Source organism: Knoellia sinensis KCTC 19936, from assembly GCF_000768705.1.
Lineage (GTDB): Bacteria > Actinomycetota > Actinomycetes > Actinomycetales > Dermatophilaceae > Knoellia > Knoellia sinensis.
The window spans coordinates 56,597-106,466 of the sequence record NZ_AVPJ01000012.1 but is presented as its reverse complement, the minus strand read 5'-3'; the positions used below and the strand labels follow the sequence as shown (position 1 = coordinate 106,466).

The following is a 49,870-nucleotide window of genomic DNA, read 5'->3' as shown; positions in this document are numbered from 1 at the left end:
ACGCAACCGTCCAATTGGGTGAGTTCGGTACACGGGAGCCGGGGCGCACTCTCCCGAGCGAGGTGACTCAGCGCTCGAACAGTCCTCTGAGGTCGTCGGCCGTGAGGGCACTCGACAACAGGTTGCCGTCGTCGACGACCCGGGCGAAGAGGTCTCGCTTCTTGTCCTGGAGCGCGACCACCTTCTCCTCGATGGTGTCGGTGGACACCAGCCGATAGACGTTGACCGACTTCGTCTGGCCAATGCGGTGGGCCCGGTCGATCGCCTGGTTCTCGGCCGCAGGGTTCCACCACGGGTCGAGCACGAAGACGTAGTCCGCCTCGGTGAGGGTGAGTCCGAAGCCACCTGCCTTGAGGGAGATGAGGAACACCGGCGCATCCCCCTCGCGGAAGGCCTTGACGACCGCAGCGCGATCGCGGGTGGACCCGTCGAGGTAGGCGTACGCAATGCCCTCCTCCTCGAGCCGCGCCCGCGCCACCGCGAGGAATCCGGTGAACTGGCTGAAGACGAGCGCGCGGTGACCCTCCGCGGCGAGCTCGGTGATCTGCTCGACGAGTGCCTCGACCTTGGCGCTCGGGGCAACCCCGCCGTAGGTCTCGGCGTCGACGAGCGCCGGGTCGAGGGCCATCTGGCGCAGCACCGTCAGCGCCCGAAGGATGGCGATCCGATTGCCGTCGAGGTCGTCGATCAGCCCCAGCAGGCGCTGGCGTTCGCGGGCCAGGTGTCGGTCATAGATCGCACGGTGCTTGGGGTGCAGGGCAACGTGAAGGACCTGCTCCTGCTTGGGCGGCAGGTCCGAGGCCACCATGTCCTTGGTGCGACGCAGCATGAGCGGCCGGATGCGTCGACGCAGGGTCGCGAGCAGCTCCGGCGACGACCCGGTCTCGATCGGCTTGGCCCATTGCTCCTTGAACATCGCGGGCCTCGGGTGCAGACCCGGCGCGACGATCGACAGCAAGGACCACAGGTCCATGAGCGAGTTCTCGAGCGGAGTGCCTGTGAGCGCGAAGGTGACGCGGGCGGGCAGCCGGCGCATCGCGGCATACGTCTTCGCCTGGTGGTTCTTGACGAACTGCGCCTCGTCGAGGACGGCGGCGGACCAGCGCACCGTCCGGAACTCCTCGGCATCGATGCGCGCGACGGCATAGGTCGTGACGACGAGGTCGGCACCCTCGATGGCCTCGTCGATGGCGAGCTTGGCCTTCCCGCGAGTCCGGTCGAGGACGACGACGGACAGGTCGGGGGCAAACCGCTCCACCTCACCGGCCCACGTCGCCAGCACCGAGGTGGGCGCGACGATGAGCATCGGGTCGGTGAGCTCTCCGCGCTCCTTGGCCCGCAGCGCGGTGGCGATGACCTGGAGCGTCTTGCCGAGTCCCATGTCGTCGGCGAGCACCCCACCGAGGCCGAGATCCCAGAGGAGCGAGAGCCACTGAAACCCCTCCTCCTGATAGGGGCGCAGCGTCGCCTTGAGCGAACTGGGCACCTCGGCGGGCGGCGGAGTGTGCGCCGTATCGATGCCGAGCAGCGCATTGACCGCCTGCTGCCAACGCCCGGACTGCTCCTCGACGACACCGATCTCGACGAGTTCGTCCCAGAGCCCGGCGTGGAGCACCGACAGGCGCAGCGGGTCAGAAGGCTTGTCCTGCAGCGCTCGTGCCTCCTCGACGAGCGCTCGAAGTCGCTGCAACTCGGGGTGGTCGAGGGTGAACCACGCACCGTCCGGGAGCAGCAGCCGCTCCTCGTCCCGAGCCAACGCCGTCACCAGGTCGGCGAGCGGAACTTGGTGCGAGCCGACGGTCACCGTGATCTGCAGGTCGAACCAGTCGTTGCCCTCCGTGGACTCGGACGTCCCGACCGCGATCCGCGGTGCGTCCGTGACTTCGGTGTATGCCGTCCGCGCACCCACGATGTCGACCTCGACGTCGTCATGGGCCTCGAGGGCGGGGAGAAGCTCGGCGAAGGCAACGGTGTCAAAGCCGGTGAGTGACACCGTGTCTCGCAGGTGCCAGCCCGTGCGGGTGTAGTCCCACAGCGCCGGCAGCTCGCCCCGGTCGGGCACGGACGCGAGGAGTTGGGCCTCGCGCGCCGAGTCGCGGAAAGCCCCGGGGTCACGGAAGGCCACCTGCTCACGGGTGATGGGGACAGTGACCGGGGTGTCGCGTGGTCCGTAGCGGAAGGACCACGTCAGGTGGACAGCGTGCTTCTTGGCGAAGCGCACGGCCAGATGCAGACGTGGGGGTGCCACCTCGGGCAACTCGAGGCCGTCATGCGTGCGCACCGTGGCCCGGCGCTGCAGGACCGGGAGCTTCTCGAGCGCGAACGTCGCCCAGTCCTCGCCGGGGATGGTGAAGGGGCCACGCTCGACGACTCGGGCGGCCGCGAGGTCGACATCGGGTCCGAACCCGCCGAGCCTCAGGTCGCGCCCCTCCTGACGGAACCAGCCAGTGGGTGGGTCGCCCACCACGACGACGTCACCCTCGCCCTCGGGCAGATCGAGGCTGGGCACAGCGCGGACGTCGCCGCCCTTGCGCGGGTGCAGGTCGAGGACGAAGTGGCCGGGCTCCTCGACGAGGTGGACGTCACCCCCACCCGAGGACTGCGACAGCAGCACGACACCCGCGTCACGGGCCCGCACGAGCAGTTCGACCCAGCCGCGCCCCACGAGGCCCAGTGGGATCGAGGCGGGCATCCGGCCGTAGCTCGCCATCCGGCTGCCGCGTCGGTGGGCGTCGGCGATGGCGGTGAGCGCGTCGAGCGCCTTGCCGTCGACGGAGTACGCGTAGGGAGAGGAGTAGTAGCCACCTGCGACGGCCTCCCACGAGATCCCCGTCTTGATCCAGCGCCCCGGCACCGCGCCCGGAACCATGGGGCGCAGCTGGACGGTCGGGCCGGTCGGCTCCATCCAGCGCTGCGCCCGACGAGGCTCATCGACGTCGAGGAGGAGGCCGACGAGTCCCGTCTCGACCTCGGGCTCGGGCACGTCGAGGAGCTCCCCGAGCGCGTCACGCCACGACGCGGCAGTCCCGGATGAGGTGCCCTGCGACTGGTCGGTCCGCCACGGCTTCTGGGTCCGCAGGGCGAGCACAAGGGCCGCAGCGTGCTTGCAGTCGACGCCGACCGGGCAGGTGCAGTCGGTGTCGAGCCACCGCGCCCCTGCCTCCTGCTCGACCGACACTTCGGTGCGATAGATGGCGGCGCCGCTGCCGATGACCCGGGCGGCCGCCCGGGTGCCCTCGTCGGCGGTGATGATGCTCGTGACCCGCCCGGCGCGGGAGTAGTCGACACCCCGCGCCAAGGTCAGCGGGTCGAAGGCTCGCGAGAGCTCTCCGTCGGTGAATTCGTCGAGTGAGTGAGAGGCACGATCCATCCCCGGGCTCACCTCCTTCGTCCGCGCGAGCCGACGACTACGGTATGCCGTCCCGCTGACACGCCGTACCCGTTATCCACAGCCCCCGCTCATCTCTCCCCCTCATCCGACTTTGTGCCCCACTGGGACACGCGGAGGTGGCCTTCGGCCGCCGAGCGTGTCCCAGTGGGGCACAAAGTCGCGTCAGTCGTCGCTGGGAAGCTTCCCGCCGGGGAAGGTCGACCGCAGCTCGTCCTTCGTGGGTGTCCGATGCTCCTTGGCCTCGGGCGGGAGCAGGTCGGAGATGGCCGACATGATCCGCTTCGTGTCCGCAGCAGGCGAGCGGTACTTCAACTCGACCGGTTCGCCGATACGGATCTGCACCTCGGGTGGATCGGAGAGGTTGAGGAGGTTCGGCAGGGTCGACGACCGCGGCCAGACCTTCTCGGTCCCCCACAGTCCGACTGGAATGACCGGCGCCCTGCTGGCGGCGGCGAGCCGCGCTGCACCCGTCTTGCCCCTGAGTTCTGGGTCGAAGAAGGCCTCGCCACGAGGGATCGTCCCCTCGGGCAGGATGCCGACCATCTCGCCGCCTTCGAGTGCGAGGGCAGCCATGTCGTAGGACTCGGCGCCTCCCTCGACCCGGTCGACCCGGATACCTCCGGCCGCAGAGAAGAACGACCCCACGAGGGGGATGTCGAACAGTTCCTTCTTGCCGAGGAAACGCACGGCACGCCCGGACCGGCGCACCACCTGGGCCATGGCGACGAGGTCGAAGTAGCTGCGGTGGTTGGCCACGAGGATGACCGGCCCGTGGCGCGGGATGTTCTCGACACCTTCGAGGGTGAAACGCGCCGCCGGGAAGAAGGTCGATCGCAGCGCCTCGAGCGCGATCCGCTGCAACTCGACACCCACCACGGGGATCTTGAGCACACCCGGCGACACGTCGAAGTGCACGATCGGCCAACGGCGCGCCACGGCATACATGGTCAGTCGTGGATCGGGGTTGACGGCGGCAGGTGACCCGACGGCCTCGAGGAGCGGCAGGTCGAAGATCGAGTCCGAGTAGGCGAAAGACTCCGCGAGGTTGATGTCGTGCTGTGCAGCGAAGTGCTTGACGGCCGTGAGCTTGCCGGTCGACCAGACGAACGGGCCACGGATCGACCCGTCGAAGCGGCCGTCCTCCTTGGTGCCGTAGCGCGTCGCGACGACGTGGTCGATACCGATCCTGTCGGCGAGCGGCTTGATGAGGTGCTCCGGCGTCGTGGTCGCCATGACGACGGGGCGCCCCTCGGCCTTGTGCTGCTCGATGAGGGCGAGGGCAAAGGGGTGGACCAGTTCCGCGATGACCTCGGCCGCCTTGGCCGCGGCCTGATCGAAGCTGTTCTTGTCCTTGCCACGCGCCACGAGCGTCGCCTGGCGGGCGAGGAAGATCGACGGGATGTTCTCGCCGAGCAGGTCGAACGCCTTGAACAGCAGACCCTGGCCGGGCACCGACCGCGGCACCAGCCCGAACTCGGCCATCGCCTCGGACAGGTGCGGCCCGGAGCCACCTTGGAGAAGGGTGCGGTCGAGGTCGAAGAAGGCGGCACCGGACATGGCCTCCACCCTATTGGCGGAGGGACGGCTGCATAGGCTGATGGCCATGACGACGGCGTTCGTGCTCGGCGGTGGCGGCGTGCTCGGCACGACCCAGGTGGGGATGCTGCGCGCGCTCGCCGAGAAGGGTGTCCGCCCGGACCTCGTGGTCGGCACCAGCATCGGCGCGCTCAACGGCGTCTTCGTCGCGGCCGACCCGTCCGTCGACGGCATTCGTGCCCTCGGCGAGGTATGGGAGGCGGTCGGCGCGAGCGGGGTTTTCCTCGAGAACCCCATGCGCTCGGCCGCGCGACTGGCACGCTTCCGAACCCACCTGCTCTCTAGCGCGCCCCTGCGCGACATCGTCGACACACACCTGCCGGTCGACACCTTCGAGCAGCTGGCCGTCGAGTTCCAGTGCGTCGCCGCCTGCATCGAGACCGCCGGTTCGGGGTGGTTCTCTTCGGGCGACCTCGTCGACCCGGTCGTGGCGTCGTGCACGGTCCCGGGGCTCTTCCCACCCGTGGAGATCGACGGGTGGCACTACCTCGACGGCGGACTCGTCCACTCGATCCCCGTGGGTCGCGCGGTCGACTTGGGAGCGGACCGGATCTTCGTCCTCCAAGTGGGCCGGGTCGAGCAGCCGCTGGCCCCGCCTCGTCGGCCGTGGGAGGTCGGGGTCGTGGCGTTCGAGATCGCCCGGCGACACCGCTACGTCCACGAGATGGAGTCGATCCCCGAGGGCGTCGAGGTGCACGTCCTACCCAGCGGTGCGCCCGAGACGCCGTCGGTCGCGTTGGGCTACGGGCGCACCTCGCGGTTGCGGGCCAGGACAACGCAGGCGTATGCCGCGTCCACCGCCTACCTCGACGACCTCACCTGACGTTGACACGCCCCGAGTTTCCCGCCGGGAGTGGGTTGCTCGGAGTGGGCAGGGCTTCCTTGGTGCTGCGAACTCCGATGTTCCCGCCCGAAGTGGGTGTGTCGAGGCTGGCCCGACGGGTGCTCGTGGCGAGGAGCGCGGTGCCGATGATGGTGACGGTTTCCACGTAGGCCGGGTGGGCCCAGTCCGTCGCGAACACCGCGAGCGCCACGGTCACCCCGATGGCCGGCAGGATCGCGAGCAGGATCCGTGACCCCACACCTGTCTCGGGACGCTTGACGAGGCTGAGCCCCAGCCCGAGCGCGGCCAGGAACTGGAGCCCGAACGCGACGCCGATGACGGGACCGCCGAGCGTCATCAGGGAGTCGCGCAGGGGCACGATCCCGGCAAGGAGGAAGCCCAACGCCAGCGGCACGAAGGCCGCGAACAACAGCCAGCCGAAGATCGAGGCGGCTCGGTTGGCATGGATCCGCTGACGTTCGGCGCGCAGCACGGCCAGCCCGCCGGCATACGCAAGTCCGTGGATCACGTCGCCGAGGGCGACGATCCACGTCGGCCCATCGTCCGCGAAGACCGAGTACTCGCCGGTCAGGCCATGTGTCACGGCGTCGTTGAGAGCGATGGCACTGAGTCCGAGTGCCGCCAGAAGCGCGAAGGTGTGGTGCTTGGCGAACTGCATGATTCCTCCTGTGGTCAAAGGGTTTCGACCAACGCGCGCCGGGCGCTGTCGGTATCGGGCCGATGGGTCGGGGTGCGCGTGGCGAGGAGGGCGATCCCCATGAGGGTGACGGCCTCGACGTATGCCGGGTGCGCCCAGTTCGACGTCCACGCCGCGAGCGCGGCGGTGAGGCCGATGGTCGGGACGATCCCGAGCAGGATTCGCGAGCCGATGCGGGTCTCTGGGTGCTTGACGAGGCTGAGCCCGAGTCCGATCGCCGCGAGGAACTGCAGTCCGAACGCGAGGCCGAAGACGACCTCCCCACGCGACTGGACGACCTCCGTCACCGCCGGGATGGCGATGAGGAGATAGCCGACGGCGAGCGGGATGAACGCGACGAACAGGAGCCAGCCGAAAACAGCAGCGGCTCGGTTGGTGTGGATCCGCCGTCGCTCCGCGTGGAGCACCGCCAGGGCGCCGGTATAGGCGACGACGTGGACCACGCCGGCCAGGATCTGGGCCCATCGGGGACCGGTGTCGACGAAGACCGACGAGTGTCCGGTCAGCCCCCAAGTGGCCGCGTCGTAGAGCGCGAGTGCACTGAGCACGACTGCGCCGGCCAGTGCGTATCGGTGATGCGTTCCGAGTTGCATGACTCCCCCTTCGGTGGTCACGGTGGTGATGCCGTCGACGCTAGGAGCGGGGGGTTGTCAGGCGCGTCGCCCGTGGAGCACCGACCCGTCGCCGCGGGGACGACTCCGCCGTACTCCGCAAGGAGGATCCGCGCGGCTCGTGCGCGTGGGACATTCGATGTATGCCGCGACGTCCGGATCTCGTTGATCTCGCGATCGCGTGCGTCGCCTTTGCATTCGCGCTCGTGACGAGTCCGCATGACGGCACCTATGTCGGCACCGTGCTCTTCGGGACGATCGTGGGAACCGTCCTGGGCCTGCTCCTGCGCCTCGGCGTCCAGACGGCCCGTGGTGCCTTGGCCCAGGACAGGAAGGCACGGGAGCTCGGGGACATCGACCCCGGCGAGGCTGCGCGGGTCGCGGTCGTGCAGGAGCGGGCACGACTCTCGTCCGACGTCGAGGCGTGCATCCGGGGATCGCTCCACCGGGTGGCCGGCGAAGTCGCGGCGTGGAGAGACGGGGATGACCCACGGCCTCGGGCCCGCCGAATCCAGGCGCATGCGCGCGAGGCGAGTTCAGAACTGCGTCGCCAACTGGGGTTGTTGCGAGCCGACGAAGCCACGGACACCGGTGAACCCGCCCGCGCAGCCGGGTCAGCCGATGAGGGAGCGAATGTGGCTCGACCGCAGCGCGCGCTCGAGCGGCGCGACCTGCTCCTGGGCGGAGCGGTCGGGGCACTGGCGGCTGTCGAGACCGTGACGATCGCCCGGAGTGAGATGCCGGAGGCCGTGGGACCCCTGCCCCTCGCCCTGACCGTCCTCGCCGCCGCGACACTGGCGGGCTGGCGCGCTGCGGCGTCGTGGGCGGCACTCCTGTGCGCGTGTGTGTTCGCGGTCGCGTGGGCTCTTCCAGACGTTCAGGTCCTGTCCGGGGGCTGGATGATGGTCACGCTGGGAGGGCTCATGTGGACCCTCGGTGCCGCGCGATGGACCCCACGCACAGTCGCCCCCGCGCTCGTCCTGGCCATCGTCGCGAGTGGGTCGCGGCTGGCGGAGGATCGGGACAACGCCGGCATCCTCATCGTGACCCTCGTCCTTGCGTGGTCCATCGGTGCCGTCGTCGGGTGGAACCGGAGGCGACACCTCCAGGCGTCCACGAGAGCCGCGACGCTGCAGTCGGCGATCGACGTGGCCCGCGAGAAGGCATTGCGGTCCGAACGCCTCGCGACCGCACGCGAGCTCCACGACGTGGTCTCCCACGCGGTGGGGGTCATCGCGACCCAGGCCGCTGCGGCCGAGGTGTCCTGGCCAGCCGATCCGACGGCGTCGAAGCAGGCTCTGTCCACCGTCTCCGACGCGGTCGAACGCGCGCTGGCCGAGCTCGATCGAGCACCTGGCCCGGACTCCGTGCGGTCAGGACGGCCCGCGGCTCTCCCGGACTCGCCGCCGGTCGAGGGGCTGCCCGTGGTGTCCCACGATCTCGGAGCCCTCGTCGGCCGACTGCGCGCAGCCGGAATGTCCGTCGGACTCGATGCAGAGCCTGTCCCACAGCGTCTGGAGCCGATCGTCTATCGGATCGTGCAGGAATGCCTGACCAACGCCGCCCGTCATGCCCCGGGCGCTGCCGTTGATGTCCGCGTTCGCACGCAGGCGAACAACGTCGACGTGCGCGTCACTGACGACGGACCAGGACCGTCGCGCGGCTCGGCAGGGAGCGGGTTCGGCCTGACCGGGCTCCGGGAGCGGGCCGCGCTCCTCGGGGGCACTGTGCGGACGCTGGGGTCGCCCGGCGGGGGCTTCGTCGTCGAGGCGCGCCTGCCCGTGCGCGAGGAGGTCGACGCATGACCCGTGTCCTCGTCGTCGACGACAACGAACTCATCCGCACCGGCCTCGTCACCGTCATCAACAGCGACCCGGATCTCGAGGTGGTCGGGCAGGCCTCGTCGGGGCCGGAGGGAGTGTCGCTTGCCCGACGCGATCACCCCGACGTCGTCCTCATGGACATCGAGATGCCCGGCGGGGACGGCATCTCCGCGACGGCGACCCTGGCGGCAGCGGCCGACGGGCCACGGGTCCTCATCCTGACGATGTTCGACCTGGACGAGTACGTCGTCGAGGGCCTCCGAGCCGGCGCCTCCGGCTTCCTCATCAAGACCACTCCCCCTGCCGAACTCATCGCCGCTGTGAAGGCCTGTGCCGCAGGCCAATTGACGGTCGGTCCGACGGTCATGGAGCGACTCGTCGGCTCGTACACCCACCGCGGCACGCCCGAGTCCCACCCGGGTCTCGCCCGCCTCACCGAACGTGAGACCGACGTCCTCCTCGCGATGTCGAAGGGCCTGTCCAACGCCGAGATCGGTGGGGAGCTCTGGATGGCCGAGACAACCGTGAAGACCCACGTCGCCCGGATCCTCGCCAAACTCCAGGTGCGCGACCGCGTCCAGGCCGTCGTGCTCGCCCACCGCCACGGCCTCGCCGACTCCGAGTAGTCGCGTCCGACATTCCCCGCCGGAAGTGGGTTTCTCGAGGTGGCGAGAGCTTCCTTGGTGCTGCGAAGACCGAGGTTCCGAAGCGGAGTCGGGGAGCGGACGGCATACAGTCGCGTCATGGGACTGGCCGGAATCCCCCCGCCGCCGAAGTACGCACGACGAGCCCTCGCCGTCGTGTGGCCCGTCGGGGCCGCCGCGATCACGGGACTCGCGACTCCGGTCATCGTCGCGGGCGCATTCCACTCGTTCGTCGACAAGCGCGCGCGGCTGTTCCGTGTCAGTGTCCTCGGCGTGGGGCTCGTGTGGGTCGACGTGCGGATGCTCCTGGAGACCTGGCGGCTCTCGCTCAAGAACCCGCACCGCGAGGGGCCGGAGTGGGAGGACGACCACGAGGCGGTGTTTCTCGCCGGGCTGAACCGGGCGATGATCCTGGCGAAGCAGTGGGTTGGCTTCGAGGTGAAGCTCGACGGTCGGATGCACTTCGGTTCGGAGACGGCCCCGCTCGTGGCCTTCGCTCGGCACGCCGGTCCGGGAGACTCGCTGGCCCTGGCCTGGCTGCTCGGCCACACGGCCGGTCGCATGCCCAAGATCGTTCTCGCAGAAGCACTTCGGTGGGATCCGACGGTGGACGCGCTGCTGACGCGGATGCGCTCCTACTTCGTGCCGTCGCGCACGGGGGCGGGCGATGACCGGGTCGCCGGTGTGCGCGAACTGGCACGGGGACTCAAGGACGACGACGTGCTGCTGCTCTTCCCCGAGGGTCAGAACTTCTCACAGGGGCGTCGCCGTCGGCTGATCGACCGGCTGCGCGAGGCCGGACACGAGTTGCGCGCCCGACGGGCGATCTCACTGTGGAATGTCCTGCCGCCCAAAACCCGCGGTGTCATCGCGGTCCTCGATGAACGACCCGACGCCGACGTGATGATCGTGGCGCACGCGGGCTTCGGGCAGTTGACGACACCGAAGGAGATCTGGGGCGCCATCCCGTTCACGGACCGTCCGTTCCTCGTCCAAACGCGCACGTATGCCGCCGGGTCCATTCCCGATGACGCCGCAGGGATCGAGACCTGGCTGGACGACCACTGGACCGAGATCGACGAATGGGTCACCACCGTCGAGTCGTGACGTCAGGCGCCGTTCACGCCGGGGTCGGGGCGCTCGAGTCTTGCGATCCAGTAGCCGAGGTTGCTCGCGGCAAAGACGGCTGTCAGTGCGACAACCCAACTGAACCCGTCTCGCTCCAGTTTCAGCAGGGACACTGCAGCCGACGCGAACCACATCGCGATCCACATGAGTGCCCAGGCGCGAGGGTGCCGCTCGACGAAGGTCGGCGGGTCCACTCGGGGCGGATGAACAGCGCCCTCAAGCGGCGGCATCGGCTGCATGTGAGCAGAGTAGGTGTGGTTCGCGTGCGCAACCGTCCAATTGGGTGAGTTCGGTACGCGAGGTGAGCGGACGGCATACCGGATCGTTTGGGTGTCGCGTGCGCAACCGTCCAATTGGGTGAGTTCGGTACGGGGCGGGCGACGCTCAGGGGCGGCGGAGGGAGCGGAGCCACTCGCGAGCCGAGCCGAAGTCCGCGTCCGACGTGTGCTGCGCGACCTCGACGGGCGCCCCGTCCTCCCGGGGATAGGACCCGAGGAAGCGCACTTCCGCGCACACCCTCTTGAGCCCCATGAGCGCCTCGCCGACCCGCTCGTCGAGCACGTGCCCCTCGAAGTCGATGGAGAAGCAGTAGGACCCCAGCGAGTCCTTGGTCGGGCGTGACTCGAGCCTGGTCATGTTGATGCCGCGGACGGCGAACTGCTCGAGCAGTTCGAGCAGTCCACCGGCGCGGTCGTCGCGCTGGAAGAGCATGACGGTCGTCTTGTCCGCACCAGTGCGCTCCGGCAGGGTCCCCGGACGGGCGACGAGCACGAAACGCGTGACCGCCTCCGAGCGGTCGCCGATGTTCTCGGCGAGCACTTCAAGGCCGTGGTTGGCCGCCGCGATCGGGGCACACACCGCGGCGTCGTAGCCCTGCTCGACCCCGCCGTCGGCGAGTCCCGCCGCAGCAGCGGCCGTCGAGAGCGTGGGGATGTAGGCGGCGCGCGGCAGGTTCGCGTCCATCCATCCGCGGACCTGGGCCCACGCGTGCGAATGCGTACCGACCGACCGGACGTCAGCCAGCGCCACCCCCGCGGGAGCGGCCAGCACGAAGGTGATCGGCACGTTGACCTCGCCGATCACCACCAGCGGGTCACCGGAGGCAAGCGCGTCGAGCGTGGCGGACACCCCACCTTCGACGGAGTTCTCGATCGGCACCATCGCCGCGTCGATCTCGCCCAGCCGCAACGCTTCCAGCGCCGAATCCACCGATCCGTATGCCGTCTGCTCACCACCGTGGGACTCCGCCCAGGCGAGCAGGGCCATCTGGGTGAACGTGCCCTCGGGGCCGAGATAGCCGTAGCGGGTCGCGCGCGCACTCGCGGTGCTCGTCGTGGTCATTGCTGCCTTCCGGTTCGTGCCGCGCTGAGGGCCTGCTGCTCCTCGGGGGTGAGGGTCGCGTCGGAGCCGCCCCCGGCGATGCCCTTGGCATAGGTCCGGGACTCGCCGCGCGCGTGGATCGAGCTGAGCACCACGCCGTCACCGCGGTCGTCGACGATTGCGGCGCTGAAGCTCAGCCGCCCACCCATGTCGCCGAACGCGTCGTAGCGCACCACCGCCACGTGTCGCAGCGCCTGACCAATGTCCGCACGCAGGGCTTCGAGGTCACCGGCGCCGACCGGTCGCTGCCGCTCGAGGTGCTGGACGCGGGCGCGCAGGCGCAGCACGGCGACGAGGAGCGCCACGAGGATGACGATCGGGAGCGGCACGAGGACGAGGAGCACGAGCACCTCGGCTCCGCTGATCCCGAACATGACGGTCAGCGTATGCCGTCCGCCCACCTCTCGAGCGGGCTCACCGGTCCGTGGACTCGGCTTTGGGCGGCGCCGCGGGCTACTTGTAGCATCAACTGCATCATGGGCATCGACTTCGTCACCATCGCCATCGTCTTCGGCACGATCTTCGTCGTCGAACTCCCCGACAAGACCTTCATCGCGACGCTCGTGATGTCCACGCGGTTCCGGCCGCTGCTCGTCTGGCTTGGTGTCGTGGCGGCGTTCTTCGTGCAGACGCTGGTGGCTGTCGCCATCGGTGGAGTCCTCGCCCAACTGCCGAAGCGTCCGATCGAGATCGTCGCGGCCGTGCTCTTCCTCATCGGCGGCATCATCCTGCTCCGCGGGGCGAGCAAGGCCGACGCGGAGGAGGCGGAGACCGAGGAGGAGTTCGGTGAGAAGTCCGAGTCCGCGTCCGCCAAGCACCTCGCGGGCTGGAAGATCATCACCTTCTCGTTCACAGTGCTCTTCCTCGCCGAGTGGGGCGACCTCTCGCAGATCCTCACGGCGTCGATGGTGCTGCGCTTCGACGACCCGGTGTCGGTGTTCATCGGGGCGTTCCTCGCACTGGCCGCCGTGTCGGGTGTGGCGGCCCTGCTCGGCCGGACGCTGCTGCAGCGCATCCACCTGTCGACAATCCGGCGCATCGGCGGTGTCGTGTGCCTCATCCTCGCGACGGTGAGCGCCCTGCAGATCTTCGGCGTCATCTGAGCCCGGTCGCTGAGTTCTGCCCCGCCGAGTCCCGGCTCGACCCGGGCCGGGTGAGGAGTCGGACCCCTCAGGCCAGGGCATTCCGCACGTCGGTCCGAGCGAAATCGTCACCTTTGAACAGGAGCGAATCGCCTCGGCTGATGGCGAGCGCGTAGGAGAAGACGTCCCCCAGGTTCAGTGCTGCCGGATGACGGCCCTTCCCGAAGCGTCGCCAGCCCCGGATGGCCACAGCAGCGTCATCCGGGCCGCTTGGCGTCACCTGGATGCCGTATTCGCCCATCAACAGCTCCAGGTCGCGGGCCGCATCCTGACCCGCGCGAGCCTCCAGGACCATCGTCGATTCGACCAGCGTGACGGTCGACATGACCAGGGGTTCGCCCGCCGTCACGATGGAGTCGAGGTAGACCTCTGCTTCTGGCTCCCCCAGGACTATCGCGACGAGCGCGGAACTGTCGATGACCATGCTCAGGAAGGTAGACCGTTCTCGTCGTATCCCAGGATTTCATCCACAGGTCGCTCGTCGAGGATGGGGCGGGCCCGGCCCCGAGCAATGATCTCCTCCCCCACGGAGCGACGAGCCGCCCGAGTCTGGTGGCGAACTCGCTCGAGGCGCTCCTCGATCGCGCGTCGCGCCGCCACGGTGATCGACTCGCCGGTGGCCTGAGCAAGTTCGCGGGCGAGGCGGTCCGTCTCCGGGTCCTTGATGTTGAGGGCCATATCCTCAGGCTACGCGGATTCCACCTTGTAAGGAAGAAAGGAAGAATCTGAGGAAGACACATCGTCGGGTTCGTCCCGGTTGACCCACCAGAGGAGCCCCAGCGCCACCAACCCGCCCGCCACGTCGGCGTTCTGCAGGATCCGCCCCGGCAGTTCGGGCCACTCGGGATGGTTGAGATACGAGATGCCCCACCACGGCATCCGGCACAGGAACCACACCGCGACGACCACCCCGGCCACGAGCCGGCGCGAGCGCCACGTGGAAGTCCCAGCTGCGCCGACCGAGCGTTGCCACGGCCGCGCCCCCAACAGAGCGAAGATCACGACGACGATCCAGTGGTAGTGGTGGATCCACGCCACCGGCGAGAGCAGGCAGGCCAGCAGGCCCACGACCGCCACCTCACCGATCGAGTCGTCGCGCAGCCACATCTGCCGCGCCAGCCGGAACCCGAACCACCCCACGATCGCCACGAGCACGAGCCAGATCGCCGTCCCCGCCAGGCCTTCCGGTCCCACACGCAGGAGGAACCCGCGCATCGACTGGTTCGACGTGCCGAAGTTCGGCCCCAGCCGCGCCGGGTCCTGCAACGCCCCACCCCAGAACGCGAACGACGCCTCCGGCAGCAGCACCCACGAGCCGAGCGTCACGCCGACCGCCGTCCCGACCGCCGTCGCCGCCTCGCGCCAGCGCCGGTTCACGAGGTAGTGCACGACGAACACCCCGGGCGTGAGCTTGATCGACATCGCGAGCCCGACGAGCACCCCCGGGGGCACCCACTTGAGCAACCCGGGTCGGGGGCGTCGCAGGTCCATGAGGCATGCCAGCACCATGAAGGCGTTGACCTGCCCGAACCGGATCCCGTCCGACACCGGGTGCAACCACAGCATCGGCGCGACCAGCGCCGCCAACGCGAGGGGCACCCATGGTCCGGCTCGATGGATGAGCCGCCACCCGGCATACCAGACGATCGCGGCGGTCGCCGCGACCTGGGCGGCGGTCCAGAGCCAGCCGGCCACCCCGAACGGCACCCACGCCAGCGGGATCGCGAGGATCGCCGCGAACGGCGGATAGGTGAACGGCAGCAGCTGCGGCGCCTCGGTCATCGCGGCATAGATCGGCCGCCCGGTCATGATCGAGACGCCGGCCTCGCGGTAGACCTCGACGTCGACCTGCCACTGGTCGAGCGGCCAGAACACCAGGTAGCGCAGGACGACCGGAACGGCCGCGAGTGCGATGACCGCGACCGCGAGCGGCCATTGCCACTTCGACGCTGGCGGTCGGCGCCGAGCCTGCGGTTGCGTCGTGGTCACCGGGCCATTGTTCCCTGTATGCCGTTCACACACGTTCTCCACATGCCCCTCACGTCCGCTTCAGGGCCGATCGAACCCGCCCCCTTAGGATCCTGATGTGCTTCGCCGAACCTTCGCCGCCCTGCTGCTCGCCCTAGCCACGGTGCTCGGGCTGAGCGTCGCGACGGCTCCCGCGTCGGCCGCCACGCCCGTCACCACCGCGGCTCCGGCCTCCGCGGCTCCGGAGCCGTTCGGCGCCACCGTCCTCATCGGAACCGGTGGCATCACCTGGACCGACGTGTCCGCCAAGGGCACCCCCAACCTCTGGCAGCTCCTGCGCGACGGCTCGAGTGCGGCCATGTCGATCCGCTCCGTCGACACCAACACCTGCCCTCTCGACGGGTGGCTCGGGGTCTCGGCGGCCAACCGTGCCGCGGCCCCACGAGCGGGCACCGGGCCGGTCCAGCAGCGCCCGTGCGACCCGATCGAGGAGCCTGCGGGCGGTGTCATCCCGCGTTGGGAGGAGTACCAAAAGGCTGCGGCATCGCGCCAGTTCGACGCCAAGTTGGGACTTCTCGGCGAGGCCGCCGCGAAGTCGGACACGTGCATCAAGCCGGTCGGGCCGGGCGCGGCCATCGCCGCGGCGATGCCGGAGGGGACAGCGGACCGCTACTCGCCCTATTCGGACGAGACGCTCCTGGTCGACCTCAACACCTGCCCGGTGACGATCGTCGACGTCGGCAGCGTGCGCGACCCCGCTGACGTCGCCGCGGGCGAGACGGTCGAGGGCGGCTCCCGGACCGAGCAGATTGCGGCCATCGACAAGCGGATCGGGGACGTCATCAACGCCGCTCCCGGTGGCGCGGACTTCATCGTCGCCAGCCTCTCCGACGCCGGCGTCACCGAGCGCCTGCGCCTGGCCGTCGCGCGTGGCCCGAACTTCGGCTCGGGCCGCCTCAACGCCCAGTCGACCCGACAGCCCGGCCTCGTCCAGGCGCAGGACGTCCCGGCGACCCTCATGGCGATCACCGGCATCGAGCCCCCGACCGGCCTCGGCGGCACCCGGATGACCTTCGATCCGGCCCCGGACAACTCCGAGGCGCGCGCCGAGGACCGCCTGCAGGCGCTCGTCGACTACGACCTCGCGAGCCACGAGGTCCACAGCCTCGTGCCGCCGTTCTTCAACACGTTCGCCTACGGCCAGCTCGTGATCTACCTGCTCGTCTTCCTCGTGTGGAAGGGCAAGATCGGCGGCCCCGACACCCGCCGCAAGGTCCTCGGGATCGTGCGCGTCGTCGCCGTCGCCGCCGCGTCGGTGCCCGCGTCGACGTTCCTCGCGAACCTCATCCCCTGGTGGCGCTTCCCCATCCCGATGATCTCGATCGTCGGCGCCGTCGGCATCTTCGTCGCTGCCATCGCGTATGCCGCGCTGCGCGGCCCGTGGGCCCGCTCGGCTCTCGGACCGCTCGCCTTCGTCGCGGGCGTGACCGTCGCCGTGCTGGCGGGTGACGTGATCACGGGATCACGCCTGCAGCTGTCGTCGCTCATGGGCCTCCAGCCCGTCGTGGCCGGGCGCTTCTATGGCATGGGCAACGTGACATTCGCACTGTTCGCGACGTCGTCGATCCTCCTCGCCACGGCGGTGTCGAGCTATCTCGTGCGGGCGGGTCGGGATCGCATCGCGGCGCTGGCGGTCATCGTGATCGCCGTGGGAACGGTCATCGTCGACGGGGCACCGTTCTGGGGCGCCGATGGCGGCGGACCCCCCGCCTACATCCCCGGCATCACCTATCTCATCCTCTCGATCCTCGGGATCCGGATGACGTGGCAGCGGGTCGGGCTCATCGGCCTCGGGTCGGTCGGACTCTTCTTCGTCGTCGCCCTCCTCGACTTCCTGCGGGCACCGGACAACCGCAGCCACCTGGGCCGCTTCATCCAGGCGATCATCGACGGCAACGCCCTCGACATCGTCGTCCGCAAGGGTCAGCAGAACATCAGCATCCTGCTGGGCAACGCTCCCCTGACCCTGCTCGTGCCGGCAGCGCTCCTCTTCGTCATCTACGTCCTCGCACGGCCGACGTCGTGGGGCTCGAAGGGACTCGCGAAGTCGTTCGAGAAGGCGCCCACGCTGCGTGCCGGCCTCATCGCCCTGGTCATCACGCTGACGATCGGCTTCCTCATCAACGACTCCGGCACGGCGATCCCCGCGGTCGGCGCGACGGTGGCGGTGCCACTCATCGTGAGCGTCGTCGTCAGGAACCTCGAGGAGGACCTGCGGTCCGTCGCAGGGACGCGGCGCGCACGGCGCGCGTGACGAGCCAGATCCAGACCAGTGCCAGGACGACCGGGGCAAGTCTCGTCCGGACCGCCATCGTGAGGTCCTGCACCTCCGGTGTCATCCCGAGCACCCGACCCGGCGTGTAGGCGCACGCCATGACCCACAGGCGCGCCAGCAGAATCGGCACGACGACGTCGAGGCCGACGGCGACGGCCGGCAGGGCCGCCCAGACGACGACGTCGTACCAGGGCAGCGTGTAGGACGCCGCCAGGGCATAGGCGCCGGTGAGCACCGCGAGCCACAGCAGCGCCCGCTCCCCCACCCTTGCGTCAGCGTCAACGGTCGCCCGTGCAGCCGTTGACCCTGACGCAACGGAAGCGCGGGTGAGGCGGGTCAGGCAGATCGCGAAGACGATCGCGGTGAGCGCCGCGAGCACCGAGATGAGGGTGCGCACGTCCTGCCCTCCACCGACCGCCTCGAGCAACCACCGCCACGGCGTGGCAAGGGACACCGCTCTCGCGGACCGTTCGACCTGGTCATAGACGTTCGGACCGGCCCACAGGTGCAGACCACCCGCCACCAGCGCCGCCGCTCCGAACATGACGCCGCCACGCGCGAACCGACGACCACGGATGGCGAGGAGGATCGCGAGGAGGACGACGGCATACGTGAACTTCGACGACAGCGCGAGCGCCGCGAAGGTGCCGGCGAGTGCGGCACCGGGCAGTCCGGCATACCGGTGGATCGCCCAGACGGCCGCGACGACGAGAGCCGTCGCGACGAGGTCGACGTGCGCACCGAGGACGCCGACCGAGAAGACGAGCGGGTTCGCGGTCCAGAGGACGTCGATCCGGCCGCGTTGTCCGGGCAGGATCCGGCGCAGCAACCAGCGGATCGCGAGCCACGCGGCGATGACGAGGAGCTGCCACAGCCACACGGTCTGACGCACGTTGTCGCCGCCGCCCAGCGAGGTGAGCCCGTGGAGGAGCGTCGCGAACGGCCCGTAGACACTGGGCTCCTCACGCCACGGCGCCTCGACGGCGGACACCACGGGATCGCTGTCACCGCGCCAGTCGATCGGCGACACGAGCCACGGGTTGCCCCCTTGGGCGAGGATGCGCCCATAGGCCGCATAGCTCAGGTGGTCGCCCGACCCGAAGGGTGCCGAGAGCGCCGCGCCGACAGCGAGGACGGCGACGGCGGCGCGGGGCAGCTCGCGTTCTGGCCTGCGGAGCGCGATCAGGATTGCGATCGCGCCAAGCGTGTATGCCGTCCACATCGCCGCCGTGACCGCTCCCGGTCCCAGCGCGATCGGGAGGAGAGTGCCGGGCGCCCAGCCGCGCTCGCCGAGGTTGGGGGAGGCGGCGTTCGGGAGGCTCAGCCCTAGGGCGACGAGGAGGCCAAACGCCGCGATGAGCAACGCGGTGCGGGCATGGTCGGCCCCTGCCCACGACGCGTTCCGGGTGACAGGGGCGACGGCCGGAGCCAGATCGCCTGCGTCAGAACCGTTGTGCGACACCGGGTGCACGCTGCGAGAGGGCCTTGCGCACGCGCCGACGGGTGAGGGCGCGCCAGACATCGCGATATTGCTTGGCACGGTGCACCTGGCCCCGCCAGTCCTTGCCGGAGACGCGGTGCTGGAGGTCGCACGGGACCTCTTCGACCCGGAGGCCGGCGCCGAGGATGTCGACGGTGAGACCGACCTCGACGCCCCAGCCGGGGGCGAGCGGGCTCGCGGCGTCGAAGGCCTCGGCGGTGAGGCAGCGCATGCCGGAGAGGGGCTGCTTGGCGGTCCAGCCGGTGAGGTTCTGGATGCCGTCGCGGGCCAGACGGACGACGAACCCGTGTCCGCCGCCCGCGGTCTGCTGCGGCGGGAGGGTCGCGATGGTCATGTCCGCACGCCCTTCAAGGACGGGCGGGATGAGGACGCCGAGGTTGCTCGCCGAGCCCTCGAGGTCGCCGTCGACGAAGAGCAGGTGCCGGGGTGAGTTCTCGTCGGTGGCGTTGAACGACTCGAGTTCGCGCAGGTGGCGGACGCCGGTCTCGAGCGCCGCGGCCTTGCCGAAGTTGCGGGCGTGGACGATGACGTCGGCCCCGGCCGCGTCGGCCGCAGCGGCGGTGTCGTCGGTGCTGCCGTCATCGACGACGACGACTTTGTCGACTCCCTCAAGCCCCAGGACGGCCTCGACCGTCGCGACGATCCGATCCGCCTCGTCCTTGCACGGGATGATGGCAGCGACGGTCCGCTGACCGTGCGGGTTCACGACCGACGCCCCGTTGACCACCATCAGCGCAGGGTGACCTGGCGGCTCAGGAGACCCGAACGCGCCCGGCGCTCCTCGGCGGTGAGGGCGTCCGTGGAAGCCAGCGCGGCGGCATACCTCTCGCCGAAGGCGCCGAGACCGGCCTCATGGTCGGCGGCGTCCGAATCGGCGGGGACCTCGAAGACGGGGACGAGGAGTCCGCACGCGCGGAAGGCGCCGAGGAGGCGGGTGCCGTCGCCGAGGGCCGACGAGCCAGCGGCATGCAGTCGGGCGAGGGCATCGGTGGCCGTGTCCTCGTCCTCGGGGAGGATCAGGCGGATGTAGGTGCGGTCACCGATGCGGACCCAGTAGGCCGACGACAGCGCCTCCATGCGCTTGGTCGGGACGACCGACTCGTTGGCGCGGTCGAGGGAGGACTGACCCTCCTCGTCGAGCTCCTGGCCGTCGACCCAGAACTCGAAGCCCTCGTGCACGACGACCTCGAACGGGGCGCTCGTGTCGAGGAGGTCCTGGAGGCGCGGCGTGTCGCCGGTCGCGGCGGCGACGTGCTGGACGGCGGTGCCGGGCTCCACAGCGGCGCCGGCGAGGATCTGCGCGGCGAGGTCGCGGCTCGGGTCACCCGAGGCGGAGCCGGACTGCGTGCCGATGAGGACGGTGCCGTCGGCGCGGTGCAGGGCCGGCCAGGCCATGGGGAGCACCGTGGCGATGGTGACGTTCTCGGCACCCTCTGGAGCCTTGCCCGAAGCGAACGTCACGGCCGCCGTGGCAGCGGGCAGGATCTCGCGGATCGCCACCCACTCCGTCTCCTGCGGTAGCCCCTCGAAGGGACGGCTCACATACGGAACGGCCGCCGAGCGCTGCCGCTTGGCGGGTGCGCCCGAGTCGTCGGTGGTCCTGCGTCGTCGCGAAGCCTTGCCCATGGGGTGCAGCGTAGTGGTGTGGTCGACTTGCCTCGCCCTTGCGTCCGCAACTTCGGGGCGTATGCCGTCGGGTTGCCGGACGCTGTCGCTGGCCTTGCCCTTGCGTCCGCAACTTCGGGGCGTATGCCGTCGGGTTGCCGGACGCTACGAGCTCAGGTCAGGTGGCGCGGCGGCGGCTCGGTCCGCCCATGGCAGCCCACACGGTCTGGGCACCCTTGTCCTCGCCCACACCCCACTCGTGCGCGAGCGAGCGGATGATGCGCAGCCCTCGGCCACTGGACACCCATACGGCTGCCGGGGCCGGGACGGGCACGGTGTCGCCGCCGCCGTCGGTCACCTCGACCTCGACGACCTCACCGCGCACCTTCCAGCGCACACGCAGGCAGCCGTCGGCGAGGGGCCGGGCGTGCCGGATCGCGTTGGTCATGAGTTCGGAGACCACGATCTCGGTTTCGTCGACCGTCTGCTCGTCGAGGCCCCGGGCTCGCAGGTCGGCGACGACGGCCTTGCGCACGCGCGTCACCGTCGAGGCGCCCCAGGGCGCGCGGATCGTGCGCACCTGGCCGTGGCCGATGGGGCCGCCGAACTCGTCGAGGGCGGGTTCGTCCTTGGAAGTCACGCGCTGGACTCTAATCGAGCAGCGCCATCACGTCGCGCGGTCGATCGGTGATCATGACGTCGACATCGAGTTCGACGCAGCGTTCGACGTCCTCGGGTTCGTTCACCGTCCACACATAGACCTGGTGACCGCGGCGCTGGTGTGCACGCACGATCGACGGGGTCCGACGCACGATTCGGACGTCCAGGCCGACGATGTCGATGCCCGTGGGAAGTGACCCGTCGAAGGACATGCGCGGTGCACCCATCTCGACGAGATAGACGAGCGGAACCTGTGGTGCCAGCCCCCGCATCCGCATGAGGGCCAGGAGCGAGAACGACATGACACGCACGTGCGGCAACTGAGACAGGTCACCGGTCGTCAGCCCGAACTCGCGCAACACCGTGACGAGCTGCCGCTCGACGAGGCCGCCGTAGCGCGTCGGGTGCTTCGTCTCGATGAGGGTGAGCAAGTCCTGGCGCTGATCGACCAGAGCTGCGAGGAGTTTGCGGAGGGTGAGGATGCGGCCGCGCTCGGGGTCCCGGTCGGCGCCCTCGGGGGCGGTTCCGTCGTCGAGGACCTTCCAGCTGGCCCAGTCGAGTTCCTCCAGCCGCGCCAGCTCAAGTGTGGAGATGACGCCCTTGCCGTTGCTCGTGCGATTGGCTCGCCGGTCGTGGACGCACACGAGGTGGTGGTCGGCCGTGAGCCGCACATCGCACTCGATCCCGTCGACTCCGAGACCGAACGCGGTCGTGTAGGCGGCAAGGGTGTGCTCGGCGTGGGTGTCACTCGCTCCGCGGTGGGCGACGACTCGGGGCTTGTCGCCGGGCTGCCTCCGCTCGCCCGCGCTCCCCGCCGCACTCGCCTGCATGCGCCCCATCGTTCCAGCGCGGCGCCTCCGGTGGGAGGAGCGACTCACAGAACTGGACGGCATACCGTTGAATCATCGTGAGCCTGCCGCCCTTCCAAAGCCTCGTCGACGCGCACTGGCGCGACGTCGGTCGACTCGCGCATGCGTTGGCCGGTCCCGATCACGGCGACGACGTCGCCCAGCAGGCCTGGACCCAGGCGCTCGCGGCCTATCCGCGGGTCACGTCGACGCGCAACCTGCGGGGTTGGCTGCTGACGATCACGCATCGGTGCGCCATGGATGTGCACCGGTCACGGCGCCGGACGGTGGCCCACGAGGACCCTGGTTCTCTGCCTGCGGCGCCTGTCGTGGCTGCGCCGGTGGAGCCGGACGACGGGTTGTGGGCGCGGGTCGCGGCCCTCCCTGAGCGTCAACGGGAGGCCGTGGTCCTCAAGTACGTCGGGGACCTCGACCATCGCGCTGTGGCTGCTGCGTTGGGTACGACGCCGGCGATGAGTCGGCGTCTGGTGTCGGATGCGCTCGCTGCGCTCCGGGTGGATGTGGAGGAAATGCGATGAGTTCTGTGTTTGCTGAGTTTGCGCCGGAGGTGCGGCGGCCCGTGCTGCCGGAGACCGACATCTCGTATGCCGTGTCTGACACGTCCGTGGGTCGCTTGCTGTTGGCGGTGCGTTCCGACGGGCGGCTTGTCACGTCGGCGTATGTCGCGTCGGCCGACGAAGAATCTGCATGGTTGCAGCGGCTGGCCGATGTCGTATCGCCGCGGGTGCTGCACCACGAACGGCCGCTCGACGGGGCGCGTCGGGAGCTGGACGACTACCTGGCCGGGCGGTTGGAGCGGTTCTCCGTGCCCGTGGACCTGGTGCTGGCCAGTGCGTTCCAGCGGTCGGTGCTCTCGGCGCTGGCAGCGCAGGTGGGCTATGGGTCATCGACGACCTATGGCGCGCTGGCTTCGGCGATCGCTCGGCCGAAGGCCTCTCGGGCGGTCGGGACTGCGCTGGGCGCGAACCCGTTGTGCGTCTTCGTGCCCTGTCACCGAGTGCTGCCAGCGGGCGGTTCCGTGGAGGGCGGCGTCCGCAACGTCGGCGGGTATGCCGGCGGGCCGGCGGCCAAGGAATTCCTCCTCACGCTCGAGGCCCGTTCCGCCCCCTGACGCTCTCGTGCCGCGCCAACGTCTCTCGGCGTTCCTGGTCGTGGTCGACGATGCGCTCCGGGTAGCCGTGCCCCAACCCGCCCGCGCTGCGCCACGGCTCGTGGGCCGCGGCCCCCTCGAGGTGGCGCAGCTCCGGGATCCATCGACGGACGTAGCCACCGTCGGGATCGAACCGCAGGCCCTGCTTCACCGGGTTGAACACGCGGAAGTACGGCGCGGCGTCGGTGCCCGTCCCGGCGACCCACTGCCACCCGTGGTTGTTCGAGGCGATGTCGCCGTCGAGGAGGTGGTCGAGGAAGTGGCGCGCACCGACCGGCCACCACACGTGCAGGTCCTTGGTGAGGAAGCTCGCCGTGACCATCCGCAGCCGGTTGTGCATCCACCCCTCGGCCAGGAGCTGCCGCATGCCGGCGTCGACGAACGGGTAGCCGGTGCGGCCCTCGCGCCATGCGTCGACGAGCCGATCGGTCTCGGGACCTCGGTCGTAGGGCAGGTGGGTGAGGTTGTCCCGCAGGTCGTGCCACGCGGAGTCCGGGTTCTCCCAGAGGACGTCGGCATAGAACTCCCGCCAGGCCAGTTCGGTGGTGAAGGTCTCCGCTCCCGCCGAGCCGGCAGCGTCGTGCGCCGCGACTTCGGCAAGGAGGGTGCGGGGGTGGATCTCGCCGTACTTGAGCGGGATCGAGAGCCGGCTCGTGGTGTCGAGGTCGGGACGGTCGCGCTCGGTCCGGTAGTCGGCCAGTCGCTCGTCGAGGAACGTCCGCCACCGCGCGAGGGCGGCCGCCTCCCCCACTGCGGGGCTGTCGGTGGAGGTGGCGGCCCTCGGAAGGATCTCGCTGTCCACCCCGCTGGCCCACCTCACCGCTCCGGGATGCGGGGCGGGCCCCGGCCAGCCGTGCTCCCGCCAGGCGCGGGCGAAGGGGGTGAAGACCTTGTATGCCGTCCCCGCACCCGTGCGGATCCGTCCCGGCCCCACGGCATACGGCGTTCCCGTGGCGACGAGGTGGCGACCGTCGGTCGCGAGCGCCGCCTCGACGGCCTCGTCCCGGCGCCGGCCGAAGGGGGTGGTTTCGCGGCTGACGTGGACGGACGAGGCCCCGACCTCACGCGCCAGGTCCGGGATGACCGTCCGGGGGTCGCCGGAGCGGACGACGAGCCGACCGTCCGTGGTCTCGTGAAGGTCGGCCAGGGATGCGAAGAGCCGTTCGGTGCGGGGCGTGCGATGCCCGAGGAGTCGCTGGTCGAGCACGAAGACCGGCACGACTCGCGCGTCGGCCTTCATCGACTCGAGCAGGGCGGGGTGGTCGCCGAGCCGCAGGTCCCGGCGGAACCACAGCACCGACACGGTCACTCGCGCGACGCCCGCGAGCTGAGGGCGGTCCAGGCGCGACCGGGGACGAGGCGCGCGACCCTCATCGCCACGGCCATGGGCAGCGGGAAGGAGATGTCGTCGTCCCCGGACTCCATGCCGTCGGCGATGGAGCGAGCGGCCTCGTCCGCGTCGATGAGGAAGGGCATCGTGAACCGGTTGGTGTCCGTCATCGGTGTCCGGACGAAGCCCGGGGACACCGTGGTCACGCGAACTCCGCTGCGGGACAGGGACGCTCGCATGGCCTCGAGCAGGTTCAGCTGGGCTGCCTTCGTCGCCCCGTAGGCCTCCGACCCGGCGAGGCCGCGGTAGCCGGCGACCGAGGCGATGCCGACCACGTGCCCGGCCCCCGATCGGGCGAATTCGGGCACGACGGCACCGAGGACGTTGTTGAGACCGAGGAGGTTCACCTCGATGTGACGGGCGAAGTCGTCGCGGTCCCACGTGGTCGCGTCGAACTGTTTCCAGTAGGCGGCACTGTGGATGACACCGTCGAGGCCGCCGAGTTCGGCGCGGACGGCGGCCGCCGCGCCATCGACGGACGCTCGGTCGGTGACGTCGACCGGGACGACGGCGATCGGCGCCGCAGCGATCGAGGCGGCGTCCGAGCGGCCCGACCCGGCGACCGCTTCGAGCTCCTCGCGGCGCCGCGCGCTGATGGCGACACGGGCACCTCGGCGCACCAGCTCGTGGGCCAGCTCGGCGCCGATGCCGCTGGAGGCTCCGACGATCCAGATCCGCTGTCCCGCAACGGGTTCACGACTCATGAGCGTCGCGCCAGGCTGATCTGGGCCACGTCGAGGTAGCCCGTGCTGAACCCGGCCTCGCAGTAGGCGAGATAGAACTCCCACTTGCGCCGGAAGGTGTCGTCGAACCCGAGTGCCTCGACTCGCGGCCAGGCCTCGGTGAATTGCTGGCGCCACCGGTGCAGGGTCTCGGCATAGTCGGTGCCGAACGCGTGGACTGCCTGCCGTCGCAGCCCGGTGTGGTCGCGGACGACCTCGTCGATCGCCTGCAGGCTGGGGATGAGCCCACCGGGGAAGATGTGCTTCTGGATCCAGCCGAAGGAGTTGCGCGTGGCGAGGTAGCGGTCGTGCGACATGAGGATCGACTGGATCACGATGCGACCGTTCGGCGCGAGGAGACGGTCGAGGGAGGCGAAGTAGCTCGGCCAGAACTCCTCGCCGACGGCTTCGATCATCTCGACGGAGACGATGGCGTCGTACTCCCCTGTCGCTTCGCGGTAGTCCTCGAGACGGATGTCGACGCGATCGTCGAACCCTGCGGCGGCGACCCGCCCTCGAGCGAGGTCGGCCTGCTCGCGGGACAGGGTGAGCGTCGTGACGTCGGCGCCGCGGCGAGCAGCCTCGATGGCGAGCGTGCCCCAACCGGTCCCGATCTCGAGCACCCGTGTCCCCGCCCCGACCCCGGCGCCGTCGAGGATCGCGTGGACCTTGCGGAGCTGCGCCTCCTCGAGTGACTGCGCGGCCAGCGGGCGGGTGTGGTCGAAGAGCGCGGAGGAGTAGGTGAGGGTCTCGTCGAGGAAGGCGGCGAACAAGTCGTTGGACAGGTCGTAGTGGGCCTCGATGTTGCGGCGGGACCCGGCAGGAGTGTTGCGCTGCACGGCGGGGACGGCACTGTCGACCATGCGGCGCAGGGCCAGGAGCGGCTTGGGGACAGCGGTCGTCATCCGATCGGCGAAGGGGATCATGACGTCGGCCAGGTCGGTGCCCGGACCGGGCTGCCAGTCCCCTGCCATGTAGGACTCGCCGATGCCGATCTTGGGATGACGGCCCACGCGGGCGAAGAACGCATCCGGGCGCACGAGCTGGATCGAGGCCACTCGCTCGCCATCGTGCCCGGCGACGTCACCCAGGCGGGTGCCGTCGGGCAGCTCAACGGTGACTGGCACCCGGTCGAGCACGGTGCCGATGACCTTGCGGGCCAGGGCTGCCCGGACACGCGGCGGCGTGAGCAGCGCAAGCGGGGCGAGTTCGGCCCGGTGAGTGGCGGTGGTCATCGTGCAGCCTCCTGGCTGGGGGTGGATTCGTGTGATGGGCGCTTCACGACGGGGAGGCGCCGGAGCCAGAGACGGATCCCATGCCACCGGATCAGGGCAGGGACGCGGTAGGTCATGAGCGGGTGTCGGAGGGACAGCGCGAGCACGGAGTGCACCGTCGCCGGGCGCGGGTCGCCCATGGCCGACGCCGTGAACACCGTCTCGCCGGCCCGGTCGAGACGGATGGACGCGCCGACGCGACGTGCGTCGAGACGGAGGCGGACGGCATACGAGCCGGAGAGGTCGTTGAACGGGGAGACGTAGAACGCCTTGTCGACGCTCGCGTTGCCGTCCGCGTCCGGCGCGAGCACGTAGGAGTGCCGCTCCCCGTAGGTGTTGTGGACCTCGAGCACCGCTGTGCCGAGCCGGTCCTCGGCGTCGAGGCAGAAGAAGACCGTGAGCGGGTTGAACGCGTGGCCGAGGGCACGGGCGTGGGCGAGCATGAGGATCCGCGTCCCGTCCGGGAGTGGGCGCCCACGCTCGGAGCAGAAGCGGCGGACGTCACCGGCAATGCCGATTCCGTGCCGGTCGACAGCGCCCCCGCCGGCGAGATGGTCACGGGGGTCGAATCTCGCGAGCGAGGTCAGCGGCCACGGCAGACGCGGCAGGTCGTCGACGTCGACGAGCCACTGGTAGTGACGGTGGCGGAACCGGTGGACGACCGGCTGGCGCCGGGCGTGCGAGACCTCCCCGACCACGAGGCTCGGTGTCGAGGGCCTCACCATGACGCACCGAGCCGGGCGGCCGCCTCGACACCGGAGCGGCAGCCGTCCTCGTGGAATCCCCAGCCGAGGTGGGCCCCGGCGAAGGCGAGCCGCGGACCACCCGCAGTGCGCAGGGTGTCGGCTGCCGCGACGGCTTCGGCGGTGAAGATCGGGTGGTCGTACTCCATGCGGGCGGTGACGAGGTCCGGGTCGACGCGCCCCTCCGGATCGAGCGTGACGACGTGGTCGTCCCGATCCCGTATGCCGCTCAGCCGGTTCATCCAGTAGCTCACCGTCACGTTCGGTGCCGGCGTGCTGCACGACGACATGCGGTAGTTCCACGAGGCCCGAGCGGCCGGAGTCGACGGCAGCACTGTCGAGTCGCGGTGCAGCCAGACCGTGTTGCGGGAGTAGCGGATGGCGCCCAGGCTCTCCTTCTCCTCCGGGCTGGCGTCGACGAGCAGCGCGAGCGCCTGGTCGGCGTGGGTCGCCACCACTGCCTTGTCGTGCGTCACCGTGCGTTGCCCTTCGACCCGCACGTCCACCCCGTCGGAGTGCCTCGACACCGCAGCGACCCGGCTCGCCCGACGGACATCGGGGAGTCCCGAGGCGAGCCGGTCGACGTAGGTGGCCGACCCGCCGACGACGGTGCGCCACGTCGGCGAACCGGTGACCGTGAGCATCCCGTGATGGTCGAGGAACCGGAAGAGGTGTCGCGCCGGGTAGCTCTCGGCGTCGAGGTCGCCGCACGACCACACGCACGCGACGAGCGGGATGGCGAAGTGCCGGATGAAGTAGGTGCTGTAGCCGCCGTCGCGGAGGAACTCGCCCCAGGTGGGGCCGGATTCGTGGCCCTGTCCGGAACCGGAGTCGGCACCGGCCAGCACCTTCCGGGCGGCCCGATGGAAGCGCGGCACCTCGGTGAGCATCCGCACGAAGCGCGGATCGGCGAGCCGACGCGGCTGGGCGAGGATGCCCCCGAGTCCGCGCCCACCGGCATACGAGAGCCGGCATCCGTCGCAGGTGATGCTCATGCTCATCTCGGCAGGCTGGGTGCGCACTCCGAGCTCGTCGAAGAGTCGGGTGAGATGGGGGTAGGTGCGATCGTTGTGGACGATGAACCCGCTGTCGACGCGGAGGTTCCCGCCGGACGAGCCGGGGACGTCGTGGGTGTGGGCGTGGCCGCCGAGGCGGGAGTCGGCCTCAAAGAGGGTCACGTCGTGGGTGCGGGCGAGGACGTGGGCTGCGGTCAGGCCGGTGACGCCGGCCCCGATGACCGCAACGGTCGGGCGCTGGTGTCGCGTCACGTGTGCTCCTTTGCTGGCGGTGCCGGGTCTGTCGCGGACAGTTCGTGGCCGACGGGGTCGCGGATGGGGTCAGCGCCAACGTAAGATGGTTGTACAAGGTTTGTCAAAGGTTTGAGGAGTGGGACCATGCGCATCATCCGGACCATCACGGTCGACGTCCCCCGCTCGGCGGCGTTCGAGTTCCTGAGCGACTTCACGACGACCATGGAGTGGGACCCGGCGACCGTCCTCACCGAGCGGGTGAGCGGTGATCGAGGGGTCGGCACCGTGTATCGCAATGTGTCCCGCTTCCTGGGGCGCGAGTCGGAGCTGACCTACGAAGTCACCACCCTCGAGCCCGGCCGGAGGTTCGCCCTGCGCGGCGAGAACAAGACCCTCGTGGCCCATGACGTCATGACCTTTGCGGGCGACGAACGCCGGACCGAGCTCACCTACGAGGCGACCTTCACGTTCAAGGGCCTGGCACGAGTCGTGGCGCCGCTCCTGGCACCGGCCTTCACAAAGCTGGGCGACGACGCGGAGCAAGGATTGCACTCCGCCCTCCAGCGGCTGGCTGGGACCGGGCGCGGCAAGACCGGGGCCTAGGCTGCACAGACCATGTACACGATCAAGCGCGTCGCCGAGCTGACCGGGGTCGGGCTCTCGACGTTGCGCGCCTGGGAGCGCCGCTACGGCGTCGTGACACCCCAGCGATCGGACGGGCACTACCGGCTCTACACGGACGCGGACGTGCGCACGATTGCCATCATGGCCGCGCTGGTCCACGACGGCTGGAGCGCCGGTGAAGCCGCGGCGGAGACCCTGCAGCGGGTGACGGGCAGCGTCGAGCACCTCGAGCACCTCGAGTCCGGCGCGGATCCGGCGGGTGCCGACGGTGCGGGCACGGAGGCACTGGGTGAGCTGATTCGGGCGGCCGACAACCTCCAGGCACCGGAGGTTGCTGCTCTCCTCGACCGCGGCCTCGCCTCTGGGGGGACGTTCGAAGAGGTGGCCAACAGGTGGCTGATGCCGACGCTCATCGGCGTCGGGGAGGCCTGGGCGGACGGTCGGCTCAGCGTCGCCGGGGAGCACCTCGTCAGTTATGCGGTGCAGCGCCGACTCGCGGCCTTCTACGAGTCGGCGTCGGGGCGGGGCGCCGGGCCGCTCGTCGTGTTCGGGCTGCCGCCGGGGGCGCGGCACGAGCTGGGAATCCTCACCTTCGCGGTGGCGGCGCGCCGCGCAGGAGTGTCCACCGCCTATGTCGGCGCAGACCTCCCCGGCGACACCTGGGAGTCCGCGGTTCAGACGCGCCGTGCCGCGGCCGTCGTCATGGCGGTGCCGCGACTCGCGGACGTGGTCGCCGCCCAGGGTGTGGTGGATCGCCTGCGGGCCGGGTCACCCGACCTCGTCATCGGGGTGGGTGGGCGCCACCAGGACGACGTCTCCGGGGTCACCCACCTGGGTCACGACTTCGCCGCCGGCGCAGCCCTGCTCCAGTCCGAGGTCAGCACTGCGGCCACCGGAGGTCAGGGGTCGGGGAAGTCCGGGCCGTCGATGTCGTAGCCGCCGAGCAGCTTGGCCATGGCCAGGTGCGGCTTGGCCTCGTCGTGCCGGGACTGGCGCTGCAGGGTCCGACCGAGCAGCAGCAGCGCGTAGTGGTCGTCGGCGTGGTCGACGAGCATGGCGCGCAGGATCTCCTCGGCGCGGGAGAGCTGGGCCGAGTGGTAGTAGGAACGCGCGAGATAGAGGCGCAACTCGGTCGTGCCGTGCAGGGGCGGCTCGAGAGCAGAGCGGTCGACGAGCTCGGCAAAGAGCGGTGCGGCCGCGGCATACTCTCCGAGTTCGAAGCGCATGCGTGCCATCTCGTAGTCCTTGGCGAACGAGTCCTCGCCCATGATCTCTCTCCTCCTCGATGTGTGCCGCTAGTGCAATCTAGGAGTCCTCCAAGATATTCCTAGCCGAGCCGATCAACGGAACGCGGGCAGCCCGGTGAGCGCCTGTCCGATGACGAGCTGGTGGACCTCGGAGGTGCCCTCATAGGTGAGGACCGACTCGAGGTTGTTGGCGTGCCGCATCGGGGAGTACTCGCCGCTGATCCCGTTGGCGCCCAACAGGGTTCGACATTCCCGAGCGATCGCGATCGCCTCGCGGCACGAGTTGAGCTTGCCCAGCGACACCTGCTCCGGCCGCAGCGTCCCGGCGTCCTTCAAGGCGCCCAGGTGCAGGGCCAGGAGCATCCCCTTGCCGAGCTCGAGCGTCATGTCGGCGAGCTTGGTCTGGGTGATCTGGTAGCCCGCGAGCTTCTTGTCGAACATGTCGCGGTCCTGCGTGTAGGCGATCGTCGTCTCCAGCGCATCGCGGGCCGCGCCGAGCGCGCCGAAGATGATCCCGAACCGCGCTTCCGAGAGGCACGACAGCGGCCCGGACAGCCCGCGCGCCTCGGGCAGCATCGCCGATGCCGGCAACCGCACGCCTTCACAGACGAGTTCGGCCGTCACCGACGCCCGCAGCGACAGCTTGCCGGTGATCTCGCGCGCCGAGAATCCAGGCGCCGACGTCGGCACCACGAACCCGCGCACCGTCTCACCATCGCTGGCGTCGGTCCGCGCCCAGATGACGGCGACGTCGGAGACCGAGCCGTTGGTGATCCACATCTTCGTGCCGTCGAGGATCCAGTCCTCACCGTCGCGTCGCGCCCGCATCCGCATCCCCGCGGGGTTGGACCCGAAGTCGGGCTCGGTCAGACCGAAACACCCGATCGCCTCGCCCTTCGCCATCCGCGGCAGCCACTCCTGCTTCTGCTCCTCGGACCCGTAGCGCCAGATCGCGAACATCGCGAGCGACCCCTGGACGGAAACGAGGCTGCGGATGCCGGAGTCGACCGCCTCCAGTTCCGCACAGGCCAATCCGTATGCCGTGGCGCTCGTCCCAGCGCAGCCGTAGCCCTCGAGGTGCATCCCGAGGAGACCCAGCTCCCCGAGCTGGGGGGCGAGGTCCCGGACGGGAACGGAGCCGGCCTCGAACCAACCGGGGACGTGCGGTCGCACCTGGTCATCAAGGAACGACCGGACCGTGTCGCGCATGTCGCGGTCCTCGGCAAGGAGCAGCCCGTCGATCCCGAAGAGGTCGAGGGGCTTCTGGGCCCTGGGCGAGTCAGCCATCAGGCGGCCCGACCCTCGGCCTCGCGCTTGATGCTCTCGAGCGTCCGGCGCATCCCGTCGACGAGTTCGCGCTCGAGCCCGGTCTGCCCGCCGAGGAAACGATCGGCGAGGGTGTCGGAGAACGCCGTCGTCCCTCTTGGGGTCTCACGGCGCTGGATCACGCGAGTGCCGGTCTCGGTGGGTTCGAGGGAGAACGACCACACCGACTGGTTGTCCTTGGCGACGAACGCGAAGCGGCTGGGCTCGTCGTACTCGATGACCTTGGTGCGCATCGGCCAGAACAGCAGGCCCTTGCGGTTGAGGTTCCAGGCGCGCGTGCCCTCGCGCACCGGGCGCGGCCGGACGTGTGCGGCGATCACCATCGGACTGTGCCGCACCATGGCGGCCGGGTCGGCGACGATCGACCAGACCCGCTCCGGGGTCGCAGCGATCTCGATCCGTTCCTCGAGGGTGGGCTTGATGCGGGAAACGTCCGTGGCCATGGCGCCGAATCTACCCGCGGCAGGGTCAGGTCTCCCCGGCTCCTTCGCCGTGAGGCTCGCCGGCCCCTTCGTAGTGAGCGAGGACCGCGGCCGCACGATCGCGCACGGCCGCGCGCAACTCGGGATGGTCCACAACCTCGGCACCGACCCCCAACTGCCAGAGGGCCCACACCGCATGCCGGAAGTCCTGGAAGGCGACCGCCACTCGCACCCACCCGCCGGGCTCAACCGTCTCGTCGTGCAGGGCGACCACCGTCCCCGCGAGCTCGTCGCGTCGTGACGGACTCACCCGCACCTGCACGGTGAGGAGATCGCCGCCTGCACGGAAGCGCTCACTCCGCTCCCGCCACGCCTTGCCGAGGTCGACGCGCTCGGAGCGTTCGGCGGGTTCTGGAAGTGCTTCGGCGGACTCGATGCGGGACAGCCGATAGGTGCGGTCCTCCCCCGACTTCGTGGCCAGCAGATAGGCGTGCTCGCGGACTGTCACCAGCCCGATCGGGTCGACCGTCCGCGAGGTTGCCTGCCGGTTTGGTGGCGCGTAGCGGATGCGCAACTTCAGCCCGGCGAGGACAGCCCGGCGCACCTCACGCATGAGTTCGCTGGGCACCTCTTCCGGGAACTGTTGGCGCGAGAGCAGGTCCGTCCCCGGATCGATGAGCAGGCGTTCGGCCACCCCTGAGGCTGTCTGCCGATGGCGAGCCGGGAGTCCGTCGACCACTTTGAGCATCGCCGCGGACAGGGCGGGCCCGAGTCCGAGCAGTTGCGCACCACGCCTCGATCCGGCCACCAGCAAGGCGAGGGCTTCGTCGTCACCCAGCCCGGTGAGTTCGGTACGGAACCCGGGCAGCAGCGCGAATCCCCCGTGCCGCCCCCGCTCGGCATAGACGGGAATGCCTGCCGTGGAGAGGGCCTCCATGTCCCGCAGGACAGTGCGCGTCGAGACCTCAAGTTCCTGTGCGAGCGCAGAGGCGGACATCCGACCGTGCTGGCGCAGCAGGAGCACCAGCGACACCAACCGATCTGCACGCACCTCCTGATCCTCGCAGGAATACCTGACACAACGTGTCGTGATTGCCCACCAAGGTGAGTCGAGCCGACAACGTGACGACCCGGCATACCGAATCAACGAACGAGGAGCAGACATGGCAATCGAACGGACGGCCATCAACCCGGTGACGTGGTCACTGGAGATGGGCTTCAACCAGGGGGAGGTCGTCACCGGGCAGACGCGCACGCTCTACTGCTCCGGCCAGACAGCGATGGGCGTCGACGGCACCCCGCAGCACGACGGCGACATGGCGGCTCAGCTCACGCTCGCCCTCGACAACCTCGAGGCGGTGCTCGGCGCCGCCGACATGAGCCTGGCGAACCTCGTCCGGCTCAACGTCTACACGACTGATGTCGACCTGCTCTTTCAGCACTACGGCGTGCTCGCGGGACGCCTCGGCGCGGCGAGGGTCGCACCCCCAACCACGATGCTTGGCGTCACTCGACTGGCCATCCCCGGACAGATGGTCGAACTGGAAGCAACCGCGGTCGACTGACACGGCCAAGATGACCGGCGCTAGGTCCTCCCGGGGCGACCCGGGAGGACCTAGTCTCCGCTCATGCAAACCCCTGACATCAACTATCTGGCCGTCGTCCTCGCCGTCATCGCGAGCATGGTCGTCGGCTTCGTCTACTACCACCCCAAGGTCATGGGTGAGCGGTGGATGAAGGCCATCGGTCACACCGACGAGTCGGTCCAGGGCGGGTCGAACGCGGTCTATCCGATGATGATCGTCGCGAGCTTCGTCACCGCGTGGGTGCTCGCCGGGGCGACGTGGCTGAGCCACGAGTTCTATGGCGGCTCCTACCTCACCAACGCCCTGGTCACCGCCTGGATCCTCTGGCTCGGCTTCACGGCCGCCCGCGTATTCGTCCACGACGCCTTCGACCCGCGCAAGTTCGCCGTCACCGGGCACACGGTGCTCAACGAGTTCCTCGTCGTCACCGCGATGGCGCTCGCGATCGGGCTGCTGCCGCCGAACTGACGTCGTCCCCAGACTGGCGCCGACAAAGTCAGGTGACGGGACGGCATACGGGATTGGACAATCGACTCTTGTGGCACATCTCGAGGTCAACCAGGTCGGGTTCACGCTGCCCGACGGACGCCCCCTGCTCGACGCCGTCCAGTTTCGCGTCGGCGAGGGGCAGCGCGTCGCGCTCATCGGCCCCAACGGGACGGGCAAGACGACGCTGACCCGGATCATCTCGGGGGACCTCACCGCGCACGAGGGAGCGATCACTCTGTCGGGGACGCTCGCGGTGATGAACCAGTTCGTCGGCAAGGTCCGAGACGAGTCGACCGTGCGCGATCTGCTCATTTCCGTTGCGCCAGAACGCATTCGGAAGACGGCGCTCGCTGTTGATGCCGCCGAGCTGCGGATCATGGAGGTCGACGACGAGCCCGCCCAGATGGCCTACGCACAGGCGCTCGCCGATTGGGGCGACGCGGGCGGCTACGAGTTCGAGACGACCGTCTGGGACACCGTCACGACCCAAGCCTTGGGTATGCCGTTCGAGCGGGCTCAGTGGCGTGCCGTCACCTCCCTCTCGGGAGGCGAACAGAAGCGCGTGGTCCTGGAGGCCCTGCTCAGCGGGCCTGCGGACGTGCTGATCCTCGATGAGCCGGACAACTACCTCGATGTGCCGGCGAAGCGGTGGCTCGAGGATCGGCTCATCGCCTCGGACAAGACGGTGCTCTTCATCAGCCACGACCGCGAACTGCTGTCGCGGGTTGCGACGGCGATCGTGACGTTGGAGCCCGGAGCGAACGGGGCGAATGCGTGGACGCACCCGGGGTCGTTCGCCACGTGGCACCAGGCGCGGGTCGACCGCAACGACAAGCTCGAGGAGATGCGGCGCCGCTGGGACGAGGAGCACGCCAAGCTCAAGGCGCTCGTCATCAGGTATCGCCAGAAGGCCTCCTACAACGCCGACATGGCCTCCCAGCTCCAGGCCGCCGTGACCAAGCTCGACCGCTTCGAGAAGGCCGGGCCGCCCGAGAAGGTCGCCATCCCGCAGAACGTGCGCATGCGGCTCACCGGCGGGCGTACGGCCAAGCGAGCGGTCGTGTGCTCGGGCGTGGAATTGTTGGCGCCTGATCCGCAGTCGGGTGCCGACGACCTCATGAAGCCGTTCGATCTCGAGGTCTGGTTCGGCGAGCGTGTCGCCGTGCTCGGATCGAACGGGTCCGGCAAGTCGCACTTCCTGCGGCTTCTGGCGGTCGGCGGGAGCGACCCCGACGTCGAACACCGGCCAGTGGGCGATCTGGTCGTGGAACCGGTGCGGCACAACGGTTCTGCCCGGTTGGGGTCGCGCGTGCGACCGGGTTGGTTCGCCCAGACCCACGACTCCCCGGCCCTGCGCGGGCGCACCCTGCTCGAGATCCTGCACCGCGGCGACGAGCACCGCGCCGGCCGCGGGCGCGAGGAAGCATCACGGGTCCTCGACCGCTACGAGCTGGCTCGACAGGGCGAGCAGACGTTCGACTCGCTCTCGGGCGGGCAGCAGGCCCGCTTCCAGATCCTGCTGCTCGAACTCTCGGGCGCGACCCTCCTGCTCCTCGACGAGCCGACCGACAACCTCGACCTTCACTCGGCCGAGGCCCTCGAGATCGCCCTGGGCGCCTTCGAGGGCACGGTGCTCGCCGTGACCCACGACCGCTGGTTCGCGCGGGGCTTCGACCGCTTCCTCGTGTTCGGCGCCGACGGTCGCGTCGTCGAGACCCCCGAACCCGTCTGGGACGAAGCCAGGGTCGCCCGCGCCCGCTGACCAGCGAGGGCTGCCCCATGGCGTGGTCCGGGGTGCGTGCCCCTCGCGTGGCCCGCGACGCGCTAGCGGCCCTCCAGTCTGTGCGCGCCCGTTCCCCGATCAGCGCACCTCGCAGGGCTTGCGCGCACATCCCTCCGGACCGACGCACGTCCCGGGTCACGCGACGGGGCACCCACGGAGCCCTACAACCAGCGGAAGTTCTCGTCGTCAGCCGACGGGTCCTCAGGATCCTCGGGTGTCGGCGCGGGAGTCAGCAGCGTGAACTCCTCACCGTCCGGCCCCCGCACGGTCGCGATCCGCCCGGACTCGAACTCGTACGGCTCCGACGGCGCCTCACCACCAGCAGCACGCACCCGATCACACGCCGCATCGACATCGTCGACCTCGAACGTCACGCACCACCGCTGCCCGAGCTCATCGCCCGGCTGGAGCACGCCCATCCCACCGACGGGCACGTCCTCCCCTTCCGGAGTGAACATCGCATAGTCCATCCCCGGCGTCTCCATGTCATCGAACGTCAGCCCGAAGACATGGGCGTAGAACGTCTTCGAGATCCCGAGGCTCGGCGTCGTGAGATCGATCCACCCGACCGCGCCGGGCTCGTGGTGTGCCTCGTAGCCGGTGTGCTCGCGGGCGTCCCAGGCGCCGAACGCCACTCCGGTGGGGTCCAGCCACAGCCCCATCCGCGCGAGGTCGCCCACGGCCATGGGCTCCATGAGTGCCTCGGCACCTGCCGCCTCGGCCTTCTCGGCCGTCGCCTCGATCTCGTCGGACGCGAGATAGGTCGTCCACACGTGCGGCCACTCGTCGTCGCCGGGTGCCGGCGGCGAGATCCCCGCGACCCGGCGACCGTTCAACATCGCGAAGTTGTAGTGGCCGTAGTCAGGCCCACTGTCCACGAACTCCCAGCCCAGGACGGACCGGTAGAAGTTCTGGCTGCGTTCGAGGTCTCCGACCATGATCTCGATCCAGCACGGGGTGCCGGGCGCCCAGCGCCGGGTGTGTGTCGCCATGACTTCGACCGTATGCCGTTCGCGCACCCCGCGCGCGAGCGACCCCTCCCCGGTCCGCTTCAGAGCCGAGCGACGATGCCCATCGCCTGCCGCGCGTATCCGCCTCCGAACAGGACGGCGTGGACCAGCACGGGATACAACTGGTGGAGTCCGACTCGATCTCGCCACCCGTCCTGGAGTGGACGAACTTCGTCGTATGCCGTGTGGATCCGTTCCAGATGTGGCGCACCGAAGAGGTCGAGCATGGCGAGGTCGGCCTCGCGGTGACCACCGTGAGCCGCGGGATCGATGAGGACGACGCCGTCGGCGGTCCACATGAGGTTGCCGGACCACAGGTCGCCATGGATTCGGCTGGGAGCCTCTCCCGTGTCGAACTCGCCTGCGGCACACCGAGCCCCGAGTGCGTCCACGTCTCGAGCCTCATCGGCGGTGAGTTCGCCGCCATCGCGGGCGAGTCGGGTCAGGGAAGCGAGGCGGACGGCATACATCTCGCCCCAACTGGACCACGCACCCAACTCGAGCGGCAACGGTCGGTCAGCGGGTCCGAACCACCCCGGCCCGTCCCAACCCTCTGGTGGCGCACCCCAGGCCGGCGCGCCGGCGGAATGGGTTGCGGCGAGAGCCGATCCGAACTCCTCGGCAGCCTCCACGGTCGGCGCGACAGGCACGAGTCGCTCGAGGACGAGCCCATCCGAGTCCGAGTCGAGGACCTCGACCACGCGAGCCCCACCGGCGGCTGACCCCTCGCCGAGCCAACGCAGCCCGCACGCCTCCCACTCGGCGTACCGCGAAGGACCACCGCGCACCGATTTGATCCACGTCTTCCGCTCGTCGCGCACGGGTCCACACTGTCAGTCGTGAGCACCATCCGGGACGCGACGGCCGCTGATGCCGCCGCCTGCGCGGCGATCTATGCGTACTACGTCGAGCACACGGCCGCGACGTTCGAGGAGATCGCACCCAACCCTGATGAGATGGCGACCCGCATCGCTAACGCACAGGTTCGGCATACGTGGCTCGTTGTTGAACGCGACGGCGAGATCGTCGGCTATGCCTACGGCGTGCCATTCAAGGCCCGTGCGGCATATCGGTACTCGTGCGAGGTCAGCGTCTACCTCGACCGGGCCTCCCGCGGCGGCGGACTCGGCCGACACCTGTATGCCGCGCTGCTCCAGCGACTCGAGGAGCTGGGCATGCGCATGGCATGTGGCGGCGTGACCCTGCCCAACGACGCGAGCGTCGCACTGCACCGGGCGGTGGGGTTCGAGCCGGTCGGCACCTATCGACGCATCGGCTGGAAGCAGGGCGCTTGGCAGGACGTGGCGCTGTTCCAGAAGCCACTTGGGGGCGTAGGCCCGCCGGGCGCCTAGCGTCAGTGCGCGATGAGGAGGTCCTGGTAGTCCTCGTGCTTGGCGATCCAGCCCTTGATGAACGGGCACAGCGGCAGCACCTTGAGTTCACCGTTGGCGCGCACGTCGTCGAGGGCGCCGCGGGCCAGCGACGAGCCGACTCCCTTGCCCTCGAAAGCCGAGTCGACCTCGGTGTGGGTGAAGGTGATCCGGCCCTCGTCGAGACGGTAGGCGGCGAAGCCCGCGAGCTCGCCGTCGAGGTGCGCTTCGTAGCGAAGTCGCTCGGGATGGTTCGTCACGACCACGTTTCCAGCGTTGTCAGCCATGCTTGACATCAGATCACACCGACGACGCCGGGAGGCCTGCCGTGACCGAAGTCCACGTCCTCACCCCACGCGAGGTCCCGCTCGGTGGCCCCCGCGCCATGACCGTGCGTCGCACCCTCCCGCACCGCGACCGGTCGTTCATCGGGGCGTGGTGCTTCGTGGACCACTACGGGCCTGACGACGTCGCGTCGACCGGCGGCATGGACGTGCCGCCACACCCGCACACCGGGCTCCAGACGGTGAGCTGGCTCTTCGAGGGGGAGGTTGAGCACCACGACAGCGGCGGCGTCCACGCCTTCGTCCGCCCCGGAGAGGTCAACCTCATGACGAGCGGCCACGGCATCGCCCACTCCGAGGTCTCGACGTCCGCGACGTCGACGCTCCACGGGGTGCAGCTCTGGGTGGTTCTGCCCGAGGCCGACCGCGACCTGGAGCGCGAGTTCCAGCACCACGCGGTACCCGCCGTCCCTCTCGCCGAGGGTGTGAACGGGCGGGTCTTCATCGGGACCCTGGGCGAGCACTCGTCCCCGATCAGGACCCGCACACCGCTGCTCGGGGTGGAGGTGACGCTCGACGAAGGTGCGGTGTGGACGGTGCCGGTCGACACGGCATACGAGCACGGTGTTCTCGTCGACACGGGCAAGGTGACGTTCAACGGGACGGCCCTGGAGCGCGGCGACCTCGGCATCGTCGACGCGGGGCTGACCGAGCTCACGATCGAGGCGATCGAGGGGACGCGGGCCGTGCTGCTCGGTGGGACGCCCTATGAGGAAGCGATCGTCATGTGGTGGAACTTCATCGGGCGCGACCACGACGAGATCGTCGCCTTCCGCGATGCGTGGCAGGCGCGCGCGGAGCGCTTCGGTGAGGTCGACGGGTATGCCGGCCGGCTCCGTTGGCTACCCGCGCCCGAGTTGCCGGGTGGTCGCCTTCGCAGCCGCACCCGCCACGGTCGCCACTGATTCGCGCGTCCTGCACGGACGCTCTCAGCCGAGGACGCGGAAGTCGTCGGGTGTCGCGGATATTGCCGCGTCATTCGACGACTTCCGCGTTCTGACTGGGGTGGGCTCGACAGATACCCAAGGGGGGTATAGTATCGAGCCATGAACGAGCACGAGGGTCACCAGCACTCCTACATCGCGAGCGGCCACAAGGAGGACTACCTCAAGCGGCTGCGCCGGATCGAGGGCCAGGCCCGCGGCCTGCAGAAGATGGTCGACGAGGAGAAGTACTGCATCGACATCCTCACGCAGGTCTCCGCCATGACGAAGGCCCTGCAGTCGGTCGCCCTCGGCCTGCTCGACGAGCACATGAGCCACTGCGTCGCCGACGCCGCGCGCCAGGGCGGGCCCGAGGCCGACGCCAAGCTCAAGGAGGCGAGCGACGCGATCGCCCGCCTCGTCAAGTCCTGACGCATCCCACACACCACACCCAACCCACCCAGGCCTCGTGAGCCTGCAGGGACGCTCCAGCGTTCCCTCATGCCAGCGAGGCGAGATGAAAGAGAGAAGGAATCACCATGAGCACCTCCACCACGAACTTCACCGTCACCGGCATGACCTGCGGCCACTGCGTCTCCTCCGTCACCGAGGAGATCAGCGAGATCTCCGGCGTCGAGAACGTTGACGTCGACCTCGCCACCGGTTCGGTCACCGTCACCAGCAGCACGCCGCTCGAGGACGACGCCGTGCGCGTCGCCGTCGAGGAAGCCGGCTACGCCCTGGCATGAGCCCCCGCATGAGCCTCGACTCGATGAGCACACCGGTTCGGGTCATCGGGTTCATCGCGGCGCTGGCCACGGTCTTTGGCATCACCCTTGCTGCCGGGCAGGCCTTCGGCCCGGTCAACACGACCCCCGCGAACGCGAGCGGCGGGTCGGGCACGGGTGAGGCAGCCGGCCACGGGCACGGCGGCTCCTCCGAGCCGACGGCGTCCGGTGAGAAGGCGGAGGGCGGCGACGCCCATGCCGCTTCCCTCCCCGGCGGGCTCCAGGTCTCGCAGGACGGCTACTCACTGCGCCTCGCCCACGACACCCTGGCTGCCGGTCCGAAGACCCGACTCGACTTCGTCGTCGAGGGTCCGGACGGAAGGCCGGTCACGGCATACGAGGTCGAGCACGAGAAGGAGCTGCACCTCATCGCGGTGCGACGCGACTTCTCCGGCTTCCAGCACGTCCACCCGACCCGCGCCGCCGATGGCACGTGGTCGACGGATCTCGCGCTGACACCGGGAACGTGGCGGGTCTTCGCCGACACGGCACCGTCCGGAGCGGAGCCACTGACCCTCGGCGCGGACGTCTCGGTGGCTGGTGACTACCAGCCCGTCGCGGCTCCGACCGGAGACGTGCGCACCGCGACGGTCGACGACTACACCGTCACGCTCAAGGGCGACCTCGCGCCCGGCTCCGACTCCGACCTCACCCTCTCGGTGAGCCGCGGGGGCCAGCCGGTCACCGATCTCGACCCCTACCTCGGGGCGTTCGGTCACCTGGTGGCGCTGCGGAGCGGCGACCTCGCCTACCTGCACGTCCACCCGACTGGGGAACCCGGTGACGGGACCACCAAGCCCGGTCCCGACATCACGTTCGGCACGTCGGTCCCGAGCGCCGGCACCTACCGCCTGTTCCTGGACTTCCAGCACGAGGGAGTCGTCCGCACCGCCGCGTTCAAGCTGACCGCAGGCGAACCGATCGGAGGCAGCAATGGCCACGGGCACTGACATCTCGCCCGCCGAGGCGGCACGCACGGAGAGCGTCGAACTCGAGATCACCGGCATGACCTGCGCCTCGTGCGCCAACCGGATCGAGCGCAAGCTCAACAAGCTCGATGGCGTCACGGCAACGGTCAACTACTCCACCGAGAAGGCGAAGGTCGCCTTCCCGGAGAGCATCTCCACTGACGATCTGCTCACCGCCGTCGAACAGGCCGGGTATGCCGCACAGCTGCCTCCCGCTCCTGACGCACCTCGCGCTTCGGCCGGGGCTGCGGACGGGGACGGCGGCCTTGCGGACGACCCGACCAAGGCGTTGCGTGACCGGCTCATCATCTCCACGGTGCTGACCGTGCCGGTGATCGCGATGGCGATGATCCCGGCGCTGCAGTTCACCTACTGGCAGTGGCTGTCGCTCGTCCTCGCGGCGCCCGTCGTGGTCTGGGGGGCCTGGCCGTTCCACAAGGCGGCCTGGACCAACCTGCGTCACGGCGCGACGACGATGGACACGCTCATCTCGGTCGGCACGCTCGCGGCGTTCGGCTGGTCTCTCTATGCCCTGTTCCTCGGCACCGCTGGGACGCCGGGCATGACCCACCCGTTCCGGATCACGATCGAGCGCAGCGACGGCGCCGGCAACATCTATCTCGAGGCAGCAGCCGGAGTAGCGACGTTCCTGCTCGCCGGGCGCTACGCCGAGGCGCGCGCCAAGCGTCGCTCCGGTGCAGCCCTGCGAGCCCTGCTCGAAATGGGCGCCAAGGACGTTGCGGTCATCCGCGACGGTGCCGAGGTGCGGATCCCCGTCGACCAGCTGGCCGTGGGCGACGAGTTCGTCGTCCGCCCCGGTGAGAAGGTCGCCACCGACGGCGTCGTCGTCGAGGGGTCGTCAGCAGTCGACGCCTCGATGCTCACGGGCGAGTCCGTTCCGGTCGAGGTCGGCGTCGGTGACGCCGTCGTCGGCGCCACCGTGAACTCGGGCGGTCGTCTGCTCGTCCGCGCCACCCGCGTCGGCGGGGACACCCAGCTGGCCCAAATGGCGCGGCTCGTCGAGGACGCCCAGAACGGCAAGGCCGAGGTCCAGCGCCTCGCCGACCGGATCTCCGGTGTCTTCGTGCCGATCGTCATCGCCCTGGCCGTGGGAACGCTGGGCTTCTGGCTCGGCACGGGTGGCGGCTGGACCGCCGCCCTGACCGCCGCGATCTCCGTGTTGATCATTGCCTGCCCCTGCGCCCTGGGACTGGCGACGCCGACCGCGCTCATGGTGGGCACGGGCCGTGGAGCCCAGCTCGGCATCCTCATCAAGGGTCCCGAGGTCCTCGAGTCGACCCGCAAGGTCGACACCGTCGTACTCGACAAGACCGGCACGGTGACCACGGGTGAGATGAGCCTGCGGGACGTCGTCGCCGCACCGGGTGAGGACCGCGACGAGGTGCTGCGGCTCGCTGCGGCGCTCGAGCACGGCTCAGAGCACCCCATCGCACGGGCAATCGTGGCCGGTGCCACGGAGTCCGGGCTGGAACTCGCTCGCGTCGAGGGCTTCGAGAGCGTCGACGGCCTGGGTGTCCAGGGTGTCGTGGATGGTCACGCCGCGGTCATCGGCCGTCCCAAGCTGCTGAGTGACTGGTCGATCGACCTTGGCCCAGAACTCGAGGCAGCACTCTCAGCTGCCCGCAACACCGGCGCCACGCCGGTCGTGATCGGCTGGGACGGCAAGGCACGCGGCATCCTCACCGTCTCCGACACCGTGAAGGCCACGTCCGCACAGGCGATCTCGCGACTTCGCGAGCTCGGGCTGACGCCGTGGCTGCTCACGGGAGACAACGCCGAAGCAGCACGCACGGTCGCGGCCGAGGTGGGCATCGACCCCGACAACGTCATCGCCGACGTCATGCCCGCCGACAAGGTGTCGGTCGTGCAACGCCTGCAGGGCGAGGGCAAGGTCGTCGCCATGGTCGGCGACGGGGTCAACGACGCCGCGGCCCTCGCGACCGCAGACCTCGGCATGGCCATGGGCACCGGCACCGACGTCGCCATCGAAGCGAGCGACCTCACGCTCGTCCGCGGTGACCTACGGGTCGCGCCCGACGCCATCCGGCTGGCACGACGCACGCTGTCGACGATCAAGAGCAACCTGTTCTGGGCGTTCGGCTACAACGTCGCGGCCATCCCGATCGCCGCGGCCGGCCTGCTCAACCCGATGCTCGCCGGCGCCGCGATGGCGCTGTCGTCGGTGTTCGTCGTGACGAACAGCCTGCGGCTCAGGGGCTTCCGCCCCACAGCTGACGGGTGAGGTGTTCCGGGCGCACCGGGACTCGACTCAGGTCGAGCCCGGTAGCCGCCCGGATCGCCGCGACGATCGCCGGCCCCGACGAGATGTTCGGGGGCTCCCCCACCCCACGCAGCCCATAGGGCGCGTGGGGATCTGGGTATTCGAGGACGTCGACCGGCATCGAAGGTGTGTCGAGGATCGTCGGGATGAGGTAGTCCGTGAAGGACGGGTTGCGGATGTGTCCGTCCTCGATCTGGATCTCCTCCATGACCGCGAGACCAAGCCCCTGCACGGCCCCGCCATGGATCTGCCCGATCACGGCGTCAGGGTTCATGGCACGGCCGACGTCCTGGGCACAGGCGAGCTCGACGACCTTGACGAGGCCCAGTTCGACGTCGACGTCGACGACCGCACGGTGGGCCGCGAAGGCGAACTGGACGTGCGCATCACCCTGCCCGGTCTCCGGGTCCACGGGATGGGTGGGGCGGTGCCGCCACTCGACGGTCTCCTCGATCACGGTGTCCCCCAAGGCCCCCGGGCCACCTTCCGGGAGGCGGGCGCGCACCCGTCGGCAGGCTTCCTGGGTGGCGCCGCCCGTGACATAGGTCTGGCGTGAAGCCGATGTCGACCCGGCTCCACCGATGGCCGTGTCGATCGGTGCAATGACGACCCGCTCGACCCCCAGCTCGGTCCGACAGATCTGCTGCATCACCGTGACGAGCCCCTGCCCGACCTCGGCGGCTGCGGTGTGAACGGTCGCTGTGGGCTCACCGCCGACGAGTTCGAGCCGCACCGCCACGGTCGAGAAGTCGTCGAAGCCCATTGAGAAGCCGACGTTCTTGATGCCCACGCCATAGCCCACGCCGCGGCGAACCGCTTCGCCGTGCGTGGTGTTCGAGACGCCACCGGGGAGTTCGCGCAGGTCGGTGACACCGTCGCCGGACGTCGACAGCGGGCCAGGCATCGGCAGGTCGCGGACCCGTTCGAGGAGTTCGGCGACGGGTGCAGCGCTGTCGATGAGCTGGCCGGTGGCGGCGTGCGACCCCTCGGCCATGGCGTTGCGGACCCGGAACTCGACCGGGTCCATCTCGAGGGCGGCCGCCATCCGGTCCATCATCGCCTCGTAGGCGAACGCGGCCTGGGTCGCGCCGAACCCACGCATCGCCCCGCACGGCGGGTTGTTGGTGTAGGCGCCCCAGCAGTCCATCCGGATCGAGGGAATGACATAGGGCCCAAGGCCCAGCGTCGCCGCATTGCCCACGACCGCACCGGTGCTCGACGCGTAGGCACCGCCGTCGAGCCAGGTCTCCGCCCTGGCATAGACCAGTTGCCCCGTCCGATCCGCCCCGAACTCGTAGTGCAACAACGCAGGGTGCCGGTGCACGTGCCCGAAGAACGACTCCTCGCGGCTGTAGACCATCTTCACCGGACGACCCGTGTGCAGCGCGAGCAGGCACGCGTGGATGTGCATCGAGAGGTCCTCGCGCCCGCCGAACGCACCGCCGACACCGGCGAGGGAGAGCCGCACTTGGTCTGGCCTCAGCCCCAGCGCCGTGCAGACCTGCGCCTGGTCGGCGTGCAACCACTGCGTCGCGACGTGCAGGTCGACGCCGCCCTCACCGTCCGGGATCGCCATGCCGGACTCCGGTCCGAGGAAGGCCTGGTCCTGCATTCCGACCTCGAACTCGCCGGTGACGACGACCTCGGCAGTCGGCTCCGGGTCGCCGGTTCGGATCTTGAGGTGCCGCACGAGGTTGCCATCGGGGTGCAGGCGAGGAGCGTTGTCCTGCAGGGCTGTTCGTGCGTCCGTGACCGGGTCGAGCACTTCGTAGTCGACGCGGATCCGCCCGGCCGCCCGGCGCGCGGTCTCCGGATGGTCGGCTGCCACGACGGCCACCGGCTCGCCCTCGTAGCGCACGACGTCCGATGCCAGTACCGGCTGGTCCGCGTGTTCGAGCCCATAAAGGTTGGTGCCGGGGACATCGGAACTGGTGAGGACGGCATACACACCGGGAACGGCGAGCGCCTCGGAAAGGTCGATACGCGCGATGCGGGCATGGGGGTGTGGACTGCGCAGGGTCGTGCCCCACAGCATGTCGGCCATCCAGAGGTCGCTGCCGTAGGCGAATTCGCCACTGACCTTGAGTATGCCGTCCGGTCGAGGAGCGCTGTCCCCCACGCCTCCCGCGTCAGACGGGGCTTCCGGGCGGCGGGTGTCGCGCTCCGTCTCGGTGGTGCTCATGGCCGGTCCTCGCCGCGCTGACGTGAAGCCGCCAACTGGACCGCGTCGATGATCTTGACGTAGCCGGTGCACCGGCAGAGGTTGCCGGCCAACGCTTCCCGGATCTCGGCGTCGTCGGGACCCGGGTCACGAGTCAGCAGGTCGTGCGTGGCGACGATGAGCCCGGGTGTGCAGAAGCCGCACTGCACGGCTCCGGCGTCGAGGAAGGCCTGTTGCACGGGGTGGAGGTCCTCGGGTGTGCCGAGTCCTTCGACGGTGACGATCTCGCGCCCCTCCGCCTGGCCCGCGGCGACGAGGCAGGCGCACACCGGAACGCCATCGAGATAGACGGTGCACGAGCCGCATTCACCCTGTTCGCAAGCGTTCTTGGAGCCGGGCAACCCCATCCGCTCGCGCAGGACGTGCAGCAGGCTCTCGCCGGGCCAGACGTCGTCGGCCTGCTTCACCTCACCGTTGACGTGGGCGGTGATCCTCATGCGGCACTCCCTCGATAGTCGTCCCAGGCCCACGTCAGGGTGCGGCGGGCGAGAACCGTCAGGGCGTGCTTCCGGTATGCCGCCGTCCCCCGGACGTCGTCGATCGGCGCCGCCGCGTCGGCCACCTTCACCGCGAACTCGGTGGCGACGGACGGTGGCAGCGCGTTGCGTGACTGCCACAGACCGGTCTCGTCCAGAGCTGCCGCAAGGAAGCCCTCGGCGTCGGAGGCGCGAACGGGCGTCGGTGCGGCAGAACCGATTCCGACACCGACTGTGCCCTTGTCCGGGTGGAGGGCGAGCCCCAACGACGTCACGGCGATGACCATGGCGTTGCGGGTCCCAACCTTGCTGAACTGCTGCGGGCCGGTTGTCGCTCGGGACAGCACCGCGGTGATGAGCTCGTCGGGGGCACCGGCGTGTTGCTTCGGGCCGGTGAAGAAGTCGTCGATCGGCACGAGTCGGGTTCCACGCACCGACGACAACTCGACCTCCGCGCCGCCGGCCAACAGCGGCGGGTGGCTGTCTCCCGCAGGAGAAGCGGCGCCGAGGTTGCCGCCCACCGTGCCGCGGTTGCGGATCTGGGGCGACCCGACGGTGCGAGCGGCCAGGGCAAGACCGGGCAGCCGGTCACTGAGTTCACGGATGACCCGGGCGTAGGTGACGCTCGCGCCCAATCGGACGAACTCCGACGCGTCGGACGCGCCGGACGGGTCGGACGGGTGGGCCCCGACGCTCCACTCCGCGAGTTCGGGCACGCGTGTCAGATCCAGCAGGTGGTCCGGGCGGCGTCGGTCGAAGTTGAGCTCGACCATGACGTCGGTGCCACCGCAGATGGGCACGGCGTCGGGGTGCGCTGCCTTTGCCTCGAGGGCTTCGGCCAAACTCGACGGGGCGAGGAACTCCACGGCCCACCTGCCTTCCCGGTCAGGCTGCCCATCTTCCTCCGGAGGGGTGATCCGCGCACGACTTCGCCGTCCCTCCTGCAAGACCGACTCATGGCACCTTCCGACTTTGTGCCCCATTGGGACACGATGACGAAGGCCTTCGGCCGACGGATCGTGTCCCACTGGGGCACAAAGTCGGTTGGTGAGCGGCGGCCGCAAGCAGTCGGGGCGTGGGTGCACGGAGGGTGCCGCGGACAAAGGGGTTGCATGCCTGTGGCCCGGTCTCGGAGGGTGGAGCCATGACCTCCGAGCCCACAGCTGTCCGGACCGTCGACGACCTGCGCGCGACCATGCGCACCGCGCTCAGGACCGCCATGAAGGACCGCGACCGGCCAGCGACCAGCGCGCTGCGGTCGGCGCTCGGCGCGATCGACAACGCCGAGGCCGTACCGACCGAACCGGCCTCCTTCGCGGCTCACGACGCACCCATCGCGGGTGCCGTGGTCGGACTGGGGGCCACGGAGGCTGCCCGCCGTGAACTCACCGTCGAGGACGTGCACAGCGTGCTGCGGGCCGAGATTGCCGAACGCCGTGAGGTGGCTGGCGAGATCGACGCAGCCGGCCGCCCGGAGCGCGCCGCGGACCTGCGCCGGGAAGCCGACGTCCTGGAGGTCTTCACGGCCTCACCCTGAGGGGCCAGCGCCCTCACGTCCCGTATCACGCGTCCGCAAGATTGGTCGCCTGGACGACCCATCTTGCGGACCTCGCATGTATGCCGTCCGCTCCCGTCCGCGACTCTGGTCGCCTGGACGACCCATCTTGCGGACGCATGCGAGGGGCGGAGATTCGCTCAACGAGCGGCCTGCGCCTCGCGGTGGTTTGATGATTCGGATGTACGACTCAGCAGTAACCTTCGCGGACACGCTGCGACACGCGATCGAGCAGCGTGGCCTCAGTCTCGACCGCATCCAGGCGCATTTGGGCGATCGTGGTGCGGCGGTCAGCGTTGCCACCCTGAGCTACTGGAAGTCCGGGCGCAGCGAGCCGGGGCGCAAGTCGTCGCTGACGACCCTCCCGCACCTCGAGGACATCCTCGGCCTCGAACGGGGTGAACTCATGGGCGTGCTCCCGCTCACTCGGGAGCGCTCACGCCGCACCCCGGTCCCGGACCTGGACAGCCTGTGGTCCGAGGACTCCCCTGCCGCGGTGCTCAGCCAACTCGACACGCGTTGGGACGCCGACCTCGACAGGGTCATGCTCCACGACCGCCTCCGCGTCGGGTCGAACCGTCGACACGAGAGCCTGGTGGTGCGACAGGCGTTGCGGGCACGGTGTGATGGGCCCGATCGTCGGGTCCTGCTGCACTGGCAGGACGACCCGACCGTTCCGCTCCCCAACCTCGAGGTGCTGCGCGGCGCCAGTCTGGATCGCGTCGAGAGCGATCCCGTGGGCGGTGTCGTCGGGGCCGAGCTGCACTTCTGCCAGCCGCTGCGCCGGGGCGAGACCGTCATCGTCGAATACGAGATGACGTGGGACGGGCCCGGCCCTGCCGATGTCGACTACACCCGAAGGCTCCGGACACCGCTGCGTGAGCTGCTCCTGGAGGTGGAGTTCCACCCCGAGGCCAGCCCGGCGTCAGTCACGGCCTTCACGGACACCCGCGAGTCCCTGGTGGGGCTCGACCTGGAACATCGCGCCACCATCGCGCACCCGGACACGACACCCGGGGCGACGGGTCTGCGCTGGGTCTGGCCCGAGCACCTGTCCGGCCTGAGTTAACTGTTAACCCTCTCGCAACCCTTCCCGAGGGACCGTGGAACAGACAAGGTCGTCTCCGTCCACCTGCATCGGAAGGATTCGAGATGAACATCCGCACACCACGACTCGGGCTTGCGCTCGTCGCAGCGCTCGCCGGGGCCAGCGTGACGGTCGCGCCAGCCGCGAGCGGGGCCCCCGGCCCCGACTCAAAGCCGCAGCGATCCGCCGCCGCTGGCAAGCAGCAGGCGCCGCTTCTCGGCACCTCGTCGAATGACCGCTACATCGTCGTCATGAACAAGAACGCGAATGCCAGCAGCCAGAGCAGCGCGAAGAACCAGGCACGCAGCAACGGTGCACAGATCACGCACAACTACAGCGCCGCTCTCGACGGGTTCGCTGCCAAGCTGCCGGCGCAGGCGCTGAACGGGCTGCGCAACAACCCGAACGTCGCCTTCATCGAACCCGACCTGCCGGTGCGCGCCACCGACACGCAGTCGCCCGCCACGTGGGGCCTCGACCGCATCGACCAGCGGGACCTGCCTCTCAACAACTCGTACACCTACACCCAGTCGGGAGCGGGTGTCACGGCATACATCATCGACACCGGCATCCGGACCGGTCACGCCGAGTTCAGCGGGCGAGCAGTCTCCGGCTACAGCGCCATC

Annotated in this window: 52 protein-coding genes (1 of these 52 only partly in view); 22 read left to right on the top strand and 30 right to left on the bottom strand. The window is 69.8% G+C overall.

The window, feature by feature from the left end:
• Positions 1–67: 67 nt before the first annotated feature.
• Both N802_RS14635 and N802_RS14630 read right to left on the bottom strand, forming a co-directional pair.
• The gene (locus tag N802_RS14635; protein WP_035917669.1) at positions 68–3,370 is read right to left on the bottom strand and encodes a DEAD/DEAH box helicase; all 3,303 of its coding nucleotides are present in this window, start codon (positions 3,368–3,370) and stop codon (positions 68–70) included.
• Between the two features lie 183 nt (positions 3,371–3,553).
• Positions 3,554–4,948 carry an HAD-IB family hydrolase gene (locus N802_RS14630; protein ID WP_035917668.1) on the bottom strand — a complete coding sequence of 465 codons (1,395 nt, stop codon included), beginning with the start codon at positions 4,946–4,948 and terminating at the stop codon, positions 3,554–3,556.
• A 46-nt stretch (positions 4,949–4,994) separates the two neighbouring features.
• Here N802_RS14630 and N802_RS14625 point away from each other — a divergent pair, with 46 nt between their 5' ends.
• Positions 4,995–5,810, top strand: coding sequence for a patatin-like phospholipase family protein (locus tag N802_RS14625; RefSeq protein ID WP_035917717.1), 816 nt, complete (start codon positions 4,995–4,997; stop codon positions 5,808–5,810).
• On the opposite strand, the gene N802_RS14620 is transcribed toward N802_RS14625, so the two are convergent.
• Together N802_RS14620 and N802_RS14615 are read right to left on the bottom strand one after the other, a co-directional pair.
• Positions 5,803–6,489, bottom strand: coding sequence for a hypothetical protein (locus tag N802_RS14620; protein WP_035917666.1), 687 nt, complete (start codon positions 6,487–6,489; stop codon positions 5,803–5,805). The genes N802_RS14625 and N802_RS14620 overlap by 8 nt on opposite strands.
• A gap of 14 nt (positions 6,490–6,503) precedes the next feature.
• Positions 6,504–7,121 (bottom strand): hypothetical protein, encoded by a 618-nt coding sequence (locus N802_RS14615; RefSeq protein ID WP_035917665.1) that lies wholly within the window; start codon positions 7,119–7,121, stop codon positions 6,504–6,506.
• Between the two features lie 161 nt (positions 7,122–7,282).
• Between N802_RS14615 and N802_RS19605 the strand changes: the two genes are divergently transcribed.
• From N802_RS19605 to N802_RS19600, 3 genes are all read left to right on the top strand, one after another.
• Positions 7,283–8,944 (top strand): sensor histidine kinase, encoded by a 1,662-nt coding sequence (locus N802_RS19605; RefSeq protein ID WP_052109983.1) that lies wholly within the window; start codon positions 7,283–7,285, stop codon positions 8,942–8,944.
• Positions 8,941–9,588: a response regulator gene (locus N802_RS14605; RefSeq protein ID WP_035917663.1), complete on the top strand. Its 648-nt coding sequence runs from the start codon at positions 8,941–8,943 to the stop codon at positions 9,586–9,588. The genes N802_RS19605 and N802_RS14605 overlap by 4 nt, the downstream gene beginning before the upstream one ends.
• Before the next feature lie 117 nt (positions 9,589–9,705).
• Positions 9,706–10,713 carry a 1-acyl-sn-glycerol-3-phosphate acyltransferase gene (locus N802_RS19600; RefSeq protein ID WP_052109982.1) on the top strand — a complete coding sequence of 336 codons (1,008 nt, stop codon included), beginning with the start codon at positions 9,706–9,708 and terminating at the stop codon, positions 10,711–10,713.
• A 2-nt stretch (positions 10,714–10,715) separates the two neighbouring features.
• Here N802_RS19600 and N802_RS14595 read toward each other — a convergent pair whose 3' ends face one another.
• The 3 genes from N802_RS14595 to N802_RS14585 all read right to left on the bottom strand — a co-directional run bounded on the left by N802_RS14595 (position 10,716) and on the right by N802_RS14585 (position 12,488).
• Positions 10,716–10,973 (bottom strand): hypothetical protein, encoded by a 258-nt coding sequence (locus N802_RS14595; RefSeq protein WP_156971427.1) that lies wholly within the window; start codon positions 10,971–10,973, stop codon positions 10,716–10,718.
• Positions 10,974–11,118: 145 nt separating this feature from the next.
• Positions 11,119–12,075: a prephenate dehydratase gene (gene pheA, locus N802_RS14590; RefSeq protein ID WP_035917661.1), complete on the bottom strand. Its 957-nt coding sequence runs from the start codon at positions 12,073–12,075 to the stop codon at positions 11,119–11,121.
• Positions 12,072–12,488 carry a DUF4446 family protein gene (locus N802_RS14585; RefSeq protein ID WP_035917659.1) on the bottom strand — a complete coding sequence of 139 codons (417 nt, stop codon included), beginning with the start codon at positions 12,486–12,488 and terminating at the stop codon, positions 12,072–12,074. The genes pheA and N802_RS14585 overlap by 4 nt, the downstream gene beginning before the upstream one ends.
• Positions 12,489–12,590: 102 nt before the next feature.
• On the opposite strand from N802_RS14585, the gene N802_RS14580 reads away from it, so the two are divergent.
• The gene (locus N802_RS14580) at positions 12,591–13,217 is read left to right on the top strand and encodes a TMEM165/GDT1 family protein (protein ID WP_052109981.1); all 627 of its coding nucleotides are present in this window, start codon (positions 12,591–12,593) and stop codon (positions 13,215–13,217) included.
• 67 nt (positions 13,218–13,284) lie between these two features.
• Here N802_RS14580 and N802_RS14575 read toward each other — a convergent pair whose 3' ends face one another.
• Genes N802_RS14575 through N802_RS14565 form a run of 3 tightly spaced genes read right to left on the bottom strand, consistent with a single transcriptional unit; the run spans position 13,285 to position 15,245 of the window.
• The gene (locus N802_RS14575) at positions 13,285–13,680 is read right to left on the bottom strand and encodes a type II toxin-antitoxin system VapC family toxin (protein WP_035917657.1); all 396 of its coding nucleotides are present in this window, start codon (positions 13,678–13,680) and stop codon (positions 13,285–13,287) included.
• A gap of 2 nt (positions 13,681–13,682) precedes the next feature.
• Positions 13,683–13,934 (bottom strand): type II toxin-antitoxin system VapB family antitoxin, encoded by a 252-nt coding sequence (locus N802_RS14570; RefSeq protein ID WP_035917654.1) that lies wholly within the window; start codon positions 13,932–13,934, stop codon positions 13,683–13,685.
• A 9-nt stretch (positions 13,935–13,943) separates the two neighbouring features.
• On the bottom strand, positions 13,944–15,245 hold the full coding sequence (locus N802_RS14565) for a glycosyltransferase 87 family protein (RefSeq protein ID WP_035917653.1): 1,302 nt from the start codon (positions 15,243–15,245) through the stop codon (positions 13,944–13,946).
• A 97-nt stretch (positions 15,246–15,342) separates the two neighbouring features.
• Here N802_RS14565 and N802_RS14560 point away from each other — a divergent pair, with 97 nt between their 5' ends.
• Positions 15,343–17,538, top strand: a complete 2,196-nt coding sequence (locus tag N802_RS14560; RefSeq protein ID WP_035917651.1) for a hypothetical protein — start codon at positions 15,343–15,345, stop codon at positions 17,536–17,538.
• Here N802_RS14560 and N802_RS14555 read toward each other — a convergent pair.
• The 5 genes from N802_RS14555 to N802_RS14535 all read right to left on the bottom strand — a co-directional run bounded on the left by N802_RS14555 (position 17,477) and on the right by N802_RS14535 (position 22,155).
• Positions 17,477–19,021 (bottom strand): MptA/MptB family glycosyltransferase, encoded by a 1,545-nt coding sequence (locus N802_RS14555; protein ID WP_035917650.1) that lies wholly within the window; start codon positions 19,019–19,021, stop codon positions 17,477–17,479. The two genes, N802_RS14560 and N802_RS14555, sit on opposite strands and share 62 nt — an antisense overlap.
• On the bottom strand, positions 19,002–19,790 hold the full coding sequence (locus N802_RS14550; protein WP_052109980.1) for a glycosyltransferase: 789 nt from the start codon (positions 19,788–19,790) through the stop codon (positions 19,002–19,004). Before N802_RS14550 ends, N802_RS14555 begins: the two co-directional genes overlap by 20 nt.
• Entirely contained in the window at positions 19,790–20,686 is an 897-nt protein-coding gene (locus N802_RS14545) for a DUF5926 family protein (RefSeq protein ID WP_035917649.1), read from the bottom strand. The genes N802_RS14550 and N802_RS14545 overlap by 1 nt, the downstream gene beginning before the upstream one ends.
• A gap of 157 nt (positions 20,687–20,843) precedes the next feature.
• Positions 20,844–21,305: an ATP-binding protein gene (locus N802_RS14540; RefSeq protein ID WP_035917646.1), complete on the bottom strand. Its 462-nt coding sequence runs from the start codon at positions 21,303–21,305 to the stop codon at positions 20,844–20,846.
• Between the two features lie 10 nt (positions 21,306–21,315).
• Positions 21,316–22,155: a glycerophosphodiester phosphodiesterase family protein gene (locus tag N802_RS14535; protein WP_052109979.1), complete on the bottom strand. Its 840-nt coding sequence runs from the start codon at positions 22,153–22,155 to the stop codon at positions 21,316–21,318.
• A gap of 77 nt (positions 22,156–22,232) precedes the next feature.
• Here N802_RS14535 and N802_RS14530 point away from each other — a divergent pair, with 77 nt between their 5' ends.
• Both N802_RS14530 and N802_RS14525 read left to right on the top strand, forming a co-directional pair.
• Complete coding sequence (locus N802_RS14530; RefSeq protein WP_052109978.1) at positions 22,233–22,712, top strand: RNA polymerase sigma factor; 480 nt, start codon at positions 22,233–22,235, stop codon at positions 22,710–22,712.
• A complete protein-coding gene (locus N802_RS14525; protein ID WP_035917642.1) occupies positions 22,709–23,305 on the top strand; it encodes a methylated-DNA--[protein]-cysteine S-methyltransferase in 597 nt (198 codons plus the stop codon). The genes N802_RS14530 and N802_RS14525 overlap by 4 nt, the downstream gene beginning before the upstream one ends.
• On the opposite strand, the gene N802_RS14520 is transcribed toward N802_RS14525, so the two are convergent.
• The 5 genes from N802_RS14520 to N802_RS14500 are packed head-to-tail and all read right to left on the bottom strand — an operon-like array spanning position 23,277 to position 28,741.
• Complete coding sequence (locus N802_RS14520; protein ID WP_035917641.1) at positions 23,277–24,653, bottom strand: cryptochrome/photolyase family protein; 1,377 nt, start codon at positions 24,651–24,653, stop codon at positions 23,277–23,279. The two genes, N802_RS14525 and N802_RS14520, sit on opposite strands and share 29 nt — an antisense overlap.
• Positions 24,650–25,438 (bottom strand): SDR family NAD(P)-dependent oxidoreductase, encoded by a 789-nt coding sequence (locus N802_RS14515; protein ID WP_035917639.1) that lies wholly within the window; start codon positions 25,436–25,438, stop codon positions 24,650–24,652. Before N802_RS14515 ends, N802_RS14520 begins: the two co-directional genes overlap by 4 nt.
• On the bottom strand, positions 25,435–26,691 hold the full coding sequence (locus N802_RS14510; RefSeq protein ID WP_035917638.1) for an SAM-dependent methyltransferase: 1,257 nt from the start codon (positions 26,689–26,691) through the stop codon (positions 25,435–25,437). The genes N802_RS14515 and N802_RS14510 overlap by 4 nt, the downstream gene beginning before the upstream one ends.
• Positions 26,688–27,455 carry a DUF1365 domain-containing protein gene (locus tag N802_RS14505; protein ID WP_035917636.1) on the bottom strand — a complete coding sequence of 256 codons (768 nt, stop codon included), beginning with the start codon at positions 27,453–27,455 and terminating at the stop codon, positions 26,688–26,690. The genes N802_RS14510 and N802_RS14505 overlap by 4 nt, the downstream gene beginning before the upstream one ends.
• Complete coding sequence (locus N802_RS14500) at positions 27,449–28,741, bottom strand: NAD(P)/FAD-dependent oxidoreductase (protein WP_035917635.1); 1,293 nt, start codon at positions 28,739–28,741, stop codon at positions 27,449–27,451. The genes N802_RS14505 and N802_RS14500 overlap by 7 nt, the downstream gene beginning before the upstream one ends.
• A gap of 126 nt (positions 28,742–28,867) precedes the next feature.
• Here N802_RS14500 and N802_RS14495 point away from each other — a divergent pair, with 126 nt between their 5' ends.
• Both N802_RS14495 and N802_RS14490 read left to right on the top strand, forming a co-directional pair.
• On the top strand, positions 28,868–29,326 hold the full coding sequence (locus tag N802_RS14495; RefSeq protein WP_035917633.1) for an SRPBCC family protein: 459 nt from the start codon (positions 28,868–28,870) through the stop codon (positions 29,324–29,326).
• 12 nt (positions 29,327–29,338) lie between these two features.
• Complete coding sequence (locus N802_RS14490; RefSeq protein ID WP_084072244.1) at positions 29,339–30,283, top strand: MerR family transcriptional regulator; 945 nt, start codon at positions 29,339–29,341, stop codon at positions 30,281–30,283.
• On the opposite strand, the gene N802_RS14485 is transcribed toward N802_RS14490, so the two are convergent.
• From N802_RS14485 to N802_RS14470, 4 genes are all read right to left on the bottom strand, one after another.
• Positions 30,247–30,615, bottom strand: coding sequence for a tetratricopeptide repeat protein (locus N802_RS14485; RefSeq protein WP_035917630.1), 369 nt, complete (start codon positions 30,613–30,615; stop codon positions 30,247–30,249). The genes N802_RS14490 and N802_RS14485 overlap by 37 nt on opposite strands.
• A gap of 72 nt (positions 30,616–30,687) precedes the next feature.
• Positions 30,688–31,881, bottom strand: a complete 1,194-nt coding sequence (locus N802_RS14480) for an acyl-CoA dehydrogenase family protein (protein WP_035917628.1) — start codon at positions 31,879–31,881, stop codon at positions 30,688–30,690.
• On the bottom strand, positions 31,881–32,363 hold the full coding sequence (locus N802_RS14475) for an SRPBCC family protein (RefSeq protein ID WP_035917624.1): 483 nt from the start codon (positions 32,361–32,363) through the stop codon (positions 31,881–31,883). The genes N802_RS14480 and N802_RS14475 overlap by 1 nt, the downstream gene beginning before the upstream one ends.
• 25 nt (positions 32,364–32,388) lie before the next feature.
• Entirely contained in the window at positions 32,389–33,393 is a 1,005-nt protein-coding gene (locus N802_RS14470; protein ID WP_035917621.1) for a helix-turn-helix transcriptional regulator, read from the bottom strand.
• A 118-nt stretch (positions 33,394–33,511) separates the two neighbouring features.
• On the opposite strand from N802_RS14470, the gene N802_RS14465 reads away from it, so the two are divergent.
• From N802_RS14465 to N802_RS14455, 3 genes are all read left to right on the top strand, one after another.
• A complete protein-coding gene (locus N802_RS14465; RefSeq protein WP_211254428.1) occupies positions 33,512–33,907 on the top strand; it encodes a RidA family protein in 396 nt (131 codons plus the stop codon).
• A gap of 63 nt (positions 33,908–33,970) precedes the next feature.
• Positions 33,971–34,396 carry a DUF1761 domain-containing protein gene (locus tag N802_RS14460; RefSeq protein WP_035917616.1) on the top strand — a complete coding sequence of 142 codons (426 nt, stop codon included), beginning with the start codon at positions 33,971–33,973 and terminating at the stop codon, positions 34,394–34,396.
• Between the two features lie 70 nt (positions 34,397–34,466).
• Positions 34,467–36,179: an ABC-F family ATP-binding cassette domain-containing protein gene (locus tag N802_RS14455; RefSeq protein ID WP_035917613.1), complete on the top strand. Its 1,713-nt coding sequence runs from the start codon at positions 34,467–34,469 to the stop codon at positions 36,177–36,179.
• Between the two features lie 182 nt (positions 36,180–36,361).
• Here N802_RS14455 and N802_RS14450 read toward each other — a convergent pair whose 3' ends face one another.
• Together N802_RS14450 and N802_RS14445 are read right to left on the bottom strand one after the other, a co-directional pair.
• Positions 36,362–37,192, bottom strand: a complete 831-nt coding sequence (locus N802_RS14450) for a VOC family protein (RefSeq protein ID WP_035917610.1) — start codon at positions 37,190–37,192, stop codon at positions 36,362–36,364.
• Between the two features lie 59 nt (positions 37,193–37,251).
• Positions 37,252–38,031 (bottom strand): fructosamine kinase family protein, encoded by a 780-nt coding sequence (locus tag N802_RS14445; protein WP_245613951.1) that lies wholly within the window; start codon positions 38,029–38,031, stop codon positions 37,252–37,254.
• A gap of 18 nt (positions 38,032–38,049) precedes the next feature.
• Here N802_RS14445 and N802_RS14440 point away from each other — a divergent pair, with 18 nt between their 5' ends.
• Positions 38,050–38,562 carry a GNAT family N-acetyltransferase gene (locus tag N802_RS14440; protein ID WP_035917608.1) on the top strand — a complete coding sequence of 171 codons (513 nt, stop codon included), beginning with the start codon at positions 38,050–38,052 and terminating at the stop codon, positions 38,560–38,562.
• Between the two features lie 2 nt (positions 38,563–38,564).
• Here N802_RS14440 and N802_RS14435 read toward each other — a convergent pair whose 3' ends face one another.
• Positions 38,565–38,867: a GNAT family N-acetyltransferase gene (locus N802_RS14435; RefSeq protein WP_035917605.1), complete on the bottom strand. Its 303-nt coding sequence runs from the start codon at positions 38,865–38,867 to the stop codon at positions 38,565–38,567.
• Positions 38,868–38,965: 98 nt separating this feature from the next.
• Here N802_RS14435 and N802_RS14430 point away from each other — a divergent pair, with 98 nt between their 5' ends.
• From N802_RS14430 to N802_RS14410, 5 genes are all read left to right on the top strand, one after another.
• Positions 38,966–39,829 carry a pirin family protein gene (locus N802_RS14430; protein ID WP_156971428.1) on the top strand — a complete coding sequence of 288 codons (864 nt, stop codon included), beginning with the start codon at positions 38,966–38,968 and terminating at the stop codon, positions 39,827–39,829.
• Positions 39,830–39,970: 141 nt separating this feature from the next.
• The gene (locus N802_RS14425; protein WP_035917598.1) at positions 39,971–40,279 is read left to right on the top strand and encodes a metal-sensitive transcriptional regulator; all 309 of its coding nucleotides are present in this window, start codon (positions 39,971–39,973) and stop codon (positions 40,277–40,279) included.
• Positions 40,280–40,386: 107 nt separating this feature from the next.
• On the top strand, positions 40,387–40,596 hold the full coding sequence (locus tag N802_RS14420; protein WP_035917595.1) for a heavy-metal-associated domain-containing protein: 210 nt from the start codon (positions 40,387–40,389) through the stop codon (positions 40,594–40,596).
• 23 nt (positions 40,597–40,619) lie between these two features.
• A complete protein-coding gene (locus N802_RS14415; RefSeq protein WP_035917701.1) occupies positions 40,620–41,585 on the top strand; it encodes a hypothetical protein in 966 nt (321 codons plus the stop codon).
• Positions 41,569–43,866, top strand: coding sequence for a heavy metal translocating P-type ATPase (locus N802_RS14410; RefSeq protein WP_052109977.1), 2,298 nt, complete (start codon positions 41,569–41,571; stop codon positions 43,864–43,866). Before N802_RS14415 ends, N802_RS14410 begins: the two co-directional genes overlap by 17 nt.
• Here N802_RS14410 and N802_RS14405 read toward each other — a convergent pair.
• Genes N802_RS14405 through N802_RS14395 form a run of 3 tightly spaced genes read right to left on the bottom strand, consistent with a single transcriptional unit; the run spans position 43,835 to position 47,468 of the window.
• Positions 43,835–46,087 carry a xanthine dehydrogenase family protein molybdopterin-binding subunit gene (locus N802_RS14405; RefSeq protein ID WP_035917593.1) on the bottom strand — a complete coding sequence of 751 codons (2,253 nt, stop codon included), beginning with the start codon at positions 46,085–46,087 and terminating at the stop codon, positions 43,835–43,837. The two genes, N802_RS14410 and N802_RS14405, sit on opposite strands and share 32 nt — an antisense overlap.
• The gene (locus N802_RS14400; RefSeq protein WP_035917592.1) at positions 46,084–46,563 is read right to left on the bottom strand and encodes a (2Fe-2S)-binding protein; all 480 of its coding nucleotides are present in this window, start codon (positions 46,561–46,563) and stop codon (positions 46,084–46,086) included. Before N802_RS14400 ends, N802_RS14405 begins: the two co-directional genes overlap by 4 nt.
• Positions 46,560–47,468 (bottom strand): FAD binding domain-containing protein, encoded by a 909-nt coding sequence (locus tag N802_RS14395; protein ID WP_035917589.1) that lies wholly within the window; start codon positions 47,466–47,468, stop codon positions 46,560–46,562. Before N802_RS14395 ends, N802_RS14400 begins: the two co-directional genes overlap by 4 nt.
• 278 nt (positions 47,469–47,746) lie before the next feature.
• Between N802_RS14395 and N802_RS14390 the strand changes: the two genes are divergently transcribed.
• The 3 genes from N802_RS14390 to N802_RS14380 all read left to right on the top strand — a co-directional run.
• The gene (locus N802_RS14390; protein WP_035917586.1) at positions 47,747–48,139 is read left to right on the top strand and encodes a GatB/YqeY domain-containing protein; all 393 of its coding nucleotides are present in this window, start codon (positions 47,747–47,749) and stop codon (positions 48,137–48,139) included.
• A gap of 199 nt (positions 48,140–48,338) precedes the next feature.
• On the top strand, positions 48,339–49,226 hold the full coding sequence (locus N802_RS14385) for a helix-turn-helix domain-containing protein (RefSeq protein WP_052109976.1): 888 nt from the start codon (positions 48,339–48,341) through the stop codon (positions 49,224–49,226).
• An 83-nt stretch (positions 49,227–49,309) separates the two neighbouring features.
• On the top strand, positions 49,310–49,870 hold the start of the coding sequence (locus N802_RS14380) for a S8 family peptidase (RefSeq protein ID WP_035917581.1). It continues 1,017 nt past the right edge of the window; 561 of the gene's 1,578 nt are visible here — the first part of the coding sequence; it begins with the start codon at positions 49,310–49,312; its stop codon lies off the right edge, out of view.

Coding starts and splice junctions, on each gene's coding strand:
- N802_RS14635 (WP_035917669.1), bottom strand. CDS start 3,370: ATGGATCGTGCCTCTCACTCACTCGACGAATTCACCGACGGAGAGCTC.
- N802_RS14630 (WP_035917668.1), bottom strand. CDS start 4,948: ATGTCCGGTGCCGCCTTCTTCGACCTCGACCGCACCCTTCTCCAAGGT.
- N802_RS14625 (WP_035917717.1), top strand. CDS start 4,995: ATGACGACGGCGTTCGTGCTCGGCGGTGGCGGCGTGCTCGGCACGACC.
- N802_RS14620 (WP_035917666.1), bottom strand. CDS start 6,489: ATGCAGTTCGCCAAGCACCACACCTTCGCGCTTCTGGCGGCACTCGGA.
- N802_RS14615 (WP_035917665.1), bottom strand. CDS start 7,121: ATGCAACTCGGAACGCATCACCGATACGCACTGGCCGGCGCAGTCGTG.
- N802_RS19605 (WP_052109983.1), top strand. CDS start 7,283: ATGCCGCGACGTCCGGATCTCGTTGATCTCGCGATCGCGTGCGTCGCC.
- N802_RS14605 (WP_035917663.1), top strand. CDS start 8,941: ATGACCCGTGTCCTCGTCGTCGACGACAACGAACTCATCCGCACCGGC.
- N802_RS19600 (WP_052109982.1), top strand. CDS start 9,706: ATGGGACTGGCCGGAATCCCCCCGCCGCCGAAGTACGCACGACGAGCC.
- N802_RS14595 (WP_156971427.1), bottom strand. CDS start 10,973: ATGCAGCCGATGCCGCCGCTTGAGGGCGCTGTTCATCCGCCCCGAGTG.
- pheA (WP_035917661.1), bottom strand. CDS start 12,075: ATGACCACGACGAGCACCGCGAGTGCGCGCGCGACCCGCTACGGCTAT.
- N802_RS14585 (WP_035917659.1), bottom strand. CDS start 12,488: ATGTTCGGGATCAGCGGAGCCGAGGTGCTCGTGCTCCTCGTCCTCGTG.
- N802_RS14580 (WP_052109981.1), top strand. CDS start 12,591: ATGGGCATCGACTTCGTCACCATCGCCATCGTCTTCGGCACGATCTTC.
- N802_RS14575 (WP_035917657.1), bottom strand. CDS start 13,680: ATGGTCATCGACAGTTCCGCGCTCGTCGCGATAGTCCTGGGGGAGCCA.
- N802_RS14570 (WP_035917654.1), bottom strand. CDS start 13,934: ATGGCCCTCAACATCAAGGACCCGGAGACGGACCGCCTCGCCCGCGAA.
- N802_RS14550 (WP_052109980.1), bottom strand. CDS start 19,790: ATGGTGGTCAACGGGGCGTCGGTCGTGAACCCGCACGGTCAGCGGACC.
- N802_RS14545 (WP_035917649.1), bottom strand. CDS start 20,686: ATGGGCAAGGCTTCGCGACGACGCAGGACCACCGACGACTCGGGCGCA.
- N802_RS14535 (WP_052109979.1), bottom strand. CDS start 22,155: ATGCAGGCGAGTGCGGCGGGGAGCGCGGGCGAGCGGAGGCAGCCCGGC.
- N802_RS14525 (WP_035917642.1), top strand. CDS start 22,709: ATGAGTTCTGTGTTTGCTGAGTTTGCGCCGGAGGTGCGGCGGCCCGTG.
- N802_RS14515 (WP_035917639.1), bottom strand. CDS start 25,438: ATGAGTCGTGAACCCGTTGCGGGACAGCGGATCTGGATCGTCGGAGCC.
- N802_RS14510 (WP_035917638.1), bottom strand. CDS start 26,691: ATGACCACCGCCACTCACCGGGCCGAACTCGCCCCGCTTGCGCTGCTC.
- N802_RS14505 (WP_035917636.1), bottom strand. CDS start 27,455: ATGGTGAGGCCCTCGACACCGAGCCTCGTGGTCGGGGAGGTCTCGCAC.
- N802_RS14495 (WP_035917633.1), top strand. CDS start 28,868: ATGCGCATCATCCGGACCATCACGGTCGACGTCCCCCGCTCGGCGGCG.
- N802_RS14490 (WP_084072244.1), top strand. CDS start 29,339: ATGTACACGATCAAGCGCGTCGCCGAGCTGACCGGGGTCGGGCTCTCG.
- N802_RS14485 (WP_035917630.1), bottom strand. CDS start 30,615: ATGGGCGAGGACTCGTTCGCCAAGGACTACGAGATGGCACGCATGCGC.
- N802_RS14480 (WP_035917628.1), bottom strand. CDS start 31,881: ATGGCTGACTCGCCCAGGGCCCAGAAGCCCCTCGACCTCTTCGGGATC.
- N802_RS14475 (WP_035917624.1), bottom strand. CDS start 32,363: ATGGCCACGGACGTTTCCCGCATCAAGCCCACCCTCGAGGAACGGATC.
- N802_RS14460 (WP_035917616.1), top strand. CDS start 33,971: ATGCAAACCCCTGACATCAACTATCTGGCCGTCGTCCTCGCCGTCATC.
- N802_RS14450 (WP_035917610.1), bottom strand. CDS start 37,192: ATGGCGACACACACCCGGCGCTGGGCGCCCGGCACCCCGTGCTGGATC.
- N802_RS14435 (WP_035917605.1), bottom strand. CDS start 38,867: ATGGCTGACAACGCTGGAAACGTGGTCGTGACGAACCATCCCGAGCGA.
- N802_RS14430 (WP_156971428.1), top strand. CDS start 38,966: ATGACCGTGCGTCGCACCCTCCCGCACCGCGACCGGTCGTTCATCGGG.
- N802_RS14425 (WP_035917598.1), top strand. CDS start 39,971: ATGAACGAGCACGAGGGTCACCAGCACTCCTACATCGCGAGCGGCCAC.
- N802_RS14420 (WP_035917595.1), top strand. CDS start 40,387: ATGAGCACCTCCACCACGAACTTCACCGTCACCGGCATGACCTGCGGC.
- N802_RS14415 (WP_035917701.1), top strand. CDS start 40,620: ATGAGCACACCGGTTCGGGTCATCGGGTTCATCGCGGCGCTGGCCACG.
- N802_RS14410 (WP_052109977.1), top strand. CDS start 41,569: ATGGCCACGGGCACTGACATCTCGCCCGCCGAGGCGGCACGCACGGAG.
- N802_RS14405 (WP_035917593.1), bottom strand. CDS start 46,087: ATGAGCACCACCGAGACGGAGCGCGACACCCGCCGCCCGGAAGCCCCG.
- N802_RS14400 (WP_035917592.1), bottom strand. CDS start 46,563: ATGAGGATCACCGCCCACGTCAACGGTGAGGTGAAGCAGGCCGACGAC.
- N802_RS14390 (WP_035917586.1), top strand. CDS start 47,747: ATGACCTCCGAGCCCACAGCTGTCCGGACCGTCGACGACCTGCGCGCG.
- N802_RS14385 (WP_052109976.1), top strand. CDS start 48,339: ATGTACGACTCAGCAGTAACCTTCGCGGACACGCTGCGACACGCGATC.